The sequence below is a fragment of the Pseudovibrio sp. FO-BEG1 genome (genome assembly GCF_000236645.1).
In the GTDB taxonomy this organism is placed as follows: Bacteria; Pseudomonadota; Alphaproteobacteria; order Rhizobiales; family Stappiaceae; genus Pseudovibrio.
Genome location: NC_016642.1, coordinates 4,994,572 through 5,052,242, shown reverse-complemented (window position 1 = coordinate 5,052,242; position 57,671 = coordinate 4,994,572). Strand labels below are relative to the sequence as shown.

At 52.4% G+C, this 57,671-nt stretch carries 49 protein-coding genes, 3 tRNA genes and 1 riboswitch (1 of these 53 running past the window's edge); of the genes, 34 read left to right on the top strand and 18 right to left on the bottom strand.

Annotated elements, in window-relative coordinates; translation table 11 throughout:
• Window positions 1-214 precede the first annotated feature (214 nt).
• The 3 genes from PSE_RS22690 to PSE_RS22680 all read left to right on the top strand — a co-directional run bounded on the left by PSE_RS22690 (window position 215) and on the right by PSE_RS22680 (window position 4,304).
• A complete protein-coding gene (locus PSE_RS22690; protein WP_041768767.1) occupies window positions 215-1,387 on the top strand; it encodes a phosphoserine transaminase in 1,173 nt (390 codons plus the stop codon).
• 128 nt (window positions 1,388-1,515) lie between these two features.
• Window positions 1,516-3,114 (top strand): phosphoglycerate dehydrogenase, encoded by a 1,599-nt coding sequence (gene serA / locus PSE_RS22685; protein ID WP_014286934.1) that lies wholly within the window; start codon window positions 1,516-1,518, stop codon window positions 3,112-3,114.
• A 143-nt stretch (window positions 3,115-3,257) separates the two neighbouring features.
• Window positions 3,258-4,304, top strand: a complete 1,047-nt coding sequence (locus tag PSE_RS22680) for a M42 family metallopeptidase (RefSeq protein ID WP_041769140.1) — start codon at window positions 3,258-3,260, stop codon at window positions 4,302-4,304.
• Window positions 4,305-4,365: 61 nt separating this feature from the next.
• Here PSE_RS22680 and PSE_RS22675 read toward each other — a convergent pair whose 3' ends face one another.
• A complete protein-coding gene (locus PSE_RS22675; RefSeq protein ID WP_041768766.1) occupies window positions 4,366-5,286 on the bottom strand; it encodes a DMT family transporter in 921 nt (306 codons plus the stop codon).
• A 368-nt stretch (window positions 5,287-5,654) separates the two neighbouring features.
• On the opposite strand from PSE_RS22675, the gene PSE_RS22670 reads away from it, so the two are divergent.
• The 4 genes from PSE_RS22670 to PSE_RS22650 all read left to right on the top strand — a co-directional run bounded on the left by PSE_RS22670 (window position 5,655) and on the right by PSE_RS22650 (window position 10,849).
• Window positions 5,655-6,947 carry an adenylosuccinate synthase gene (locus tag PSE_RS22670; protein ID WP_008551258.1) on the top strand — a complete coding sequence of 431 codons (1,293 nt, stop codon included), beginning with the start codon at window positions 5,655-5,657 and terminating at the stop codon, window positions 6,945-6,947.
• Between the two features lie 37 nt (window positions 6,948-6,984).
• On the top strand, window positions 6,985-8,763 hold the full coding sequence (locus PSE_RS22665; protein WP_014286931.1) for a hypothetical protein: 1,779 nt from the start codon (window positions 6,985-6,987) through the stop codon (window positions 8,761-8,763).
• A 130-nt stretch (window positions 8,764-8,893) separates the two neighbouring features.
• Window positions 8,894-9,002: riboswitch (TPP riboswitch) on the top strand.
• Window positions 9,003-9,173: 171 nt separating this feature from the next.
• Entirely contained in the window at window positions 9,174-9,884 is a 711-nt protein-coding gene (locus PSE_RS22655; RefSeq protein ID WP_014286930.1) for an ABC transporter permease, read from the top strand.
• A gap of 26 nt (window positions 9,885-9,910) precedes the next feature.
• A complete protein-coding gene (locus PSE_RS22650) occupies window positions 9,911-10,849 on the top strand; it encodes an ABC transporter substrate-binding protein (protein WP_014286929.1) in 939 nt (312 codons plus the stop codon).
• Between the two features lie 72 nt (window positions 10,850-10,921).
• On the opposite strand, the gene PSE_RS22645 is transcribed toward PSE_RS22650, so the two are convergent.
• From PSE_RS22645 to PSE_RS22635, 3 genes are all read right to left on the bottom strand, one after another.
• Window positions 10,922-12,985, bottom strand: a complete 2,064-nt coding sequence (locus tag PSE_RS22645) for an adenylate/guanylate cyclase domain-containing protein (RefSeq protein ID WP_083841608.1) — start codon at window positions 12,983-12,985, stop codon at window positions 10,922-10,924.
• 258 nt (window positions 12,986-13,243) lie between these two features.
• Window positions 13,244-14,137, bottom strand: a complete 894-nt coding sequence (rpoH, locus tag PSE_RS22640; protein ID WP_008551469.1) for an RNA polymerase sigma factor RpoH — start codon at window positions 14,135-14,137, stop codon at window positions 13,244-13,246.
• Between the two features lie 150 nt (window positions 14,138-14,287).
• Window positions 14,288-15,337, bottom strand: a complete 1,050-nt coding sequence (locus PSE_RS22635) for an RluA family pseudouridine synthase (protein WP_014286927.1) — start codon at window positions 15,335-15,337, stop codon at window positions 14,288-14,290.
• Between PSE_RS22635 and PSE_RS22630 the strand changes: the two genes are divergently transcribed.
• The 4 genes from PSE_RS22630 (at window position 15,336) to PSE_RS22615 (ending at window position 16,153) form a co-directional block, all read left to right on the top strand.
• Window positions 15,336-15,692 (top strand): DUF6476 family protein, encoded by a 357-nt coding sequence (locus PSE_RS22630; protein WP_008551336.1) that lies wholly within the window; start codon window positions 15,336-15,338, stop codon window positions 15,690-15,692. The two genes, PSE_RS22635 and PSE_RS22630, sit on opposite strands and share 2 nt — an antisense overlap.
• 90 nt (window positions 15,693-15,782) lie before the next feature.
• Window positions 15,783-15,857, top strand: a tRNA-Glu gene (locus PSE_RS22625).
• Between the two features lie 74 nt (window positions 15,858-15,931).
• A tRNA-Glu gene (locus PSE_RS22620) sits at window positions 15,932-16,006 on the top strand.
• A 72-nt stretch (window positions 16,007-16,078) separates the two neighbouring features.
• A tRNA-Glu gene (locus tag PSE_RS22615) sits at window positions 16,079-16,153 on the top strand.
• A 200-nt stretch (window positions 16,154-16,353) separates the two neighbouring features.
• Here PSE_RS22615 and PSE_RS22610 read toward each other — a convergent pair.
• Window positions 16,354-16,623, bottom strand: coding sequence for a hypothetical protein (locus PSE_RS22610; RefSeq protein ID WP_128647366.1), 270 nt, complete (start codon window positions 16,621-16,623; stop codon window positions 16,354-16,356).
• A gap of 292 nt (window positions 16,624-16,915) precedes the next feature.
• Between PSE_RS22610 and PSE_RS22605 the strand changes: the two genes are divergently transcribed.
• Window positions 16,916-17,728, top strand: a complete 813-nt coding sequence (locus tag PSE_RS22605) for a DeoR/GlpR family DNA-binding transcription regulator (RefSeq protein WP_014286925.1) — start codon at window positions 16,916-16,918, stop codon at window positions 17,726-17,728.
• 84 nt (window positions 17,729-17,812) lie between these two features.
• Here the strand turns inward: PSE_RS22605 and PSE_RS22600 are convergent, their stop codons facing one another.
• Together PSE_RS22600 and PSE_RS22595 are read right to left on the bottom strand one after the other, a co-directional pair.
• Window positions 17,813-19,123 carry a hypothetical protein gene (locus PSE_RS22600; RefSeq protein WP_014286924.1) on the bottom strand — a complete coding sequence of 437 codons (1,311 nt, stop codon included), beginning with the start codon at window positions 19,121-19,123 and terminating at the stop codon, window positions 17,813-17,815.
• 106 nt (window positions 19,124-19,229) lie between these two features.
• Window positions 19,230-19,823: a DUF1134 domain-containing protein gene (locus PSE_RS22595; protein WP_037037827.1), complete on the bottom strand. Its 594-nt coding sequence runs from the start codon at window positions 19,821-19,823 to the stop codon at window positions 19,230-19,232.
• Between the two features lie 245 nt (window positions 19,824-20,068).
• Here PSE_RS22595 and PSE_RS22590 point away from each other — a divergent pair, with 245 nt between their 5' ends.
• The 8 genes from PSE_RS22590 to PSE_RS22555 all read left to right on the top strand — a co-directional run bounded on the left by PSE_RS22590 (window position 20,069) and on the right by PSE_RS22555 (window position 28,461).
• The gene (locus tag PSE_RS22590; RefSeq protein WP_148266190.1) at window positions 20,069-20,542 is read left to right on the top strand and encodes a hypothetical protein; all 474 of its coding nucleotides are present in this window, start codon (window positions 20,069-20,071) and stop codon (window positions 20,540-20,542) included.
• Window positions 20,543-20,635: 93 nt separating this feature from the next.
• Complete coding sequence (gene chpT / locus PSE_RS22585; protein WP_008551467.1) at window positions 20,636-21,292, top strand: histidine phosphotransferase ChpT; 657 nt, start codon at window positions 20,636-20,638, stop codon at window positions 21,290-21,292.
• Window positions 21,293-21,439: 147 nt separating this feature from the next.
• Window positions 21,440-24,199, top strand: coding sequence for a hybrid sensor histidine kinase/response regulator (locus PSE_RS22580; RefSeq protein ID WP_008551308.1), 2,760 nt, complete (start codon window positions 21,440-21,442; stop codon window positions 24,197-24,199).
• On the top strand, window positions 24,196-24,693 hold the full coding sequence (locus PSE_RS22575; RefSeq protein WP_008551425.1) for a chemotaxis protein CheW: 498 nt from the start codon (window positions 24,196-24,198) through the stop codon (window positions 24,691-24,693). The genes PSE_RS22580 and PSE_RS22575 overlap by 4 nt, the downstream gene beginning before the upstream one ends.
• Window positions 24,694-24,723: 30 nt before the next feature.
• On the top strand, window positions 24,724-25,089 hold the full coding sequence (locus PSE_RS22570) for a PleD family two-component system response regulator (RefSeq protein ID WP_008551604.1): 366 nt from the start codon (window positions 24,724-24,726) through the stop codon (window positions 25,087-25,089).
• A 3-nt stretch (window positions 25,090-25,092) separates the two neighbouring features.
• Window positions 25,093-26,355 carry a chemotaxis response regulator protein-glutamate methylesterase gene (locus PSE_RS22565; RefSeq protein WP_008551507.1) on the top strand — a complete coding sequence of 421 codons (1,263 nt, stop codon included), beginning with the start codon at window positions 25,093-25,095 and terminating at the stop codon, window positions 26,353-26,355.
• Window positions 26,352-27,284, top strand: a complete 933-nt coding sequence (locus tag PSE_RS22560; RefSeq protein WP_008551369.1) for a protein-glutamate O-methyltransferase CheR — start codon at window positions 26,352-26,354, stop codon at window positions 27,282-27,284. The genes PSE_RS22565 and PSE_RS22560 overlap by 4 nt, the downstream gene beginning before the upstream one ends.
• A gap of 172 nt (window positions 27,285-27,456) precedes the next feature.
• On the top strand, window positions 27,457-28,461 hold the full coding sequence (locus tag PSE_RS22555; RefSeq protein WP_014286921.1) for an MBL fold metallo-hydrolase: 1,005 nt from the start codon (window positions 27,457-27,459) through the stop codon (window positions 28,459-28,461).
• A gap of 1 nt (window position 28,462) precedes the next feature.
• Here PSE_RS22555 and PSE_RS22550 read toward each other — a convergent pair whose 3' ends face one another.
• The 3 genes from PSE_RS22550 to ctrA form a co-directional block, all read right to left on the bottom strand.
• Entirely contained in the window at window positions 28,463-29,299 is an 837-nt protein-coding gene (locus PSE_RS22550; RefSeq protein ID WP_041768764.1) for a DMT family transporter, read from the bottom strand.
• 110 nt (window positions 29,300-29,409) lie between these two features.
• Window positions 29,410-29,886, bottom strand: coding sequence for an SAM-dependent methyltransferase (locus PSE_RS22545; protein ID WP_014286918.1), 477 nt, complete (start codon window positions 29,884-29,886; stop codon window positions 29,410-29,412).
• Between the two features lie 214 nt (window positions 29,887-30,100).
• The gene (ctrA, locus tag PSE_RS22540; RefSeq protein ID WP_008551652.1) at window positions 30,101-30,790 is read right to left on the bottom strand and encodes a response regulator transcription factor CtrA; all 690 of its coding nucleotides are present in this window, start codon (window positions 30,788-30,790) and stop codon (window positions 30,101-30,103) included.
• Window positions 30,791-31,163: 373 nt separating this feature from the next.
• Here ctrA and fliI point away from each other — a divergent pair, with 373 nt between their 5' ends.
• The 9 genes from fliI (at window position 31,164) to PSE_RS22495 (ending at window position 43,078) form a co-directional block, all read left to right on the top strand.
• Complete coding sequence (fliI, locus tag PSE_RS22535) at window positions 31,164-32,489, top strand: flagellar protein export ATPase FliI (RefSeq protein WP_051126002.1); 1,326 nt, start codon at window positions 31,164-31,166, stop codon at window positions 32,487-32,489.
• 30 nt (window positions 32,490-32,519) lie between these two features.
• The gene (gene fliJ, locus PSE_RS22530; RefSeq protein ID WP_008551685.1) at window positions 32,520-32,927 is read left to right on the top strand and encodes a flagellar export protein FliJ; all 408 of its coding nucleotides are present in this window, start codon (window positions 32,520-32,522) and stop codon (window positions 32,925-32,927) included.
• 236 nt (window positions 32,928-33,163) lie between these two features.
• Entirely contained in the window at window positions 33,164-33,604 is a 441-nt protein-coding gene (locus PSE_RS22525) for a paraquat-inducible protein A (protein ID WP_014286913.1), read from the top strand.
• 138 nt (window positions 33,605-33,742) lie between these two features.
• Entirely contained in the window at window positions 33,743-36,019 is a 2,277-nt protein-coding gene (locus PSE_RS22520) for a mechanosensitive ion channel domain-containing protein (RefSeq protein WP_014286912.1), read from the top strand.
• A 296-nt stretch (window positions 36,020-36,315) separates the two neighbouring features.
• Window positions 36,316-37,839: a glycerol-3-phosphate dehydrogenase gene (glpD, locus tag PSE_RS22515; RefSeq protein WP_014286911.1), complete on the top strand. Its 1,524-nt coding sequence runs from the start codon at window positions 36,316-36,318 to the stop codon at window positions 37,837-37,839.
• A gap of 279 nt (window positions 37,840-38,118) precedes the next feature.
• On the top strand, window positions 38,119-39,618 hold the full coding sequence (gene glpK, locus PSE_RS22510; protein ID WP_014286910.1) for a glycerol kinase GlpK: 1,500 nt from the start codon (window positions 38,119-38,121) through the stop codon (window positions 39,616-39,618).
• A gap of 193 nt (window positions 39,619-39,811) precedes the next feature.
• The gene (locus tag PSE_RS22505; protein WP_041768763.1) at window positions 39,812-40,729 is read left to right on the top strand and encodes a dihydrodipicolinate synthase family protein; all 918 of its coding nucleotides are present in this window, start codon (window positions 39,812-39,814) and stop codon (window positions 40,727-40,729) included.
• A complete protein-coding gene (locus tag PSE_RS22500) occupies window positions 40,711-41,946 on the top strand; it encodes an FAD-binding oxidoreductase (RefSeq protein WP_014286908.1) in 1,236 nt (411 codons plus the stop codon). The genes PSE_RS22505 and PSE_RS22500 overlap by 19 nt, the downstream gene beginning before the upstream one ends.
• Before the next feature lie 85 nt (window positions 41,947-42,031).
• On the top strand, window positions 42,032-43,078 hold the full coding sequence (locus PSE_RS22495) for a 4-hydroxyproline epimerase (protein ID WP_014286907.1): 1,047 nt from the start codon (window positions 42,032-42,034) through the stop codon (window positions 43,076-43,078).
• Between the two features lie 61 nt (window positions 43,079-43,139).
• Here PSE_RS22495 and PSE_RS22490 read toward each other — a convergent pair whose 3' ends face one another.
• The 4 genes from PSE_RS22490 to PSE_RS22475 all read right to left on the bottom strand — a co-directional run bounded on the left by PSE_RS22490 (window position 43,140) and on the right by PSE_RS22475 (window position 47,858).
• Window positions 43,140-44,135, bottom strand: a complete 996-nt coding sequence (locus tag PSE_RS22490; RefSeq protein WP_014286906.1) for a hypothetical protein — start codon at window positions 44,133-44,135, stop codon at window positions 43,140-43,142.
• 166 nt (window positions 44,136-44,301) lie between these two features.
• Entirely contained in the window at window positions 44,302-46,278 is a 1,977-nt protein-coding gene (locus PSE_RS22485; protein WP_014286905.1) for a type III effector, read from the bottom strand.
• Between the two features lie 25 nt (window positions 46,279-46,303).
• Window positions 46,304-46,768, bottom strand: a complete 465-nt coding sequence (locus tag PSE_RS22480) for a type III secretion system chaperone (RefSeq protein WP_014286904.1) — start codon at window positions 46,766-46,768, stop codon at window positions 46,304-46,306.
• Window positions 46,769-46,952: 184 nt separating this feature from the next.
• A complete protein-coding gene (locus PSE_RS22475) occupies window positions 46,953-47,858 on the bottom strand; it encodes a LysR family transcriptional regulator (protein ID WP_014286903.1) in 906 nt (301 codons plus the stop codon).
• 108 nt (window positions 47,859-47,966) lie between these two features.
• On the opposite strand from PSE_RS22475, the gene PSE_RS22470 reads away from it, so the two are divergent.
• Both PSE_RS22470 and PSE_RS22465 read left to right on the top strand, forming a co-directional pair.
• On the top strand, window positions 47,967-48,425 hold the full coding sequence (locus PSE_RS22470; protein WP_193384380.1) for an SgcJ/EcaC family oxidoreductase: 459 nt from the start codon (window positions 47,967-47,969) through the stop codon (window positions 48,423-48,425).
• A gap of 39 nt (window positions 48,426-48,464) precedes the next feature.
• The gene (locus PSE_RS22465) at window positions 48,465-49,202 is read left to right on the top strand and encodes a VOC family protein (RefSeq protein ID WP_014286901.1); all 738 of its coding nucleotides are present in this window, start codon (window positions 48,465-48,467) and stop codon (window positions 49,200-49,202) included.
• Here the strand turns inward: PSE_RS22465 and PSE_RS22460 are convergent, their stop codons facing one another.
• The gene (locus tag PSE_RS22460; RefSeq protein ID WP_014286900.1) at window positions 49,203-49,904 is read right to left on the bottom strand and encodes a DUF4336 domain-containing protein; all 702 of its coding nucleotides are present in this window, start codon (window positions 49,902-49,904) and stop codon (window positions 49,203-49,205) included.
• 374 nt (window positions 49,905-50,278) lie between these two features.
• Here PSE_RS22460 and PSE_RS22455 point away from each other — a divergent pair, with 374 nt between their 5' ends.
• Window positions 50,279-52,117: an SLC13 family permease gene (locus PSE_RS22455; RefSeq protein WP_041768762.1), complete on the top strand. Its 1,839-nt coding sequence runs from the start codon at window positions 50,279-50,281 to the stop codon at window positions 52,115-52,117.
• Here PSE_RS22455 and PSE_RS22450 read toward each other — a convergent pair whose 3' ends face one another.
• Window positions 52,118-53,173 carry a helix-turn-helix domain-containing protein gene (locus PSE_RS22450; RefSeq protein WP_014286898.1) on the bottom strand — a complete coding sequence of 352 codons (1,056 nt, stop codon included), beginning with the start codon at window positions 53,171-53,173 and terminating at the stop codon, window positions 52,118-52,120.
• Between the two features lie 291 nt (window positions 53,174-53,464).
• Between PSE_RS22450 and PSE_RS22445 the strand changes: the two genes are divergently transcribed.
• Window positions 53,465-53,887 (top strand): DUF805 domain-containing protein, encoded by a 423-nt coding sequence (locus tag PSE_RS22445; protein ID WP_014286896.1) that lies wholly within the window; start codon window positions 53,465-53,467, stop codon window positions 53,885-53,887.
• A 14-nt stretch (window positions 53,888-53,901) separates the two neighbouring features.
• Here PSE_RS22445 and PSE_RS22440 read toward each other — a convergent pair whose 3' ends face one another.
• Window positions 53,902-54,648, bottom strand: coding sequence for a hypothetical protein (locus PSE_RS22440; RefSeq protein WP_014286895.1), 747 nt, complete (start codon window positions 54,646-54,648; stop codon window positions 53,902-53,904).
• Between the two features lie 377 nt (window positions 54,649-55,025).
• Window positions 55,026-56,303: an HNH endonuclease gene (locus tag PSE_RS22435; RefSeq protein ID WP_041768761.1), complete on the bottom strand. Its 1,278-nt coding sequence runs from the start codon at window positions 56,301-56,303 to the stop codon at window positions 55,026-55,028.
• Between the two features lie 292 nt (window positions 56,304-56,595).
• Here PSE_RS22435 and PSE_RS22430 point away from each other — a divergent pair, with 292 nt between their 5' ends.
• Window positions 56,596-57,671, top strand: partial view of a sodium:solute symporter gene (locus PSE_RS22430; RefSeq protein WP_014286893.1) — the 5' portion only. Its footprint extends 301 nt past the window's final position; 1,076 of the gene's 1,377 nt are visible here — the first part of the coding sequence; the start codon lies at window positions 56,596-56,598; its stop codon lies off the right edge, out of view.

Sequence of the window (57,671 nt, the reverse complement as noted above, 5' to 3'; positions counted from 1 at the left end):
CTTTTTTTGTCCAAAATTTAGGAAATGAGCGTTCTTGAAATATTGGTTATCCACTGGGGTGCTGGTGAAAATATATCTAATCATACGCTGCGTTTAGTCGATTGAATGTTGCTCTGCAAAAAAACATTTGTTGACGAGATAAGTCGTTTCGCATAGACCCGTCCGTGGGACACCCCTCCCCAACGAGGGGCGCCTATCTGAAAGGGTAGTCAAAATGACGAATACGACAATGCCGGTCACAAAGCCGGTAAACCCGAACTTTTCTTCGGGTCCATGTGCCAAGCGTCCGGGCTGGACACCTGCTGTACTGACAGGTGCGCCTCTTGGCAGATCTCACCGTGCAAAAATTGGTAAGGCAAAGCTGAAAGAAGCTATCGAGCTGACTCGTGAAGTCCTCGAAGTGCCTGCTGATTACAAAATCGGAATTGTTCCTGCTTCTGATACTGGTGCCGTTGAAATGGCACTTTGGTCGCTGCTTGGTGCGCGCCCAGTAGACATGGTTGCCTGGGAAAGCTTTGGTTCCGGTTGGGTTTCCGATGTTATGAAGCAGCTCAAGCTTGCAGATGCGCGCAAGATTGAAGCTGGCTATGGCGAACTGCCAGATCTCTCAGAGATTAATTTTGACCACGATGTGGTCTTCACCTGGAACGGCACCACCTCTGGCGTGCGTGTGCCGAATGGTGATTTCATTCCTGCAGACCGCAAAGGTCTGACCATCTGCGATGCGACCTCCGCTGCATTTGCGCAGGAGCTTGAGTTCGACAAGCTGGATGTTGTGACCTACTCCTGGCAGAAGGTGCTGGGCGGTGAAGCTGCGCACGGCATTCTGATCCTGTCACCACGTGCTGTTGAGCGCCTTGAGAGCTATACGCCTGCATGGCCGATGCCAAAGATCTTCCGCCTGACCAAAGGTGGGAAACTGATCGACGGTATCTTTGAGGGTGCTACCATCAACACGCCGAGCATGCTTTGCGTTGAAGATTATCTGGATGCTTTGGGTTGGGCCAAAGAACTGGGTGGTCTGAAGGCTCTGGTTGCTCGTGCTGATGCGAACACCGCTGCGATCACCAACTGGGCTGAGAACACCGATTGGGTTGATTTCCTCGCAGTTGATCCGGCAACTCGCTCCAACACTTCTGTTTGCCTGAAGATTGTTGATCCGGAAATCACAAAGCTTGATGACAAAGCACAAGCTGCATTTGCGAAAGCGATTGTGAACCTGCTCGACAAGGAAGAAGTGGCATTTGACATTGGTGCTTACCGTGATGCGCCTTCCGGTCTTCGGATCTGGTGTGGTGCAACGGTTGAAACTGCCAATGTGGAAGCACTGCTGCCATGGTTGGACTACGCCTTCGCTGCTGAAAAAGCGAAGCTGGTTTCCGCTTAAAATCCTTATTTCTGAACGAGATAGTTCCGGTCGCTGACAGTGACCGGTTAACCTGACGCAAGAAGTGTATCTGTTTCCCGAAGAGAAGAGATGGGAAGGTACCTTCGTTGACTTGAAAGGTTAGCCCGATGGCTCCTAAGGTTCTGATTTCCGACAAGCTCTCTGAAAAAGCAGTCCAGATTTTTAAAGATCGTGGTTGTGACGTCGATTTCCTGCCAGATGTTGGCAAAGACAAAGAAAAACTCGCTGAGATTATCGGTCAATACGATGGTTTGGCGATCCGTTCTGCAACCAAAGCCACCGAGAAAATCATCAAAGCGGCAACTAACCTGAAGGTGATTGGTCGCGCTGGTATCGGTGTCGATAACGTTGATATTCCAGCAGCAACCGCCAAGGGTATCGTTGTCATGAACACTCCGTTTGGCAACGCGATTACGACTGCTGAACATGCTATTGCAATGATGTTTGCTGTGACCCGTCAGATCCCTGCAGCGGATGTTTCCACGCAGGCTGGCAAGTGGGAGAAGTCCCGCTTTATGGGTAACGAAGTCACCTCCAAAACGCTTGGTCTTGTTGGCTGTGGTAACATTGGCTCTATCGTTGCAGACCGTGCTATCGGTTTGAAAATGAAGGTGATTGCGTTCGATCCATTCCTCTCTCATGAGCGTGCGATTGATCTGGGTGTTGAGAAAGTTGAGCTGGAAGATCTCTTCAAGCGTGCTGACTTCATCACACTGCATACGCCCCTGACTGACCGCACCCGCAACATCATTGATGCTGATGCAATTGACATGATGAAAGAGGGTGTCTACCTCATCAACTGTGCTCGTGGTGGTCTGGTTGATGAAGTTGCTCTGCGTGCTGCGCTGGATAGCGGTAAAGTTGCTGGTGCTGCGGTTGATGTGTTCACGGAAGAGCCAGCAAAAGAGAACGTTCTGTTTGGTGCGCCAAATCTGGTTTGTACACCTCACCTTGGTGCGTCCACTTCTGAAGCTCAGGAAAATGTTGCGCTTCAGGTGGCTGAACAGATGTCTGACTATCTGGTCAACGGTGCTGTTTCCAACGCACTGAACATGCCATCCATTACCGCTGAAGAAGCTCCACGTCTGGCGCCATTTGTTAAGCTCGCAGAACAACTTGGCTCCTTTGCTGGTCAGGCAACTGAGACAGGCATCAAGGCTGTTCGTATTGAGTACGAAGGTGATGTTGCCGAAATGAACGTGAAGGCGATGACCGCTGCAGCGCTTACCGGTGTTCTTCGCCCACTGCTGCAGACCGTGAACATGGTTTCTGCGCCAGAAGTTGCGAAAGAGCGTGGCATCGTGATTGAAGATGTTCGCCGTGAGCAGCATGGTGCTTATGAAAACTACATCCGCCTGACTGTTATCACAGAGCGTCAGGAGCGTTCTGTTGCTGGTACTGTCTTCGGTGATCAGAAGCCACGTATCATCCAGATCAAAGGCATCAACATGGAAGCAGAGCTTGGTGAGAACATGCTCTACGTGACCAACCAAGATAAGCCGGGCTTCATTGGTCAGCTGGGTTCCATCCTTGGTGATGCGAAGATCAACATCGCAACGTTCAACCTTGGCCGTAAGGTTGAGGGTGAGGAAGCGATCTGTCTTGTTGAGATTGATGGTGAAATCGCTGAGGCGACTGTGAATGAGATTGCTGCGATTGAGCAGGTGAATCAAGCGAAGCTGTTGCACTTCCCTCAGCAGGGCTAAGCAATTTAGCTGGAATAGATTAGAAAAAGGCGGTCTTCGGGCCGCCTTTTCTTTTTCCGGTGGTCAGAAGTTCCGTGGAATTGCTTATCTGAGCACTTAGGCTCATGATGTGGGCTGGTTCCATTGTTGAGTTGAAAGTTACCATGAATATTGATCTGCTGCGCCGCCTCTGCGAAACCCCGGGTGTTCCTGGGCATGAGCATCGAGTGCGCGACCTTATCCTGAAGGAAATTGAGGGCCTGTTTGATGATGTTCAAACGGATGCAATGGGCTCTCTGATCTGTCGTCGTGATGCGCGTAGACCTACGAAAAAAGGCGAGAAGCCGAAGAAGGTCATGCTGCTGTGTCACATGGATGAGATCGGTTTCCTTGTCTCTCATATCACCGATAAAGGCTTCATTTATGTGCATCCGGTTGGCGGCTTTGATGCGCGTAATTTGTTCTCGCGCCGTGTGCTGGTTTCAACGGATGAAGGTGATCTGAAAGGGGTTATGAATGCGGCTGGTCGGCCTATTCATATCGCCTCTCCTGAAGAGCGCAAAAAGACACCGGAAGTGACTGACTTTGTTATTGATCTTGGTCTTGGTGAAAAGACCAAAGAGGTGGTCAAAGTGGGTGACATGGTGACCCTCGATGAGCCACTGATTGAGATTGGTGAGAAGGTGGTTTCCAAGGCGCTGGATAACCGTGTGGCGTGCTGGCTTGGCATTGAAGCTTTGCGTGCGCTCGGTGATGCGAAGCATGCCTGTGAAATCTATGTTGCGTTCACCTGTCAGGAAGAAGTTGGTCTGCGCGGTGCTAAGACCGCTGCTTACGCGATCCAGCCTGATATCGGGCTTGGTGTTGATATTACGCTGGCTTGTGACACGCCGGGTGTGTCCGAACAGGATCGGACGACTGTACAGGGTGCGGGCTTTGGTCTTCATGTGAAAGACAGCTCCTTCATTGCTGATTTGCAGCTTGTGAAGGACATTGAGGAGTTGGCTAAAGAAGAAGAGATCCCATATCAGCGCACTATGTTGAGGATTGGTGGTCAGGATGGAGCGGCTGCTCAGCAGGCTGCGGCTGGTGCGAAAGCTGTAGGTATCGTGGTTGGAACGAGGTATGTGCACACTGTTACGGAGATGATCCATAAGAGTGATCTACTCGCTGCTCGTGATATTCTGGCAGCTTATCTCAAGTGCAACTGATCTACCGCGCTTCGATGTAAATAAACACCGCCTCCGGTTCGAAAGAGCCGGAGGCTTTTTGTTAGGCGGTGGCTTGTTGTTTGTTGGTCCAGCGGCTGGTGAGGCGGCCATCGATGAGCAGGAGCGCAATGAAGATCGCGGCCATGCCGAGCCAGTGGTTTGGTTCTAGGCGTTCATTCAGGAAGATTGCGCCGAGGATTATCGCGCTTACCGGGATCAGGAGCGTGACGGATGCTGCGTTGGTGGCGCCTGCCAGTTTGAAGAGCTGGAAGTACAGGATGTAAGCGAAGGCTGTGCATGCCAGAGCGAGGACCAGAACGCTTGACCATGTGAGAGCGGAAGCTGACATAAGCTGCTGTGTTGGGGCCATATAGATGAGGGCCGGGATAAGCAGGATGGTTGAGGCGGTTAACTGGCCTGTTGCCAAGGCTGCCGGGGGCAGCTTTTTAAGGCGCATGATTATAAAAGCGCCGAAGGCATAGGAGAGTGCGGCGCCCAACACTGCGAGCTGCGGTAGAACCTGATTGCTGGCTCCGCTCAACGCATCGCTGCCCACCATGATTGCCACACCGATGATGCCGATGATTGCAGCGATCAGCTTGGTGACGGTCAGCTTCTCCTCATTGCTGAGTATCTGCATGACGATCATCGTGAAGATGGGCGTGAATGCGTTGAGGACAGAGGCCAGTCCGGAGGCAATGTATTGCTGGCCCCAGAAGATGAGAGAGAAGGGGACCACGTTGTTCATGAAGCCGAGCAGCAGGAAGCTGCCGATCCACTTTGCTGTCAGAGGAATAGATTGGCGGGTCACAAGAAGAAAGCACCACATGGCGGTCGCTGCGATGGCTACTCTCAGGAAAACCAGCGTGATGGGATCCAGCTCAACCACTGCGATCTTGGCGAAAAAGAAAGCGCCGCCCCACAAGGTGCCCAATAAGAGAAGAATAGACCAGGCGAGCCAGTCAAGTTTTTGTGCGTTCATAAAGCGTAGTCAACTTGGTGAAATTTCTTGCAGGAATTGCAAAAAATGTGGAATTGGAATTAGGACTAGTAATATCACTCGGTCTTACGGCTGTACCACCCGATTTGCGAGTAAAACAATCAACAGAGGTTCACTCTGATCGCAAAAATTACAGTCTTCAGCCTCATTTTGAAGGAAAAGGGCTCGTATTTAAGTGAGTGACAGATTATAAGGCGCTGTAACTGCGCCCCGGCTTTTACGCCGGGGTTTCTTATGTTGTCTCTCATGATTTGCATTCTGAGGTGACAAACCACTTTATACAGACAAGCAAATCATATGACGGCGTCTTTGAGACAAGACGCTGGCAGCCGCAGGAGGGCTGAAAAACCATGGCCAACGTTGTCGTAGTTGGGTCACAATGGGGTGACGAAGGTAAGGGTAAACTTGTCGACTGGCTCTCTGAGCAAGCCGATGTTGTTGTACGCTTCCAAGGCGGACACAATGCAGGTCATACGCTTGTTATTGACGGCACGAGCTACAAGCTGGCACTGCTGCCATCTGGTGTTGTTCGTGGCAAACTTTCCGTCATCGGCAATGGCGTTGTGATTGACCCTCATGCACTGGTCGCTGAAATCGAGCGCCTTGAAGCTCAGGGTGTGAAAATCTCTCCGGAAATCCTGCGTGTTGCTGACAATGCTACTCTTATTCTGAGCCTGCACCGCGAGCTTGATGCTCTGCGTGAAGATGCAAGCCCAGCAGGCACCAAAATCGGCACCACCAAACGTGGTATCGGCCCTGCTTATGAAGATAAAGTCGGTCGTCGCGCAATCCGCGTGATGGATCTGGCAAACATGAGCACGCTGCCAGCGAAGATTGACCGTCTGCTGACACACCACAACGCAATTCTGCGTGGTCTGGGTCGCGATGAAATCTCTCCTGAAACCATCTATCAGGAGCTGGAAAGCGTTGCAGACAAGATCCTGCCTTACATGGATAAAGCATGGTACATGCTGGATAAAGCGCGCCGTGAAGGTAAGCGTTTGTTGTTTGAAGGTGCGCAGGGCGCACTGCTGGACAACGACCACGGCACTTATCCGTTTGTAACTTCATCCAATACAGTTGCAGGTCAGGCTGCTGCTGGTAGTGGTCTTGGTCCAAACTCTATCGATTACGTTCTGGGTATCACTAAAGCTTACACCACTCGTGTAGGTGAAGGCCCGTTCCCAACCGAACAGCAGAACGAAGTTGGTGAGTTCCTCGGTACTCGTGGTCATGAGTTCGGAACAAACACCGGTCGTCGTCGTCGCTGTGGCTGGTTTGATGCAGTGATTGTCCGTCAAACCGTTTGCACCAGCGGAATCAATGGGATTGCATTGACAAAGCTTGACGTTTTGGACGGACTGGATGAAATTAAGATTTGTGTTGGTTATGAGCTAGATGGTGAGCGAATCGATTACCTTCCGGCATCTCAAGGTGCTCAGGCGCGGGTTGTTCCCATTTATGAGACCCTGCCTGGTTGGAAGGAATCAACCAAAGGCGCGCGCACCTGGGCTGAATTACCTGCACAAGCTGTGAAATACGTTCGGCATGTTGAAGAGCTGATTGGTGCTCCGGTCGCTCTGTTATCAACAAGCCCAGAACGTGATGACACAATCCTGGTTCAGAATCCATTCCAGGATTAAGTCGTGAAGTGAAGCTCTGGGGGCAATGGGCAGTTAAATGGCGGACTATAATTCCGTTCTGAAAAAAGCGGTAGCTGGTTTACAAGAGAACACTGGTTCGGCACGGCGGGCAGTTTATCAACGCGCGCGAAATGCAATTGTAAAGCAACTTAAAAGTTACGACCCACCACTGTCTCCCTCCCAGATCACTGAGGAGCAGCTGAAGCTTGAAGAGGCCATTCGTAAGGTCGAAGCGGAAGCTGCTCGCGAGTCTCTCGGGTTGGGGCGGTCCAAAACCACCCCAGCTCCAAGTGCTCCGCAGCCGACAGCTCCTCCTGTTTCTGCGGCACCAACACCTCCACCAGCTGATGACAAGCCAAAGGCTGACGCAAAGCCCGAAGAGCCTGCACGCGAAGAGCCAAAAGCACCTGCTGCCAAAGCGGATGTGTTTAAAGAAGCTGTTCGTGCCGCACAGGATCTTGGCAATGCTGCTCACCAAGCCAATCAGATGGCGCGTGACCAGCTGCCTGAAGCTTCCAAAGAGCGCAAAGAGCCTGATCTTGGTTCCATGGGCGAGAGCGAGCCGAAAGAGCCTGCTGCTTCCCTGCCGACCAAAGGGGCTGTTGAGACCAGCGCTGAAGAGCGCGCTTGGGTTCCTGGCGAAGCTCGTCGCTCCAAGCTGGAGACCAAAGACAAGACCGCTCGCCGCGAAATTGACGAGCCTGCGAAGGTTAAGCCAAAGACAAGCCGTAAACCTGCTTCCTCCCGCAAGCCTGTGGTTGCACAGCGCGTAGGGGACGCGATTGAGCAGGAGGAGGGTCTGAAGCCTTCCAATACATCCGGCATTGTCGGCATGATTGTTATCATCCTGATCATTCTGGGTGTGACTGCAGGCGTTTACAGCCAGCGCGAGGCCATTCTCTCTCTGATCCTGCCAGCTGAAACCAGCGAGACCGGAGAGCCAGAGAGCGCACCAACAGGTGAAGATGAACCACTTCGGGTTCAGCCTGAACGTGCGCCTAAGAAGAACACTGATCGTTTGTTGCCATCTGATGAAGGAGCTAAAGTTTCTCCAGATGCAACACCGGTGACGACAACACGGATTACCCGGAACTCTTCCAGCGCGGCACCAGCAGAAAGTGCACCTGCACCAACTGTGGTTCGCAGTGTTGATCCGGCACCTTCCGCATCCACTGATGATAGTGCTGCACCTCAGGTGCTGCCGGCTAAGGAGCCTGAGCCGCAGACAGCGGGTGTCGAGACGAACTCAGTTCCACCGGCAGAGACCATCGGCACCGAGTCCGAGATTTCTCCAGTGGCACAGCAGAGCATTCTTTATGAAGAAGCTTTGACACCGGGTGCAGCTGGTTCTGCTTCTCGCGGTAACGTGGTCTGGACGCTGGATGAGGTCAATGGAACCTCCGTCATCAAAGCTGTTGCGACGCTTCCATCGCGAAATCTCTCTGTTGAGATGACGCTGAAGCCGAACAGCGACCAGTCCCTGCCAGCGAGCCATCTGCTGGAATTGAACTTCATCTTCCCGGAAGGGTTTGACGGCAAGGGCGTTGAGAAAGTGCCTGGCCTGATCCTGAAGAAGACTGAATCCGAAGCTGGTGATCCGTTGGATGGGGCTGCTGTAAAGGTTTCTGACACACTCTTCTGGATTGCTCTTTCTGACAGCAATGAAGAGAAGGCAAAGAACCTGCAGCGTCTTGCTGAGCGTGAATGGATTGATGTTCCGCTGCTGTATAACAGCGGCCGCCGCGCAATGCTGACCTTTGAAAAAGGTACAACTGGCAACAAGGTTGTCGCTCAGGCAATCAAGAGCTGGAAGTGAGCTGATTTCAGCAAGTTAGATCGATTTTAGAAGGCCTTGGCTCTGTTGGAGCTGGGGCCTTTTTTCATGGCGTTGTCCCCCGGCCTCAGAAAATCTGCTTGCAAACTCCCGTAGAAACGCGCATGGTCCTTGCCATTCCGAGGGGTGCTTTTCTTGACGAAAAGCTGAGATTGCCACGAGCTAAACCCTTTGAACCTGATCCGGGTAATGCCGGCGAAGGGACGGGACCTGAGCCATTCTTCCCGGATCTCCATATCTGCAGTTTGTAGTTGGAGGTCCTGTGTCGAAAATTCCCAGAGAGCCAATCTGAGCTCCGTTCTTCCGCCTGTTTGTGATGCCCAATACCATTGTTGGGAAATGACATGCTGAAGCGAGCTTTAATACGAATTCTGCGAAGTCTTTTCGGGATTTTGCTGTTTGTCGCCATTTGGGAAATTGTGGTTCGGATTGGAGAGTTTCCTCCGTTTCTATTGCCAGGTCCGGCGGCGGTGTTTACCGCTTTTCTCAATCAGGGTGCTTTCCTGCTGCATCATGCAGGCATTACCGCCTATGAGACCGTTCTCGGCTTTCTCTTTGGTGTGAGTGCCGGGGCTTCGCTTGCTATCTTGCTGTCGATGTCTCGCCGGGTGCGCCTGTTTCTGCTGCCTCCGATTGCAGCTACTCAATCTCTTCCTGTGTTTGCGATTGCACCGCTTCTGGTGCTGTGGTTCGGCTTTGGGCTTGCGTCCAAGGTGGTGATGGCTGTGATTGTGATCTTCTTTTCCGTGACCTCAACGTTTTTTGACGGGTTACGGAGGACGGATCAGTCCTTGCTTGACCTTGGTAAGCTGCATGGCCTTAATCGCTGGCAAATGCTCCGTTACATCCGCATTCCTGCTGCGATGCCGTCTCTGGCATCAGGCATGCGGATTGCGGCGGTGTTCGCGCCGATTGGTGCGGTGGTTGGAGAATGGGTTGGTGCTAAGGGAGGGCTGGCTTTCATCATGTTGCAATCCAACGCACGCATGCAAACAGCGACCATGTTTGCAGCGCTGATCTTGCTTGCGGTGATGGTGTTGAGCCTGAGGGCAGTTGTTGAGTTCGCCACTTCTCGGATGATCTATTGGCAGAAAGAGATCTAGATCTCAGAGTATGAGGACGTAACCTTATGAAAAAACTAGGTATGCTGTTTGGTGCAGCGATGCTTGCGAGCACTCTTCAGGTGCAGGCTGCGGACAAGCTGACTGTGCTGCTCGATTGGTTTGCGAACCCGGACCATGCTCCGATTGTGGTTGCGAAGGCACGGGGCTTCTTTGAGAAGGAAGGGCTTGATGTTGAGCTGATTGAACCGGCTGATCCTTCCATGCCACCAAAGTTGGTTGCTGCCGGGCAGGGGGATATTGCAATCTCCTATCAGCAGACGCTGCATCCGCAGATCGATGAAGGCATGCCGCTTATGCGCATCGGCACGTTGGTTTCCACGCCGCTGAACACGCTGATCGTGCTGGAAGATGGGCCGATCAAGGAGATTGCAGACCTCAAGGGCAAGCGCATCGGCTACTCCACGTCCGGCTTTGAAAGTGCCATGCTGGGCAAGATGCTCTCCAATGCTGGCCTGAGTTCTGATGATGTTGAGCTGATCAACGTGAACTTCTCGCTGTCTCCTTCCTTGATGGCGGGACAGGTTGATGCGGTGATTGGTGGTTACCGTAACTTTGAGCTAAACCAGATGGAAATTGAAGGCGCGAAAGGTCGTGCGTTCTATCCGGAAGAAAATGGTGTGCCGGTTTATGATGAGCTGATCTATGTTGCTCACAAGGACAAGCTGGATGATCCACGCCTGAAGAAGTTCATCAGCGCAATTGAAGCGGCAACTGTTTATCTGCTGAACAATCCTCAGGACTCCTGGAAGAGCTTCCTTGAGGTCTATCCGAACCTTGATGATGAGCTGAACAAGCGCGCCTGGGCAGATACTCTGCCACGTTTTGCGAGCCGTCCGGCAGCTTTGGATATCGGTCGCTATGAGCGCTTCGCGAACTTCCTGATTGAGCAGGGGCTCATTAAAACAGCGCCTCCAGTGGAAACCTACGCGGTTGAACTGCGCTAACCGTTATAGGTCTAAACCATTTTCTGAGCCTCCGAGTTTCGGGGGCTCTTTTTATTTGTAGGCCAAATGCCGTTATTGCGCTGCATCCTTCACCGCTTCGTGCTGCGCCAGATCGCTGAGGATGTACTTCTCAAAAGCCGCATAGATGGCGTTGTACTCGCCGTCAGAGAGGGCTTTGCATTCGTCGAGCAGGGTGAGTGCTTTTTTCTTGTCGTTCTCCTCAAAGAGCGCGAAGACCATGTTGCAGTGGGTGTTCTTGAGTTTGAGGAAATTTTCCGAAAAAGCGAGGGATGGATCACCGAGTAACGCAAACGAACGCATTAAGTAACGGCTGGTTTTGACAGGGATCGTCTCCAGCGTCGCGAGCTCTTGCATCTGGCCGCGGGTGGTCTCGCAGATGAGGAGACTGTGGCCTGCGTCCTTGCAGTGACGGGCTAAATCATCAGCTAAATCAACGGGTTTGCCGAGTGGGGCATATCTGAAGTGGCGCCTCGTGCCGGTTTCTCCCAGCGTTGCCAGGCCTGTTGAGATGCCGATATCCAGCGTGACAGCGTGATCCGTCATGTTTTTTTGGTTGAAGTTGAAGCGATCTTTGACATTAAAACGCTTCATCTGCTTCTGCATTTCAATCGCCGTCCGACACGCATGTGCTGCATGGAACGGATCATCCAAAGGGGCGTTCCAGTAGGCGCTTAGGCCCGAGGTATTCAGCGTATTTAATGTTCCATCGTGGATATGGACTTCATCCAAATGGGCGGTTTGGAAGCTGTTAGAGAAGCTTGCGAGATCCTGAGGGGAGAGACCTTCATAATATCGATGAAAGTGCCTCAGGCGAGTTGAGAGGCTCGTGATCTCACGTTGTTGACCTTCCAATGGCAGTTGCTCTGATTTTGCAAGCAACTTCTGCATCTGTTTTGGTGCAAGAATACCTGTAAATCGCTCAGTTGTTTTACTGCGGTGGCTCTTGAAGGTCACTCTTCTGATAGTGCAGGAGATAGCGAAAATCAGCAAAATGATGAGCGATGGGAAGAACGGTTCCAGCGCTATGTTGTTAAGAGCGAACTGGTGAAATGCGACGCTGTTCATTGCCAGTACGGCGATGACTGCTATGGTCAGGCTCAGCCAGAAGCCTTGTGTTGCTGAAGCGAGTAAGACGGCCCCCCCAAATATAATTAGTGCAGCAACCTCAGTGTATTGGCTCCACTTGGGCATGGTGATGAAATTGTTAGATTGCAGCGTTTGGAGTGCTTGTGCATGCCGTGCTGATACTCTCGACTGTGTGCCCAGAACAAAAGTGCTGTTGCTTGCTGGAGGCCAGAGTTTGGAGGAGACTCTGTCTTGCAAGATGTCGTTTGCAGCAAAAATATAAGCACCGGATGAACCGCTGTTGTAAATCAGCATCTCACCCTTTGAGGTGACGGGAACTTGGAGTTCTGCACTTTCTAACGAGGAGCCTTGCTCCGTTTGGATCAACTGGAAATCATCGGCTTTAGCTGAATTTAAGAGCTTCCAGGCTTGCAGTGCGAGTGAGGGAGCCGGGTTCATTTTTCTCTCAAGCTGCAGCTCGTAGAGCAGGGCAGACGACCCCATTGCATACTGTCCATCACGTTGGAAACCAACAGCCTCTGAGAACCTTATGTAATTGGAAAGTGGAGGCTTTTCCGCTGTTGCTTGGGTCAATGGACTGTTGAGCAATACAGGGTAATGGGAGATGATGGTCTGCAGCAGAAGATCGTGGTTTGGGTATGTCGCTCGCAAGGATGGCTGCAAGGTATCATAGGTTCTGCTTCTCAGTGTTGGTGAAGCAGGATCAGCCTTTCTGAAGTCGGCATCGATGATCAGTAACTCAGGATTATACTCCCCCAGCTTTTGAAGGATTTGCGCCAACTCGAGACGCTGATAAACCGGCTCCTGCGTTTGCTGGGATGATTCTGGTGTCAGATGGATCGTGTAGACTGGCGGCGCCGATGCTGTGTTTGGCCATGCCAATTGCAGCGCGTTTTGGCTGAGATATCCGACGTTTTCCAATACCTGTGGGTATAGGATGCGGAGCAGTATAGCTATAGCTATGATTAAGCAGGATACAACCGCAGCGAGTGCGCGGTTGGTTTGCGACAGCCAGCCAGAGCCGAACATTGTATTTCCCCCCAAGAGGGGAAGCGACCCAACTCACATAAAATCCCCTCATCATTAACCTTAGGAGAGCATCTGGGGGACGACAAGCTTGGCTGTTTATTTAAAAGGATGTTCCTACAGATGATTTGTATTTTAAGTTAATTCAGCTCAAATCGTGTGCATGTAAGCATTGCAATGCAGACAGCATCCATCATGGCTGTGCAATCAGCGTCCATTTTCATATGGCTGAGAAACGTACCCCCTGAGCGGGAGTACGTGTTATGCACTTGCGTGTTGGGCAGCCATTGCCATTGCGCTTTCCTGAACGGCCTTCTGGACCTTTTCAAAAGCACGCACTTCAATCTGGCGAACACGTTCGCGGCTGACACCAAACTCGGTGGAAAGCTCTTCCAGAGTGATTGGGTTTTCTGACAGACGACGTGCTTCGAAAATGCGGGTTTCACGTTCATTGAGAACGCTCATAGCATTTTTCAGCATATCGCGGCGCACGTCATACTCTTCCTGCTCAGCAAGCACAGCTTCCTGACTTTCGGAATCGTCAACGAGCCAATCCTGCCATTCGCTGGATTCACCTTCGCTGGAGCGCAGTGGAGCGTTCAGAGAAGAGTCGCCACCCAAACGGCGGTTCATGGAAACAACTTCGTTTTCCGTTACGCCGAGAGTCGTTGCAATCTGCTGAACCTGTTCAGGACGCAGATCACCGTCTTCAAATGCCTGAATTTTGCCTTTGACGCGACGCAGGTTGAAGAACAGACGCTTCTGATTTGCGGTGGTGCCCATTTTTACCAGCGACCAAGTGCGCAGGATATACTCCTGAATGGAGGCTTTGATCCACCACATCGCATAGGTTGCCAGTCGGAAGCCTTTGTCCGGCTCAAAACGTTTTACAGCCTGCATCAGGCCTACGTTACCTTCGGAGATGACTTCGCCCAGTGGCAAGCCATAGCCGCGGTAACCCATTGCGATCTTAGCAACGAGGCGCAGGTGAGAATTTACAAGTTTTTCGGCAGCTTTAGGTTCGTCGTGTTCCCGGTAGCGCTTGGCGAGCATGTACTCTTCCTGCGGCTGAAGCATCGGGAATTTTCTAATCTCATCTAAATAGCGGCTTAAACCGCCTTCGCCACCCGTGAGGGCTGGTAGGTTACGGGCCATAAAGCACCCCTCCTTGCTTAGTGTTCCCGCCTGATCGAGGGATCAGGCTTTTCGGCAAACACACATTGGTGCCTCCAGATGAAGCGCACCTGAAGTTTCTATATGGGAACATTGTGGCCAAAACGCTACCAGATCGGCAATTTTTTTGGCCTAAATTTTTCGTAATGATTGAAGAATACCAGCAAAATCAGCGGGTAACTCCGATTCAAACTTCATGAATTCCTGCGTTCTTGGGTGCGCAAACGCCAAAAGTCCTGCATGAAGAGCTTGTCGTTTGAATTCCGCCAACTGGGTTTTCAGTGGTTCGTGGAATTTATTGTATTTAGTTCTAAAGCCAGAACCGTAATCCATATCACCTATTAGCGGATTTCCGATGTGGGACATGTGTACGCGGATCTGGTGGGTTCGGCCTGTTTCCAGACGACATTCAATGAGGCTTGCTACGGCAGCTTCATCCTGCGGCCCAAAACGCTCCTGAACCTGCCAATGGGTTATCGCGTGGCGACCTCCGGTTTTCAGTACTGAGATCTTCTGGCGGTTGGCGGTTGAGCGAGCGAGGTTGGCGTCTACGGTTCCCTTTGCTGCGGTGGGAGCACCCCAGACAAGAGCTTTATAGGCCCGTTCCAGTGGACCGGTTCTGCCGTGGTCGGCAAACTGAGCTGCGAGGCCTTGGTGTGCCATGTCATTTTTAGCGACGACGAGCAGGCCTGTGGTGTCTTTATCAATGCGATGAACGATGCCAGGGCGCTTGACGCCGCCGATACCGGACAGGGAGGAGCCGCAATGGTGGATCAGTGCGTTGACCAGTGTGCCAGTAGGATTGCCAGCGCCTGGATGCACGACAAGGCCTGCTGGTTTGTCGATGACGATCAGGTCTTCGTCCTCATAAACGATGGTCAGAGGGATATCTTCTGGCTGTGGTTCAGCTGCTTCTGGCTCCGGGACAATAAGAGTGATTGTATCTCCGGCACAGACTCTATATTTAGGCTCCAACACCGTGCGCTGGCCAATTTGAACCTGACCAGCCCGGATCAAGGCTTGAAGTCGGTTGCGACTGAAGTCATCTATATGCGCAGCGAGCACAGCATCCAGACGGCGACCGGTGTCTTCCGGCTCTGGCGTGATGACTGTTGGTTGTTGCTCATTGGCAATTACAGAGTTTGTGAGTGGCTGGGTGCCCTCAGGAGATTTATCGTTCATGCGTGATCCTAATACTGACAGCGACGAGACTGTACAGGACGAACTTGATCCAGCAGCTTTGAGGCTTCAAGCGAAGCTCCGCCGCCTCTTGATGGGGTCAAGCCTTGTCATGGTGCTCGGCTTATTAGCTGTCTTTGCGGCCATCTTCTATAAGATTAACGCCAATAATTCCAATGTTAGCGCAGATAATATTGCTGCAACAATTGCGATTGGCGCTGAAGCACAGGTTATCTCCGTGACCCAGATGGACGGAAATCTGGTTGTGCTGGTGAAAGAAGGTGCGTCACAAGCACTTGTCTATATCGACCCTGTGACGGGTCGAAAAATCGCACGCACTGATTTTGTTGCGAGATAGGTGGATAAACCCCCTTTTCTTTTGAGGAGGGGGCTTGCCAAGCGGGGAATTAGCCAATATACCCCCGTCCATCGCGAGAGCGAAGCTTAGGCGCCCATCGTCTAGCGGTTAGGACGCCGCCCTTTCACGGCGGAAACAGGGGTTCGATTCCCCTTGGGCGTACCAAAAGCTTCATCAGCGATACCAAGCAGTTATCTGCTTGAAGACAGGACTTTGTAAAAAGTCTTCTCACTATGTGAGCGCCCATCGTCTAGCGGTTAGGACGCCGCCCTTTCACGGCGGAAACAGGGGTTCGATTCCCCTTGGGCGTACCATAGTTGTCTTCGAAATACCGGGCAGTCATCTGCTCGAAGACAGAGCTTTTTGAAAGTTCTCTCACTGTGTGAGCGCCCATCGTCTAGCGGTTAGGACGCCGCCCTTTCACGGCGGAAACAGGGGTTCGATTCCCCTTGGGCGTACCACTACTTTTCTTCCCGATACATTGTTACTGAGCCAGTAAGCAGTATTGAGCCCGCTTGCATCTTTTGCTTAAGGCAAAGCGCATGTCAGCCATGGTATGTGGTGTTTGCTTGGATGTTGTCTGAGGATGGTTCCCCTAGATGGGGTGATGCAGCACTTCAAGGATAGATGTGTTTGCAGCAGGAAAGCCCAAAGGTGCGGTTTAGAACCAGCGACCGTTTAATCCTGCGCCGAGGTGGTGGTCTTCTTTATCGCCGTCAACATCATTCCAGAGCTTTTCGTCACTCTGAGTTTCGTTGCTGACGGTCTTTGCCAGACTTTCACTGAGCTGAGCATTCATTTCTTTCAAGTCATCGATGTTGTCGAGAACTTCGATGCGGGCCTCAGCAGTCTGGAGTTTGCTTTTCAGTGCGGCTGGTTTCTTTGCAGAATACCGATTGGCACTGTATTGCCGTTCCATTACGCGGGTCACAGTTCGTCCCTCTTAGATTTTCTAGCTGAACTTTGATAAGACAGTGTATTGATCCGCGTGAGCTTTAACGGACTTCTTTGGGCGGTATCATGACAAAGATGGAAAAAGTTGCAGCTTGTCCCCTTTTTGTGACGTATTAATACTAAGAGTACGGGAGCAGAGGCAAGAGGACTTTTGTTTTGAACTCATCTAATAGTCGTCTGGATGCTTCTGTGCTTTTGGCTATAGTACTGTGAAACATCGCAGATTATAGACTGGTGGCAATGTACAAAAAAATTATCGGACTTGATTCATGATGCTGGTTTCGCGCCACAACTCTATTCTTGATATTGCCCGAGAGACCGGGAAGGTGGAAGTTGACGAACTCGCCACGCGCTTTTCTGTGTCTCCTCAGACAATCCGCAAAGACCTGAAAGAGTTGAGCGACCAAGGGCTGCTGACCCGCGTACATGGTGGCGCGCTGCTGGCGTTTGGCGTTGAGAACCTGGGCTATTCCGCGCGTAAGGATCTGGCAGGCAAAGAGAAGGAAGCTATCGGGCAAGCCGCTGCTGACCTGATCCCAGATCGTGCATCGCTCTTTGTGAATATCGGGACGACCACTGAGGCAGTGGCGCGGGCTTTGATCCAGCGTACCGGCCTTATGATCATCACCAACAACCTCAATGTGGCAAGCACATTGCGCCCATTCTCAGAGAATGAAGTGATCATCTCTGGCGGATTGGTGCGTGCAACAGATGGCGGCATTGTGGGTGAGGCTGCTGCGGACTTCATCAGGCAGTTCAAGGTGGACTACGCTGTGATTGGTGTGTCTGCGCTGGATCGTGATGGGGCGCTGCTGGACTATGATTACCGCGAAGTGCGTGTTGCGCAGGCGATCATTGAGAATGCACGGCATGTTATTCTGGTCGCTGACCAGACCAAGTTCGAGCGTTCTGCTCCTGTACGGATTGGCCATATCGCGCAAGTGGATACGTTTGTAACGGATACGCTGGTTTCGCAGGATTACCGTCAGTTGTTGGCGGACAATGAAGTGCGACTGGTGGAAGTGGCCGGTAAATCGCAACAGGATGCGAGTGGAGGCTCCAAGAGCCCGACAGAGGCCTGAGCTGGCTAACGCAGCATTCTGATGGTAGATACGAAAAAGGCGCCGTTTGAGGCGCCTTTTGTTTGAGATGTGCGAGGCCGAAGGTTAGCCGCGGGAGCTGCTGGTCTTTCTTGCGTCTGCGATGCGTTCAGCAAGGTTCTTGTCTGGTTCTGGTGCAGGCGTTGCTTTGTCCGCTTTTGCCGCTGGAGCGCTCTTTGCTGCTGCAGGCTTACGGGTGCGCGGCTTTGTAGCTTTAGCCGGAGTACGTCTGGTGCGCGTGGTTTTGGGCTTTGCTGCCTCAGCCTTCGGTGTGCTTGAGGCGATTGTGCTGAGGTCTTTCAGGACTTCATCGTACTTTTCTGCGAGCGGAGGATTTTCTGCAATTGCCTTTGCTGTGATCTGGGCAGCAAGATCTTTCAGTTCATTGCGCAGATCAACGGCTTCCTCGATCTTGGAGGTGCTGTTAGCGCGTTCTTCGAGTTGCTTCGTCAGCTTCTCGATTGTTTTCTTTGCTTCTTCCAGATCGGTTTCGAGAGTTTTCATATGCTCAGGCGTTTTGATATTCGGATTTCTGGTGGTGCGCTTGGCAGCTTTTTCTTTGGCTGCCTTCTCTTGCTGAAGGGCGTGTTTCAGGTCATCACGCTCGCGTTCCAGTGAGCTGTAGCGGCTTTTGAGTTTGGTGAAAGACTGTGAGGCCAGTTCCGCTGCCTCTGCCGGAGAGGTTGGCTGATGCTTGGTTTCGGCTTCCGCCGTCATCTCTGAAACCTGCTGAGAGATCTGAGTTGCCAGTTCTGCAAGCGGGTTGTCCATATCCTGAAGTTCTGAAGTGTCGATTGGACCAACTGGCTTGGTCGCACCTTCTTCGTCCTTCAGTTCAGCATCAAGCTCGCGGGTCTTTTCTGCGGCGGCCTGTTTGTTGAGCTGGATAATCTCAGCGGATGCCTTCTGGTCGGCTGTCTGTTCAGCACCTGCAGTTTCCAACTCTGCTTCAGGCTCGGTCGTGATGCGGTCATCAGCGGAGAAGGGAATTGGTTCAGATGGATTTCTGCGGCGCAGGAAGCGTGTGGCCTTCTGAGCCATGTTTTTGCGCTCTCGGGCGGACTTGAGTTGCACGACGCTCAGCTCTTCCTTCAGCTCAGCGAGTTGTGCCTCGGCAGTTGCGCGGGCGGATGCATTTTCAGCAAGCTTTTCCGTCATGCCTTCCAGGCGAACTTCCATCTGACGGATCGCTATAGCGTGCTGCGCGCGCAGCGCATCTTTTGCCATGGTGGCGCGGGCATAGCTTATCGGGTTGGACGTCTCAATCGCTTTGCGTGTGAGACGTACAGCACGGCCCCAAATAAAGGGGAGGGCAGCGAGCGCTAGAATGCTCGCGAGGAAGAAACCCAGTGCAATGTATAGTGCAATTTCAATCACAAACTATGCCTGATCTGTTTAACGGGTGTGAGGGTCTGCAGCAGACTTAAGCGCATTCTCTCACACACTAACTTGCCAAAATATAACTAACGCAGGGTTAGTTATATCAGAAAGGATTCCATGTTGGCTTCCTAGTAAATTTCAAATAGCCCATGTTGAGGCCGAGGCGGGCACCAACGCCTGCACGAACCGGCACAACGAAGATGTCGTTGTTGGACAGAACCTGCATGCCGAAGCCGCCTACGAGGTAAGCAGAACCCTTTGCACCAACATAGCGGCGATAGATGGCATCGACACTTGGCAGATCGTAGACCAGCATCATCACGCGTGCGCCGTCACCGCCAACGTCAAAGCCCAGAGATGGACCCTGCCAGAAAATCTGGTGGTTGCCTGCGTTGCGGGTGTAGAGCGTGCCTTCACCATACGCAGCGCCTGCGAAGAATGCAGCGGAGCCTTCCTGGCCCAGAATATAGCCGTTTGGCTCACCGTATTGCTGAACAGCGCGTTCCACGACCTGTGCCAGACCGGTGGAGATGGAACCAAAGAAGTCATGACCTGCGGAGAGGATGTCTTGCTCGTGGTAGCGTGACTGATCAACAGCCGCTTGTGCATATGAATGTGTGTTGAGCGCCAGCAGAGCGAAAATGGCGCAAAGGACGATTGCAGCTTTGTTGCGCAGATTGGCGAACAGGCTCGTCATCATGCCAACGTCTCCTTCCAAGAAACCCGAGAATTTGGATTGTTCAGAGCAAATCCAATGTTAAGGGCATAGTGCAACTTTTAGGTACAACAAGTTATAGTGCCTTACATCTACCTAGTGGTTAATCACGGTATAGCTGGGTAAATGATGTGCATCCCGTTGGCCAGGCGTCGCGAATTTTGTATCTCTGTCAAACTTGCCGGTTTAGTTAATGCAGGTGATTCGGACTCTGGATGGACATTCTCATGATTTCTGATGTTTTCTACAGAAAATTTGTGCGTACAGGCCGAATTGCGTGGGGTTCACTCCTTTTTTTGTGTGCTGCCTCAGCATTCGCCTATGCGCAGGAACGGTTCACATACACGCTGTCCATGTGCGATCCAGTGTCCTATCAGGTCTCGGAAACTCCGGAAAAGGGGCGTGAAGACCTGTCGCTCTCATGGGGCGGTCGGGTTTGGGCGTTCGCCAATGAAGGTAACCGGGAAGCGTTCAAGCACGATCCAGAGGTCTATGCCCCATTATTTCAGGGATGCGATGCCCTCTCACTTGCGCAAGGCTACCGAGCTGAGGGATTGGCGAAAATCTACCTTGTCTATAACCAGCGGTTATTGCTGTTTCAGAGCCGTGAACACCGCGCTTTGTTTCTGACGGCGCCGGACATTTTGCTTGCAAAGGCACAAAGTCGTGCACGCGATGTAAAATGCGGTCCATATCAATGATGTCCAGCTTGGAATTAAACCAGCAGGCTTGTACCTTTTTCGCCACATCACGAATCAATCATAGGGCCAGTTGGCCAAAGTTCTGGAGCGGTTATGTCAGTATTTAAGGAATTGTCTTCTCTTGATCTTGCCGCACTCGTCGCAAGCCGTGTGTGCCACGACATTATCTCACCTGTCGGGGCAATCACAAACGGTCTGGAAGTGCTGGATGAAGAAGGCAATGAGGACATGGCAGACTTTGCGATGGACCTTATTCGTAAATCAGCCCGCCAAGCTTCTGCGAAACTTCAGTTTGCGCGCCTCGCATTTGGTGCTGCCGGATCTGCCGGCGCTTCCATTGATTTGGGTGATGCGCAGGAAGTTGCTGTTGGATACATGAGCAATGAGAAGGCAAATCTTGAGTGGACCATGCCGCGTCTGCTGTTGCCTAAGAATCAGGTGAAGCTGATCCTGAACCTGCTTTTGCTCATGAATCAGTGTGTTCCACGGGGTGGTACCATTACCATCAGTATGGAAGGGGATGAGAGCGCTCCGAACTTTCTCCTTAAAGCTGAAGGCACGAATGCGCGAATCCCTCAGGTTGTAAGTGAGATTCTTTCCGGTCAGGAGCCTGAACGGGTAGATGCCCACACTGTTCAACCGATCTATGCGGTTTTGTTGGCAGGTGAAGCTGGCTTAAATATTGAGCTGGAGAAAGACGGTGACGCCGTCATATGCAAGGCAAATACTCAGGTTTCTGAGTCTGCCTGATCAACTGTCAAAAACAACCATTTATTGTAGGTTGGATGAATCTTACAATCTTTCAACCTATGTTAACCGTTTGGCTTAACACTCAACCTTAGTGAAATTTAGGAGTCTCGTTTTGAGGCTCCCCTAAGCATTGAGTGGGTGCGGGCCATGGACGATCTTCTCAGAGAGTTTCTCACTGAGACCAATGAAAGCCTGGATGTTGTAGACGTTGAGTTGGTGAAGTTTGAGCAAGAGCCAAACAACGCCACCATTCTGGATAACATTTTCAGGTTAGTGCATACAATCAAAGGCACTTGTGGGTTCTTGGGCCTGCCGCGTCTGGAAGCGATTGCTCATGCTGCTGAAACTCTTATGGGCAAGTTCCGCGATGGTGTTCCAGTAACACACGAAGCGGTTACGCTTGTTCTTGCTTCAATCGATCGCATTAAAGATATTCTTGCTGATCTTGAAGCTGCAAACGGTACTGAGCCAGAAGGTGCAGACCGTGATCTCATTGATGAGTTGGAACGACTTTCCCTAAGCGCTGACAACGATGACATGGCTGACGAAATGGCGGCAGCTATGGCAGAGGAAAAAGCTGCTGAGGAAGAAGTCGGTACCGATATCTATCAGGTTCTGGAGCGGCCATTGCGCCCTGGCGAAGTATCGCTGGATGAGTTGGAGCGCGCCTTCCAGGAAGCTGAAGTCGAAATCGAAATGCCTGATCCGGCTGAAGATGCAGAGGACGAAGCGGAAGCAATGGATGCCGCTCCTGAAGCTGCGCCTCAGGCAGAAGCTCCGGTTGCGAAGAAAGCTGAAGCTAAGCCGAAAAACCCAAGCGCAAAGGGTAAGGCTTCCAGTCAGGGTGTTTCTAATCAGTCCATTCGTGTGAATGTTGAGACACTTGAACACCTAATGACCATGGTGTCCGAGCTGGTGCTGACACGTAACCAGCTGCTGGAGATCGTTCGTCGTCATGAAGACAGCGAGTTCAAGGTTCCGCTACAGCGTCTGTCCAATGTAACCGGTGAGTTGCAGGAAGGGGTCATGAAGACCCGCATGCAGCCAATCGGCAACGCATGGCAGAAGCTTCCACGTATTGTTCGCGATCTTTCTCAGGAACTTGATAAGCCAATCGGTCTTGAGATGATTGGTGCGGAGACAGAACTTGATCGTCAGGTTCTGGAACTCATCAAAGATCCGCTGACCCACATGATCCGCAACTCTGCAGACCACGGTCTGGAAGAGCCTGCTGACCGTGTTGCTGCTGGTAAGCCAGAGAAGGGCAACATCACCCTTTCCGCTTATCACGAAGGCGGTCACATCATCATCGAAGTGAAGGATGATGGTCGTGGTCTGAACCTTGAGAAGATCAAGGAAAAAGCACTTAAAAACGGTGTGACCACCGAAGCCGAACTGGAAAAGATGGCAGATCAGCAGATCTACAAGTTCATCTTTGCAGCAGGCTTCTCGACAGCGACTAACGTGACCAGTGTTTCTGGTCGTGGCGTTGGTATGGACGTTGTGCGCAACAACGTTGAGCTGATCGGTGGTTCTATCGACCTTCGCTCCACTCCGGGCAAGGGTTCCAGCTTCATCATCAAGATCCCGCTGACGCTGGCGATTGTGTCTACACTGATCGTTGAGGCTGGTGGTGATCGCTACGCTATTCCGCAGCTCTCCGTTGTTGAACTGGTGCGTGTACAGTCCAACTCCGAGCACCGCATTGAACGCCTGAAGGATCGCCCGGTTCTGCGTCTGCGTAACAAGTTGCTGCCTCTGGTTCACATGTCTCAGCTGCTTGGTCAGACTGAGGAAGCTGATCTGGATGAAGATAACGGCTTCATTGTTGTTATGCAGGTTGGTAGCCAGACCTTCGGTGTTGTGGTGGACGGCGTGTTCCATACCGAAGAGATTGTTGTGAAGCCAATGTCTTCCATGCTGCGCAACATCAACATGTTCTCTGGCAACACCATCCTGGGTGATGGTTCTGTGATCATGATTATCGATCCGAACGGTGTTGCAAGCGCGATGGCAAGCCATGCTTCCGGTACGCTGACTGATACCTTCGAAGATGAGCAGGACAACGAGGAAGCTCGTGTGATTGATGCGGATGCTCCAATTTCACTGCTGCTGTTCCGTGCCGGTTCTGAAGAGCCAAAGGCTGTTCCGCTGTCACTGGTGACACGTCTTGAAGAATTTGATGTCTCCAAGATCGAGCATTCCAATGGTCGTGATCTGGTTCAGTACCGCGGTTCTCTGATGCCGCTGGTTTATGTAAACGAAGGTGATCGTCATAAGCCAGAGGGTACTCAGCCAATGCTGGTGTTCTCCGACAACGGTCGTTCCATGGGTCTGGTTGTAGATCAGATTGTCGACATTGTTGAAGACCGGATGACCATTGAGGTGGTGTCTGAGCGTCAGGGCGTGCTTGGTTCCGCGATTATTCGTGAGCGTGCAACTGAAGTTATCGACCTTGGTTATTATCTGCCGCTGGCATTTGATGACTGGTTCATGCGCAAAGAGATCGACACGACGACTAAGGTGAGAAAGCTTCTCTTCCTTGATGACAGTGCGTTCTTCCGCAACATGCTGACACCGGTTCTGAAAGCGGCTGGTTATGATGTCACCGTTTGCTCTAGCGCTCAGAGCGCATACGAGCTGATGGAGAAAGGCACCGACTTTGCTGCGATCGTGACTGACATCGAAATGCCAGATATCAGCGGCTACGAGTTCTGTGAGAGCCTGCGTCGTGATACGCGCTTCCGCCATCTGCCGATCATCGCACTGTCTGCTGTTGTGACACCAGCTTCTATCGAAAAAGGCCGTCAGGCTGGCTTTGATGACTATGTCGCCAAGTTTGACCGTCCTGGTCTGCTGGCAGCGCTCAAAGATGTTTTGACCAGTGAAATGGGAGTTGCAGCATGACAACTCATAAACTCTCCGCCGTCGAAGACGAAGACAACCGTCAGGGCAGTGCCGATCACATCCAGTATGTGACTGTGGTGATTGGCAGCCAGCTGTTTGGTCTGCCTATCTCTCAGGTTCATGACGTGTTTGTTCCTGAAAAAGTTACACAGGTTCCGCTGGCACCGCCTGAAGTGGAAGGCGTACTGAACCTGCGCGGGCGCATCGTGACTGCCATCAATATGCGTCGCAAGCTTCATCTCAAGCCAAATGATGCTGATCAGGGCATGATGGCTGTTGGTATTGAGTACAAAGGGGAGTCCTATGGCCTTGTTATTGATGCCGTAGGAGAGGTACTCAACTTGCCGAGAAATGAGATGGAAGCAAACCCATCCAACCTTGATTTCCGTTGGGCTGAGATTTCCGGCGGGGTTCATCGTCTGGACGGGCGACTGATGGTGGTACTGGATGTAGACCGTCTGTTGAGCTCCCTTATTGAACCTAAAGCTGCGTAAGCGCACCTTCGAAGCGAGAGAGCCGATTTAATGAAAAAGTGTCTGGTTGTTGACGATTCCAGCGTAATCCGCAAAGTGGCCCGCCGCATTCTGGAGGACATTGGATTTGAGATCACCGAGGCTGAGGACGGACAGAAGGCACTGGATGCTTGTAAAGCTTCAATGCCGGATGCGGTTCTGTTGGACTGGAATATGCCTGTGATGGACGGGCTGGAGTTTTTGGCCAAGCTGCGTGAGGAAGATGGCGGTGAGGAGCCGGTTGTTGTGTTCTGTACGACAGAAAACGACGTTGCTCACATCACCAAAGCGATCCGCGCTGGTGCGAACGAATACATCATGAAACCGTTTGATCGGGAGATTCTTTCAGCGAAATTTCAGGAAGTTGGATTGGTCTAAGTAATGGATATGGGCCGGCTGGGCATGTATGCAAAAGTTGAGGAGCCAAAGACGGAGAGATCCGGTCATGCGGCACCTATCCGGGTCATGGTCGTAGACGATTCCGTTGTCATTCGTGGGTTGTTCAGCAGATGGATTGAGGCAGATCCTGAGCTGGAAGTTGTTGCAACTCACAGAAATGGTGAGTTGGCAGTAAAAGACATTGAACGCAGCAACCCGGACGTTGTTGTGCTCGACGTTGAAATGCCTGTGATGGATGGCCTGACAGCTCTTCCGAAGCTTCTAGAAAAGAAACGCGATCTCATCATCGTGATGGCTTCCACGCTGACGCGCCGGAACGCCGAAGTAAGTTTGAAGGCTCTTTCTCTTGGCGCTACTGACTATGTCGCCAAGCCGGAAACAACTGGCCAGACAGCCAGTGCGACCGAGTTTCAGAGAGAGCTGCTGGAGAAACTGCGCTTGCTTGGACGTGGGGGAAAACGTCTTAAGCGCACGACCATTAAGCCAGCAGCTGAGCCTGTACGCAGAATGCGTGCGGAGATTGTCAATGACCCGCACAAACGACGGACTGAAACCTCTGTTGACCGGGCAGAGACGCGTGCAGCATTGCGCCGTCCGCGGACAATGGGGCTTCAATCAGCTGCAAAGCAAGAGATTACGCTACGGCCATATTCTTCGGTCGTGCCGAGGGCTCTTGTGATTGGTAGCTCCACGGGAGGGCCGCAAGCGCTTCAGCGTGTGCTGACTGATGCACGCGATGGTTTGCTCAAGGTTCCCGTTGTGATCACGCAGCATATGCCGCGGACGTTCACGACAATTCTTGCGGAGCATTTGCATAAGCAACTTCAGCTTCCTTCAAAAGAAGCTGAGCACATGGATGTATTGAAACCTGGGCACGTGTATATCGCGCCAGGCGGAATTCATTTGAAAATCGGCAAGCAGAACGGGCAGGCGGTTTCGCTGCTTGAAGACGGAGCTCCCGTCAACTTCTGTAAGCCATCTGTGGATCCACTTTTTGAAAGTGCAGCCGAAGTATTCGGTACCGCGTGTTTGGCACTCGTTTTGACCGGCATGGGCAGTGATGGCGCAAATGGCGTCAATGTAATTGCCGGTAAGGGCGGAAGCGTCATAGCGCAGGATGAGGCCTCCAGTGTTGTCTGGGGAATGCCAGGAGCTGCTGCCCGTACAGGGAACTGCAGCGGCATCGTGCCTCTTGATCAGATTGGTGCACAAGTCAAGCGTATCTTAAAAGGAGCCGCGCGATGATGACTTCTGAATATGATTTCTTGAAGAAATTTTTGAAATCCCGTAGCGGCCTCGTTCTTTCCGATGAAAAGCAGTATCTGGTCGAAAGCCGACTGATGCCTGTAGCTCGTCGTCATAATCTCAATGGATTGAGTGAGCTTATTCTTGCGATCAGCAAGCCGGGCTCCATGTCCCTGCAGAATGACGTTGTTGAAGCGATGACGACGAACGAGTCATTCTTCTTCCGTGACAAGAGCCCTTTCGAGAACTTCCGGAATGTGATGCTTCCTCATTTGCTTGAGGCACGTAAGTCACGCCGGAGTGCGCGCATCTGGTGTGCGGCTGCGTCGACTGGTCAGGAGCCTTATTCCCTCAGCATGTATCTGAAGGAAGACAAGGCGAAAGTTGGTTCGTTCCGCTTTGAGATTCTGGGTACCGACATTTCGACCGAAGTGCTGGAGAAAGCTCGCACTGGCATTTACAGCCAGTTCGAAGTTCAGCGCGGTCTGCCTATTCAGATGCTGCTGAAGTACTTCTCTCAGCAGGGCGAGCTCTGGCAGATGGCTCCGGAAATCCGGGCAATGGTGCAGTGGCGTAAGCTGAACTTGCTAGAGAACTTCAGCCATCTGGGTGAGTTTGACATCATCTTCTGTCGTAACGTGCTGATCTACTTCGACCAGCAGACCAAGATTGATGTGCTGAACCGCATCTATCGTCAGCTACCGGATGATGGCTTCCTGGTGCTTGGTGCTGCGGAAACTGTTGTTGGTTTGACTGATGGCTTTGAGCCTTATCCAAACCTTCGTGGTGTTTACCGCAAGAAGCAGGCTGCAAGTCGCCCGGCTGGTTCGACAAGCTTTACGCGGTCTACGGCAACTTCGCCAAGTACACCGGGCACTACCCGGCCAACTATTCAAGCTTTGGCGGGCGGGTCTCGCTTCTCAGCTTAAGATCAAGAAATGGGCCAGCGTTCAGCTGGCCTTTTTTATTGCGCATCGCTTCATTCGCTCGCAATTCAAATTCAATATGAGCGAATTCCTCCAAAAGATCCTCAGAGTTTCCCGTTAGTTTGACGCCGCTGAATGCCTGTTATCCGGGCACCGGGCTGAGGGAGTTTGAGTGATGAGTTCTCGTGATTTCTTTAAGCTGAGCAGACGGTCTGCCCTTGCTTTAGGCGCTGGCGGTTTGCTTGCGACAGGAATGAGGAGTTCGGATGTGGCTGCGGAAATTCCGATTGAACGATCCAATCAACACGCCCCAGCCACTGAGTTTCAGCTGGGTGAGTTCAAAGTGTATGCGCTCTTGGACGGCACCTTTGTTGCGGAGCATCCGCAGGATACGTTTGGTATGGACCAGACGAGTGAGGTGTTTGACAAAGCCAGTCACGACCACTTCATCTCCTCTACCAAGTTCAGAGGCTTTTTCACGCCGGTTCTGGTGAATACCGGTAATGGGCTGGTTCTGTTTGATACGGGAAGAGGTGTTCTTTCTCAGCCACAAAGCGGGAACTTGCTGAAAGCGCTTGCGACGGCGGGTATTCGTCCCGGTGACATTGATGTTGTGGTGCTGACGCACATGCATGCGGACCATACGGGCGGCCTGATGCAAAACGGCATTCCTACCTTTGCCAACGCGACGTATGTGACGAACCCGATTGAGTTCAACTACTGGGAAAAGCTTGGTCCTGCAGCGAACCAAAGTGCGCGGGTGTTTGCGGAGAATGTTCTGCCGCTCAAAGATAAATTCGACTTCATCAATCCGGGTGATCAGGTGGTGCCCGGCATTACAGCAATTGAGGCATACGGCCATACGCCGGGGCATACGGTGTATTCGGTGGAAGCCAATGGGCGAAAGCTTATGCTAACCGCGGACACTGCGAACCACTTTGTATGGTCCTTAGCCTATCCGGATTGGCGCGTTGTGTTTGATATCGACAAAGCACGGGCCGCAGAGACGCGTCGGCGCATCTTTGGGATGATTGCCGAGGAGCGCATTCCTTTCATCGGCTATCACATGCCTTTCCCTGCACTGGGGTTTGTTGAGGCTGTCGGAGACGGGTTCCGGTTCGTTCCTGGAACTTATCAGTTGCAGCTTGGCAATGAGGATGAGCAGGACCGGCCTGAGTAATCTACTTGGGTTTCCTTTGATATGCTGAAACAGCTACACCGCAGAGCACCATGACGGTTGCTATGATGAAACGCAGGTCGATGGCTTCAGAGAGGAACACAATCCCACCAGCAGTGGCTATGATTGGCACAGTGAGCTGAGCAACGGCAGCCGTGCTTGTTTGAAGCTGCGGAATGATTGCATACCAGAGGGCGTAGCCAAGACCTGAGGTGATTGCGCCGGAGATGACGGCTAAGACCACGCCTGCCGAGGTGATTTCACTGTTATCGGGAAACAGCAGAAGTGCCAATGAGACCAATGGGATGGCATAGAGGAAGTTCATTCCCGTGTCTTTCAGTGGGTTTGCTGCGCCTCTGCCGATGATGGAGTAAATCCCCCAGCCGACAGCTGCAACGGTCATGAGACCTGCTCCGAGCGGGTTTATGCCGGTGTTTGCCGGAGAGAGTAGGTATATGAGGCCTGAGAAGGCAAGGCCCGCGCCGATCCACTTCTGCAAACCCAGTTTTTCACGCTGAAGGAATGCGCCAACGAACATGGTGCTTTGCACCGCCCCAAAGAGCAGAAGTGCGCCGAAGCCGGCATCCAGAGAGATGTAGGCGTGTGAGAAGCCGAGAATATATGCGCAGAGTGCGAGCACTGCAGGATAGTTCGGCTTAGAGAACTGAAGCTTTTGGCTTCTGACGAAGATGAGGGCGAGGAGCATTACGGCTCCGGCAATGACCCTAATGGTTGCGAACGCGGATGGTCCAATCTCACCATCTGCGAGTGCTAAGCGGTTCAAAACGGAATTGGCAGCAAAAGCCACCATGACAATAGATGTAAGAATAAAAAGCCTCATGGGCGCACAATGGCAACAAAGCCTTATGATTGGCAAAACACTTAGGCGTTATTGGAGGTGTTTTCTCGATTAGCCTCCACGGGAAACGCAGAGGCTAACTGGTCTCTCATTTATGCGAATTCAGCTGCCCAGTCGAAATCAGCCGATGCTTCATAGGATTGAGGCCAATGCTTGCACCATTCTGGTCCATGGCATTGTTCTACCCGATCCGAGGCTGGGAAATAGGGCTTGATATCCAGCAGTGGTGTGCCGGGTTCTGTATCAATGTAAGGGACGGTGATGAGGCCGTGTTCTACATCGACATTTAGTAAGGACACCGTTGAGAGGCCGATCGGGTTCGGACGGGCAGGGGATCTTGATGCGAACGTACCAATCTCATGATTAGCCTTGGCGTATGGAGCTGGGAACTGCAGCGTGTTCCGGTCCTGCTCTGTTGCCGCCTGATCTGCCCACCACAGAATAAGGGCGTGGCTAAAGTCAGATAGATGCAGCAGAGCTGGTCTGTAATCTGACTGGATGTTGAGCTGGAAAAGCCCATCGGTTGCTGTGATGGTCCCGATGGCTCTCAGGTCTGCAAAGGTTTGCATCTTCGTATCCTCATATGTGTTTCGGACGTCATCAAGCTTGATGAAGCTACCCTCCGCTTACTTTCACCAAAGTGCAAGCTTTAGCGGTTTTGAGGATGAAGAGCGTTTGATTGCAGTTGGTTAGGTGAGAATCAGAAAAGCCCTGCGTGGTGTTGACCAAGCAGGGCTTCTACTGAAACTCTTTGAAAGTTTGCTTTGGAAGAGCGGTGGGCTCTTAAGCTGCTTTCTCTTCTGGTTCGCGCAGAACGTATCCGCGGCCCCATACTGTTTCGATGTAGTTTTTGCCAGCAGTTGCAGAAGCGAGCTTCTTGCGGAGCTTACAAATGAACACATCGATGATCTTCAGCTCAGGCTCGTCCATGCCACCATAGAGGTGGTTGAGGAACATTTCCTTGGTGAGGGTGGTGCCCTTACGAAGGGAGAGAAGCTCGAGCATCTGGTATTCTTTACCAGTCAGATGTACGCGTTGACCTGCAACTTCAACAGTCTTGGTGTCGAGGTTTACGGTGAGGTCTCCGGTAACAATCACGGACTGAGCATGACCTTTAGAACGACGTACAATTGCATGAATACGTGCAATCAGCTCATCCTTGTGGAATGGCTTTGTCATGTAATCGTCAGCGCCGAAACCAAGGCCACGGACCTTGTCTTCAATGCCAGCCAGACCGGACAGAATAAGAATTGGTGTCTTCACCTTGGATACGCGCAGTGTACGCAGTACCTCATAACCGGACATGTCCGGCAGGTTCAGATCCAGCATGATAATATCATAATCATACAGTTTGCCGAGGTCGATGCCTTCTTCGCCGAGATCTGTCGTGTAGACATTAAAGTTCTCGGATTTGAGCATCAGTTCAATGCTTTGTGCAGTAGCACTATCGTCCTCGATCAACAATACACGCATGTTAATCCCCTCGTGTTGCCTTTCCTGGGCAGTCGCGCCGGCCCAAAAACACAAACCGTTGCGAAGGAATACTATAAACCCGACTCAATTGAATGAGTTTATGGTTAACAGAACTCGAATCGCTACCGCAAGCGTTTTACTCTGACGTGGAACAGTTCTCTGGGTACAACCTAGAATTCAGGGGTGTAACCTTTCCTGTTCAACATTTTGAGACCGGTTGGCTTTCAATCGAATCAAGTGCTACTGAAAGCCATGTTTAGACGCTTCGTTTCCTTGAAAGGGCTATACGCCATTCAAAGTCTCCCCAATAACATTAAGCAGAAGCGTAAACGATCGGTTACCATCGACGAAAATGATTAATAGGGAATCTGTTTTGGACTCGCTTTTTGCAGAAATCGAATCATGCCTCCCAACCGAAATTTACGGGAGAGTAGAAGCAGTTAAGGGACTTCTGATCGAGGTCGCAGGCCCTGTTTACGCCATGAGCGTCGGGGCGCGTCTACTAATAGAAATAGGGGAGAACGCGGCGTCAATTCAAGCTGAAGTCGTCGGTTTTCGAGACGGAAGAGCGCTTTGTATGCCGTTTGGCGAGCTTGATGGTGTGCGTCATGGTAGCAAGGCGAAGCTGATTTCTCGCGAGAGTATCGTGCATCCATCGAGTGGTTGGCTGGGGCGTGTTGTTAACGCTTTGGGTGAGCCAATTGATGGAAAAGGACCGCTTCCATTCGGATCAATTCCGAGAAAATTGCGTGATTCACCACCTCCGGCTGCAGAAAGAGCGCGTGTTGGAGGTCCGATCGACCTGGGTGTGAGATCTCTTAACAGTTTTGTAACGTGTTGTCAGGGACAGCGCCTCGGTATTTTTGCCGGGTCTGGCGTGGGTAAATCCGTCCTTATGTCTATGCTTGCGCGCAATGCGGAAACTGAGGTGTCTGTCATTGGTCTGATTGGTGAACGTGGACGTGAGGTTCAGGAGTTCATTGAGGACGATCTGGGCGAAGAAGGTTTGGCGAAGTCTGTTGTGGTGGTTGCGACCTCTGACGAAAGCGTCCTCATGCGCCGGGAAGCTGCCTACCTTACACTGACGCTCTCTGAGTACTTTCGTGATGAAGGCAAGAACGTTCTTTGTATGATGGACTCGGTGACACGCTTTGCCATGGCGCAGCGTGAGATCGGCCTTTCTGTTGGTGAGCCGCCGACATCTAAAGGTTATACGCCGACGGTCTTCACTGAACTGCCGAAGTTGATGGAGCGTGCAGGGCCAGGTGCGGTGGGCAAAGGTTCAGTGACTGCACTCTTTACTGTGTTGGTTGAAGGCGACAACCATAATGAACCTGTAGCGGATGCGGTGCGTGGTATCCTTGATGGGCACATTGTTATGGAGCGGCAAATTGCCGAACGCGGTCGCTACCCGGCCATTAACGTGCTAAAATCTGTAAGTCGAACTATGCCGCGTTGCGTGCCTGAAGAAGCCTTGCCGATTCTCCGGCGTGCCAAGCAGCTGATGTCTGCCTACGCGGATATGGAGGAACTGATCCGTCTGGGTGCATATAAAGAAGGTGCTGACCCCCTCGTAGATGAAGCTATTGCTAAATATGACGCCCTCGAAGCGTATCTTGGGCAAATGAAGGGGGAAAAAACTACAATTGAAGAGGGATATTTCCAACTTGCTCACCTTTTGGAAATGACTCAGGCGTAAGCTCACTCTCCGGTAAAGGGAGTATTGCGTATGAAGAATCGTGAAGGCCTTTTGAAGCTGAAGAAGTTCAATGTTGATGAGAAGCGCCGTCAGGTGACTCAGATTGAAACGATGTTGAGCGATTTTGATCGAATGGCTGAAGATCTGGAGAACCAGATTGTTCAGGAGCAAAAACGTGTTGGCATTGATGATGTCACTCATTTTGCTTATCCGACTTTCGCTCGTGCAGCTGCACAGCGCCGGGATAACCTGAAGCACTCAACGGAAGAGCTGAAGGCTCAGCTTGAGAAAGCTCAGGATGAATTGACGGAAGCTGTTTCCGAGTTGAAGAAGATCGAGTTGATGGACGAACGCGACCAGATGCGCCAGCGTGCGGCTATGGAAGCGATTGAACAAGACGGAATGGACGACATCGCCGGGCGGATGGCTCGTCGCTAATCTTCCCCGGGGCTGAGAGTTCGTGGTCATTCCGCATGAATGACCTGACATTCTTGCGACCCCAGACTGGTCTTACCTCTTCAATATCCTTTATTGATCGCACTGCGCCCGTTCGCGGTGCGATACCTCGTGGTTGCTTTCATTTCACCAATGTTTATCTATAGGCTGTTGCGCCGTGTCCCGGTTGCCGGGTCAAAGCACTATCCATTTTTCGGGAAGACGCTTCTGGAGCCTATATGCCTGTTTTACTTGGTTTCTTAATTCCAATTGCTGCGTTTTCGTTTGGCCTCGGCCTTACGCTTCCCTTATTGAGCATGGAGCGTCTCTACTTTTTGCAGGACACACCTAGCCTGTTGCAGGTGATCAGCGGGCTTTATGAGGATGGTGAGGTTTCCATCGCTGGTCTTGTGTTTGTGTTCTCCGTCTTCCTGCCTGCTCTTAAAATTCTTGTTCTTGGTATTTCTGCTTTGCATCGGTCTTCCAGCAAATGGCTCACCACGCTGAGTTATCTTGGTAAGTGGTCCATGATGGATGTGATGCTGGTGGCGCTGGTGATTTTTGCCGCCAAGACCAGTGGGCTTGCCAGCGCTCAGGTTCTGCCGGGGCTGTGGTTCTATGCTGGAGCTACGCTTTCAACGGCGATTGCTGCATTTATGGTTGGGCGACGCGCCAAATAACCTCTGCATGCTTTGATCTGTCAAAAACCCTGTTTGCGCAGGGTTATTTTGTCGGTTTGTCTTCACCGGATCTTCTCGTTTATGTTGTAAAGCGGTAATGTTCGCTTGATTTTTGCACGTTTCCATTCTGGGTGATCCATGCTTTTCCGGTTTATTCTTGCAGCGTTTGCTGCAATCTTTCTTAGTTTTGCCAGTGTCGCGCAGGCTCAAGATTCCTCAGCTTCGGCAGAGGGAGGGGCAGATGTTCAGCAGGCCAAGCAAGCTCTGATCAAGGTGCTTGAAGACCCGAAAGGTCGTGAAGCGCTCATCAAGATTTTGCAGGAAGAACAGGCGAAAAGTGCTTCCGGATCCGAGGCGTCTGGCACACCGGTGAACCCGGAAGCGAAAGCAACGATTGCTGCGCAGATCGGGTCTTATGTGCAGGAAGGCGTTACGAGCTTTTATGATTTTGGCGCGCTCATTATCTCAGGTCTTTCCGGTTATGAAGACCTGATTGATGGGCAGTCGCAGGTGGATCACTCGCGGCTGTGGGATGGCATTTTCAGTATTATTCGCGTGTTACTGCCAGCCTATCTGGTGCTGATTATTTTGCACCGTGCTTCAACGGCTTACATGCGTCGCCATGAGAAAGGCCCGGATCGTCATTCTCTGTTTTTCCGCGTTGGCTTGCTGGCGATTACCTCGGTGTTTGATGCTGCGTTTGTGGGCATTGCATCGGGTGTCGGCTATTTGTCTGCTTATATCTTCTCATCAGATCCGACGGTGCAGAGCATCAACAATGTTGAGCTGTTCGCTATCAATGCCTTCTTCCTGATTGAGATGTCACGTGTTGTGATCCGCTTTGTGTTTGCGCCGCACCGGTCTGCTTTCCGACTTCTGCCATTCTCTGACAGCGAGGCTGTTTACTGGGCGCGCCATCTGATCCTGATCGTCGGTATTCTTGGGTTTGGTGTCCGTTTGGCTGTGCCAATGGTGGGCGTGAACTTCTCAGCTCAGTTGGCTGGCAGTGTTCGTGTCACGGTGGTGCTGCTCTGTATTGTCTATCTGACGACAATCATCCTGCGGTCCCGTTTGCGGGTGCGGGATGCTATTCGCGTTTATGCGGATAGCTTCAAAGGTTCCAACTTCTCGGTTCAGTTGTTCAAGGGACTGGGTTTCGTCTGGCATCTGCTGGCGCTGCTTTATGTGTTTGCGATCATGGTTGCGTGGTTGCGTACACCGCTCGACGCGATCAACTACATTGCCCAAACCAGTGCGATTTCCTTGCTGGTTATCTTCATCGGGCTGGGCATTATGAAGTTGCTGACACGGGTTATCCGTAAGGGTGTCGATCTTCATGATGCGTTGGACCATGTGTTGCCGACTTTTGAAGACAGGCTGAACTCGTTCCTTCCTGCTGTTTGTGCCGTGCTGCGTGTGATCGTCGGTATCTGTGTGGTTATTGGTGTTCTGGAAGTCTGGGGTGTTGGCAGTTTCTGGCAATGGATCTGGACAGGTGACGGTATTGCCTTTGCAAACGCCGTGATGTCCGCAGTTATTGTTATTCTTATCGGTTTTGCTCTGTGGCTGACGATTATGTCCTGGATTGATCTGCGTATTCTGGAACGGGAAGGCAAGACTGTTTCCAGCCGTACCAAGACGCTGTTCCAATTGTTCAGCAACGCACTTTCTATCTTGATGATCGTGATGTTTACGCTTCTGGCTTTGTCTGAACTCGGCATTCAGATTGCGCCACTGATCGCAGGTGCTGGTGTTGTTGGTCTGGCGGTTTCGTTCGGCTCGCAGAAGCTGGTGCAGGATGTGATTACCGGTGCCTTTATTCAGCTGGAAAACGCTATGAACGAAGGAGACTTCGTGGAGGTTGGCGGTATCAGCGGTACGGTCGAGCGCTTGAGCATTCGTAGTGTGAGGCTGCGCGATCTGAATGGTACCTCTCACATTATTCCATTCTCCTCTGTGACCAGCGTTTCCAACTCCACGCGCGACTTTGCTTATGCTGTTTCTGTGATGGGGGTTGGGTATGACACCGACATTGAAGTGGCCAAGGAAGCCATGCATGAAGCGTTCCGCCGATTGGAGGAAACACCGCACAATGTTGCGATCCTTGGTGAGCTGGAGATGCATGGTGTGACCGCGTTTGGTGACTCTGCCATCAACATCCGCGCACGTATCAAGACACTGCCGGGCAGCCAGTGGGCGATTGGCCGTGCTTATAATGAGTATCTGAAGGTCGTGTTTGATGAGCGCAGCATTGATATTCCGTTCCCGCAAGTTACCTACCATGTGGCCAGTGACAGCAGCCCGGAGGAGGTTCCTCAGGTTGAGCAGAAAAAGCCTGCTCCGGCCAAGGGACGTAGCTCCCAAGCTGGAGGGAATGAAGGTGACAACACCTCTGAGGAAGATGGTCAGACCTGATGTAACCCTAGGTGAATCAGTCTCCTGAAACCTGACAGTTTCAGTTTCGTATGAAAAAAGCGCGCTCGTGTTCGAAACGAGCGCGCTTTTTTATTGTTGCCCAGTGTTAAACAAATTGACGAGAGAAATCGGGCAAACAAGCGATTTTTTCTCTTGCTTGTGGGAGTTTCGTTTTAATACATATATATGATAATAGGTTTCGTTGACTTTCGAAAATATTCGAATAGGTTCGGCGTAACGAATATGCGTGCTATCACGGATTCATTGGCGAGAACCGTGGAATTGAGGGGCCAACCATGAGTAAGAGCTATGATCTATTTGTCATAGGGGGCGGAATTAACGGCTGCGGTATTGCACGTGATGCCTCTGGTCGCGGACTTTCAGTTTTTTTGGCGGAGAAAACTGACTTTGCAAGCGCGACCTCCTCGGCCTCGACCAAGCTGATCCACGGTGGATTGCGGTATCTGGAATACTATGAGTTCCGTTTGGTTCGTGAAGCGCTGAAGGAACGTGAAGTTCTGTTGAACATGGCGCCGCACATCATCTGGCCTCTGCGCTTTATTCTTCCGCACCACAAGGGTCTGCGTCCGGCATGGTTCCTGCGTCTTGGCCTGTTCATGTATGACCATCTGGGTGGTCGTAAGCTGTTGCCAGCTACGAAGACTGTGCCGCTTGATCGTGCTCCGTTCAATGATGGGCTGAAGTCTCTGTTCACGCGGGGTTTTGAATACTCCGACTGCTGGGTGGATGACGCGCGCATGGTGGTGCTGAACGCACGCGATGCTGCTGCTCGTGGAGCTGAGATCCGCCGTAATACGGAGGTTGTTCGCGCCTCCCGTACTGACAGCGGTTGGGAAGTTGAAATTCGTGACAGCGTGAGTGGCAAGAGCGAGCTGGTTCAGGCGAAGGCGCTGGTGAACGCGGCTGGTCCTTGGGTGTCCAACGTTCTGAAAGGTGCGATCGGGCTCAACAGTCAGGCGAATGTGCGTCTGGTGAAGGGCAGCCACATCATCGTGCCGAAGATGTTTGAACATGATCGCAGCTTCATCTTCCAGAATGCGGATGGTCGTATTGTCTTTGCGATCCCTTATGAGAATGACTTCACGCTGATCGGCACCACGGATGTTGATTATCAGGATGACCCTGCTGGTGTGTCCTGCTCTGACGATGAGATTGCCTATCTGTGCAGCGCTGTCAGCGAGTACTTCTCCAAGGAAGTGACGCCGGACATGGTTGTGCGCACGTACTCAGGTGTTCGCCCGCTTTATGACGATGGCGCAAGTGAAGCGCGCGCAGCGACACGCGACTACGTTCTGGAGATGGATGAAGGTGAAAACAAGGCTCCGCTGCTGAGCGTGTTTGGCGGCAAGATCACCACTTATCGCCGACTTGCGGAACATGCGCTTGAGAAACTGGCTGTTTATCTGCCGCAAGCTGCGAAGAAGAATGCATGGACGAAAGACAGCGTTCTGCCGGGTGGTGATTTTGAGCCGGGTGACTTTGGGGCCAAGGTTGCTGCGCTGAAATCAGCTTACCCGTTCCTTGAGCATGACCATGCTTATCGTCTGGTACGCTCCTACGGTTCTGACGCCATGAGAATTCTTGGGTATGCGAAGACCACTGCTGAACTTGGTGCGCATATTGGTGGCGACCTTTATGCCTGCGAAGTGAACTGGTTGGTTGAGCAGGAGTGGGCTGTGACTGCAGAAGACATTCTGTGGCGGCGCTCCAAGCTGGGTCTGCATCTGCCGAAAGAAGCTTCTGGCGTGCTGGAGCATTATCTGGCGAGCTACTTTGAAGCGAACCGCATGGCGGGTTAAGTTACAGGGCTCTGTTTTTCTTTTTGTGCGTATTCTTATCCGAAAACCGGAACCACTTTTCGGGAATACGCTTTGTCAGAAAGGCAGAGCCTGTTTTATGTCATGGCGCCTTGTATGGGATGGTATACACAACGGTTGGCCTTTATCTTGGTGTTTTGACCTTTGTATTTTGGCACGTGACATTCTAGGTTCATCATCAGATTGTTTCGGCGTCTCAGAAAAGATACTGGCGCCAAATTGGATTTTCGAAGAGGGAAAACCTCTTCCGGGGAGGAATATATGACAGGGTGGGTGCTCTCCATTGATCAGGGGACGACGTCAACGCGTGCGATCGTTTTTAATGACAGCTTCGAAAGTGTGGGGGTTGGGCAGCGTGAGTTTCCGCAGCACTTTCCGCATGAAGGTTGGGTAGAGCACGATCCTGAAGACCTTTGGAATACGACTGTTGAGACATGCCGCGAAGCGCTGTCTGAAGCAGGTCTTGCTGCTGAAAAGATCATCGGCGTGGGCATCACCAACCAGCGTGAGACGACGCTGATCTGGGATCGCAAAACCGGTGAGCCGGTTTATAACGCGATTGTCTGGCAGGACCGCCGCACATCTGCTTTCTGCAGCACGCTGAAAGCCGCTGGTCATGAAGAGATGTTCACCCGCAAGACTGGCCTGCTGCTTGATCCATACTTCTCCGGCACCAAAGTGGCCTGGATTTTGGACAATGTAGAAGGTGTGCGCGAGCGGGCGGAAGCTGGTGAGCTGGCGTTTGGTACCGTTGATACCTGGCTGATCTGGCGTTTAACCGGCGGGAAGTCTCATGTGACTGACGCGACCAACGCGTCCCGTACGCTTCTTTATAATATTGGTGAGAACCGCTGGGATGAAGAGCTGCTGGCTCTGCTGAACATTCCGATGAGCCTTCTGCCAGAAGTGAAAGATTGTGCTGATGAATTCGGTACGATCACTGCCGATCTGCTGGGCGCTGAGCTGCCGATTTACGGTGTGGCGGGTGACCAGCAGGCCGCGACTGTTGGGCAGGCGTGCTTTAAGCAGGGCATGGTGAAGTCAACTTATGGCACCGGCTGCTTTGCATTGCTGAACACTGGCGAAGAGCTGGTTTATTCCAAGAACCGACTGCTCTCCACGATTGCCTATCGTCTGAATGGCAAGACCACCTATGCGCTGGAAGGCTCCATCTTTATAGCGGGTGCTGCCGTGCAGTGGCTGCGCGATGGGCTGAAGATCATCGACAATGCAGCGCAGACACAGCTGATGGCTGAAAATGCCGATCCGGAAAGCCATGTTTATCTGGTTCCGGCGTTTGTTGGTCTGGGTGCTCCTTATTGGGATCCTGAAGCACGGGCGGCGATTTTCGGTATGACCCGTTCCACCGGTCAGGATGAAATTGCGCGAGCAGCACTGGAAAGCGTCGGTTACCAGACTGTTGATCTGATCAACTCCAAGTCTTCCGACATGGGCTCTCCGCTGAATGGTGACACCGTGCTGCGCGTTGATGGCGGTATGGTTGCTTCTGACTGGACCATGCAGTTCCTTGCGGACATTCTTGGCCGTCCGGTGGATCGTCCTGTTGTTCAGGAAACCACTGCACTTGGCGTTGCATGGCTTGCGGGCATGAAGGCTGGTGTGTGGCCAACCATGGAAGAGTTCTCCGAGCGGTGGAATCTGGATCGCCGCTTTGAGCCGAACATGGAAGCGGCAGAGCGTGAGAAGCGACTCTCCGGTTGGCACGATGCGGTCTCCCGCACACGATCTCAGGCGTCCTAAGTCTGTGTGAAATTGGCTGCGGAAGGTGCCGGATTGCCGGTTACACACTTTCCGCAGCGTCATTAACTCACTGAATTTATTGCTTTTCCACTGTGGTTCTGGATTAATTTGCTTTCAGATATATCACAGTATTGACCTTTGCGGGTTTGGGGGTCATATTGCCTGTAATATATCACAGGTGAGGATGATCAAAATGTGGACTGGTGTTTACCCGGCTGTCACAACTAAATTTACAGAGAACGATGAGCTTGATTTTGTAGAGATGGAGCGTTGCTTCCAGCTGCAGATGGATGCAGGCTGCGATGGTATTATCGTATGCGGTTCTCTTGGTGAAGCGATGGCGCTGGAGCCAGAAGAGAAAATTGAAATTCTCAAGATTGCTAAGAAGGTATGCGGTTCCAAGCACGTCATTATGACTGTGTGCGAAAGCTCCACCCGCCGCGCGGAAAAAGCATCAGCAGATGCAGCCGCGGCTGGTGCGAATGGCCTGATGGTTTTGCCGGGCGTTCCATACCGCTCTGCACCGCATGAGACTGTGGCTCACATTAAAGCTGTTGCCAAAGCTGGTGGCATTCCGGTGATGGTGTACAACAACCCGGTTGCTTACGGTGTTGATGTCACTTTGGACATGTTTGCTGAGCTGGCAGATGAGCCGCTTATCGTTGCGATGAAAGAATCCACCGACGACATTCGCCGCGCGACTGAAGTGATCAACCGTTTTGGCGACCGCTTCAAGGTGCTGACTGGCGTGGACAACCTTGCGCTTGAGAGCCTGATGATGGGCGTTGATGGCTGGGTTGCTGGTCTTGTTGTGGCGTTCCCGCGTGAAACTGTTGCGATCTACCAGTTGACGAAGGCTGGCCGCTATCAGGAAGCGCTTGAGATTTACCGCTGGTTCCGTCCGCTTCTTGATCTGGATGTGTCCACCAATCTAGTCCAAAATATCAAGTTGGCAGAGATGGTTGCTATCGGTTCTAATGACCGTGTCCGTGCGCCGCGTCTGGCATTGTCCGGTGCTGAGCGTGCACGCGTCATCAAGGTGGTGGAAGATGCTATTGCATGCCGCCCGGAACTGCCGGAGCTTAAAGAGCTATGCGACACATCCATGTAATCGGAGCCGGGGTTGTTGGATTGGCAACAGCCCTGCGCCTTCAGCAAGAAGGCCATAAGGTTGCTCTGATTGACCGCAATGGTCCGGGTGAAATGGCCAGCCGTGGGAACGCGGCTGGCATTGCATGGACGGATGTTGCACCTTTGGCTTCTAAAGGAATCTGGCGGAAGATACCCGGTTGGTTGCTTGATCCGCTGGGACCGCTGGCTGTGCGCCCGGCATATGCGCTTAAAATTCTGCCATGGATGCTGCGGTTCTCGCGGGCATCTTTTCCTGACAAACTGAAACACAGCGTTCTTGGCAAAGCGGCCATCAACAAAGCGTCTCTTCCGGCGTGGGAGCGGCTGTGGCAGGCGTCCGGCACGCGGCATCACGTGTTCCTGAAGGGATGCCTTGAGGTTTATACCGAGCAGAGCCAGATTGAGGGCGTCCGCAGTGAGTGGCAGGAGCAACGGGAACACGGCATTGAAGTGCAGGAACTCAATGGAGATGAGGTCCGGGAACTTGAGCCTGATTTTTCTGAGCATGTTGTTGGCGGTGCGCTCGTTCCGGGGTGGATGACTGTTGATGATCCGCATGCTCTTTGCCTGAGCCTTGCGGAAGCGTTTGAGCGCAACGGTGGCAAGATCCTGAAGAACTCAGTCTCTCATATTCAGCCGCAAGGGGATCATATTGTTCTGCATGTGGAGGGTGAGGAGCAGATCCTCAGCGATCATGTGGTGATTGCCTGTGGTGCATGGTCCAAGACGCTGGCGGCCCAGTTGGGGGACAAGGTGCCGCTTGAGACGGAGCGAGGCTATAACACCACCTTCTCGGATCCCAATGTATCTTTGAAGCATGCGGTGATGGTACCGGGGCTTGGCTTTGCGGTGACGCAGCTTTCTCACGGTTTGCGCGTTGGTGGTGCGGTTGAGTTTGGCGGCCTTGAGCTGGATGCCAACTGGAAGCGTGCGGATGCGATGGCTGAAAAGGCGTCTCGTCTTCTACCGGGATTGAACCGTGACAACGGCATTCGCTGGATGGGGCATCGGCCTTCCATGCCGGATACTCTGCCGGTTATCGGACATTCGAAACACAGCGAACGCGTGACATATGCGTTTGGACATGGTCATCATGGCCTTACACAAGCAGCAATTACAGCTGAACTGGTCAGTGACCTGATTTGCGGTGAAACACCAAAAATAGATTGCACACTTTACAGTGCTCAACGATTTTAAACTGGTCCTTCCGGGGAGATTAGAGGGCTCCATCGGTTGACCGTTGGCATCTTGCTGAGATGCCATGGAATGAGGGGAGGGGATCTTGGTCTCCAAGAGTTTTTTCTGTGTTGATGGGCATACCTGCGGTAACCCTGTGCGACTGGTTGCGGGTGGTGCACCGGCTTTGCGCGGCAATGATATGCTGGAGCGGCGGGCGGATTTTCTCAAACGCTATGACTGGATCCGTACCGGCCTGATGTTTGAGCCACGTGGGCATGACATGATGTCCGGCTCCATGCTTTTTCCTCCGACACGGCCTGACTGTGATGTTGCGGTGCTGTTTATTGAGACATCCGGTTGCTTGCCCATGTGCGGGCACGGCACCATCGGCACCATCACCATGGCTTTGGAAGAAGGGCTGATTGAGCCTCGTGAACCGGGAAAGGTGTATCTGGATACGCCAGCCGGATTGGTGGTTGCCGAGTATTTTGAGAAGGACGGATACGTCGAGAGTGTTCGCCTGATCAACGTGCCAAGTTATCTGGCAGAGACGGGGATGACCGTTGATCTGCCGGGTGTGGGGGAGATCAGCGTGGATGTGGCTTATGGCGGAAACTTCTACGCCATTGTTGAAAGCCAAGAGAACTTCCCGGGTCTTGAGAATGTGAGCGTCTCACAGCTGCTGGACTGGAGCCCGCGTTTGCGTGCTGCGTTGAATGAGAAGTACTCAGTGACCCATGCTGAGGATAAGCGTATTAACGGTATCAGTCATATTCAGTGGACTGGCAAGCCGACCTCCGATGCTGCTGATCGGCGCAATGCGGTGTTTTATGGCGACAAAGCTTTGGACCGCAGCCCGTGTGGCACTGGCACCTCTGCCCGACTTGCACACCTCTACGCCAAGGGTGAGCTGAAGGTTGGCGATACCATGCGCCATGAATCTATCATCGGCTCTGTGTTCGTTGGCGGTGTGAAGGAAGCGGCAAACGTGGGCGGGCATGACGGCATCATCCCAACCATCGAAGGCTGGGCCCGCAAGACAGGTTACAACACCCTCTTCCTCGACGACCGCGACCCCTACATGACCGGCTTCCAACTGGCGGCCGAAGGTGTGAAGCACTTTCCGGATAAAGGCAGTTACGAAGGATAGCGTAGTAGAGCAGGCCACTTGAAAAGCATTTGTTTTTCAAGTGGCTGGAAGTGCGGCTTGGCTAGACGTGCCACTCGGCGAGGCCGATGCGTTCTGAGCTGTCCACTCGCAATGTGATCGGCTGGCTGTCTTTGTCATGCATTAAGACAGTATCTGCGCCCACACATTCAGTGAGCATGATGACGATGTTGCCTCGCGACAGGCTGTCCGTGTGGATCGTGTCCCCTGGAAGCATTATGGCTTTGCCCTCCGGGACTTTGATGTTTGCCATGGCGAATTGGTTTTCTGCGACCTGCTTGCCGACAGTAATGATGATCTCGTCCTGATCTGAAGACGGCATAAAGATATGAGGGAACTCATGTCTTTCCACGAAGAAGCCATTGGCCTCCTGCAAGGAGTATTGATGGTTTGCGGGCGTGATTTTGTATTCGACGACATTCAGATCACATTTGTCGAACTTGACCGGGACGGTCTCGCCTTCACCGAAAACTTTTATGCCGAATGCGCGGGTCACATCCTCAAAGGCTGGCGACAGTTCTGTCACCATCGGAATTTCGAGCAGAACCTCCGAACAGGAAAGACAGCCTGATGCACCGAATACATTGCCGGGGGCTACAATGTTAATTGTATGGGCATCATGCCAGGTTCCGTCGATGACAGAAAAGGCACTCTGAGGGATGCTGGACAATGGCACATCGGATTTTGCTACACTGCGATGGGTTCCCTCAGTGGTTTGGGAGGGGGAGGCCGGAGAGATATGGGGCGCGCTGCGTGTGATAACCACATCGCTGCCGGGCGGTACAATGTTGTGAAGCGCATTCGTTGTGACAGCTACTTCGTTGTTGACCACACGGTGTATAGAGACCGCCTTTAATGCGTTTTCTGATTTTTGATTTGCAAGGTCAGCGTTGAACTTGACGTTGATGCCAAGGTTGTTGAGATGCCTTTCGCTATAAGAAGGAAGCTTGGCATCTGCCTTTGCAGCTGCTGGCGTTGTTGTGGTCGGATGAATGCTTTCCGGCACCTGAGGTGTCGATGTTGCAGATGTTACTGGCATTTAGGTTCCCTCCTGAAAAATGCACAATAAATCAGCTCAGTAGCGGGTAAGGTGCTGCTGAGTAATCTGGCTTGATTGAGAGCTGGACTGGCTGCGCAGTGCTCTATGAGGCAGGCAGCGATTGGATCAACTTCGGTTGGCCGTCCAAAGTTGATCCATAATCAGGTTAGGCTGAGAGAGCCTGCAGCTGGGCTTCGAAATCTGCGCGTTCTTCCGGAGTGAAGCCACGCAGGTGGTTGCCGTCGGTGCGCTGGGCGATCACCTGGGCGACGAAGTCGTTGGCTTTGTCTGCCGGGATGTCCGGGTAGTTCTGTGCAACGTAGAGCGCGATGGTCTGCTGGTCTTCGTTGAAGTTGATACCGCCCGGTGTGGTGATCTGCTGTGGTTTGAAACTCTCGGTCTGTGCTGCAATGTTCAGCTGAGCACCGCCGATCAGACGAGGATCTGCCACGGTTGCTGGCTGTGTGCGGCTCAGGCCTTGTGCCAGCAGTTCAGAAACGCGGACGGGTTTTGTACCAGCGGTCAGATCGTTTGCTGCCTTGGTGCGCAGGTCGAAGGTGTGCAGCAGCTCGTTGACGTCGCTTAAGGACTGGTTGGCGTCGTTGGCTTTGAGTGCGGACAGCAAGGCAGCCTTCTGGCCGTCATAGTCGCCCGGTTGTTGCAGGCCGGAGTTTGGCTTCAGCAGTTGCTCGAAAGGTTTGTTGTCCAGCAGGGCTGGGAAGTGCTGTGTTGCTAGTTCGCGGAACTGAGGGGTGCTTTCCAGAGTGTTGCTCAGCTGCTCGGTGAAGTCGGCATCGAGGTAGTTGTGCTGCACGCCGCGGCTGGACTGCATGGCGGCTGCGCCCACCACTTCCAGACCTTCTGTTTTGGTGGTGCCAGCGACTTCCAGACCAACCACATGCTGCCACGCGCCCCCGGAGGACAGGTCACTGAAGCGCTGGTTGACGTCGTAGACAGGCTGCAGCTGGGAGGCCAGTTCTTTTTCCAGAATAGGTACTTGCTTGGCTGCGCCATCGACCACTTCTGCTCTGCTGGTGCCACCGCCGCGCTGGCCGACGGCGTAGACGAGGAAGTCGGCCTCGAAGTTACCGCCATCGGTGCTGATGGTCAGTGGGCGGTTTTCACCTGCGGAGACGCTGTTGATGTTCTGATAGCGGAACACGGTGCCACCATCTGAGCGGTCCTTGCCAGCTTCCGGTGCCGTGAAGGTGGAGTCGATGCCAACGGAACGCACATCCCATGTGAGTGCGACGCCTGGTTTCTGGCTTGGCTTCATCATCCAGAAGATGTTTTCTTTATCAACGCCGCGGGTTGCCAGCTCCATGATGGCATCTGTGCCCGCGTTCGGGCCCATAACGGCGACGACTTTTCCGGTCAGATCACGGGTGCCAGCCTCAAAGCGCTGGAACTGGTCCAGATCCAGACAGTTGGCCGCATTCGGGTGGCCTGACTTTCTGAAATCAGAGACTTCCTGCGGCACGTGGTGATACTCGTAGTCTGAGCGCTCAATGCCGGCACCTGTTGCGAGGACGACCTTTTTGGCGAGAAGAGGCTCGCTGTTTGCGTCGGTCTTGACTTTGTAAAGGCCGGTTTCGCTGTCGCGGCTGATCTGGCGCACTTCTGCATCAAGGATGTTGCCGCCGGAAACCTGATTGATACGCTGGGCGTTGAGCTCGGACCATGCTTTACGATCTACCGGATCAAGACAGGAGGAAGCGATCGGATCGTCGCCTGGGTTCACCAGCTGCTGCGCCTGGTTGATGCACTGGGTGTAGTGGCCTTTTTCATAACCGCGCGCACCTGCCCATGGATCATCTTTGCCCACGACCAGCACGTTTTGCTGGTTGGCGCTGTCGGCCACGATGGAGCAATCACAGCGCTTGAGGCTGGTGAGGTAAGCGGCAGCAGAGGTTCCGCGGCCCACGCAGATGAGGTCATACAGAGCCTTGTCTGCACCGGAGTTGCCCTGCGTGGTCGCGAGCTGGTCTTTCACCGCGCTCTGGGTTTCAGCTGTCTTTTGCTGGTGTGCCTGCAGGGTTGGGTTGGTGGTGGAGGATGCCTGGGTACCTGTCGTCTCTGCCTGAGAAGGAATGCTGGCTGGCGTGATGACTGGTGCTGTGGATGTGGTGTCTGTGATGGTCATGGGGAGCTCTCTGTGTATGTGGGGATCAGACTTTCAGGGAGTTTTCAGGCAGTTCTGTCGGCAGGTCCTGCATGGTGATCTGGCCGGAGTTCAGAAGCTCACTCCAGCCTTGTGCGCGCTGGGCGAACTCGGTGAGGGCTGTGAAGAGATCACGGCGGTCCAGTCCATTGACCGGGATGTCCCAGAGCAGGGTGAGGGTCTTGTCTGTGTCTGCCAGCATGGCAAAGCGCAGGCTGCCGGTGCCTGCCCATGACTGATTGACCTTGAGAAGATATGCCAGCAGCTCGGCTGGATCAGCTTCTGGAAGAGGCGCGAGTTCTGCGCTGATGGCGAGGGCATGCCGGTCTTCTTCAAGGGTGGCGATCACATCCAGACCCGTTGTGAACTGGAAGAGCCAGCTGTCTCGGTTTGGATCTGCAAAGGTAGACGCGTCCACGAGCAGATCGCTGACTTCCGTGATGAGCTTTGAGACTTCGTTGTGACTGACCATTGTTTCCGCCCTGTGTTTTCCTGAGGGTGTTCGCTCAGGAGCATTGATTGCCGCCGTCCACGGCGTTGTTCCTGCGAAAACAATAGGGGGAGGTGAGCTACGCAATTGTGCTGATCAGCATAGCTCACGGATGTTTGAACCAATGTATGTTGGTTCTCTGATTTTCAGGGCTCTGCCTGAGGACTCAGAGCAAGGCGTTTGTGAGTGCCTGTTGAACTGCGCTGATGGTTTCCTGCACGGACTTTGGGGGTAGGTTGTCGTAGGTGTGTACTGCGTAGATTGGGGTTGGTGCGGGATCTGCCAGTCCTGCAAGTGGCGTCAGGCTGCCGGACTTGAGATCCTGCGCGATGCCGATATCCGGCAGCAGTGCGATGCCGAGGCCATTACGGGCAAAAGCTGCGATGGCCTCAATGGTGTTGGCTTTAACTGTAGAGCGGAAGCTGAGGTCAACAGGCGTACCATTCTGTTCCGTCGGCAATTGATGTTTGACCACCGCTGGCTCTCTTGTATGGGCGATGTAGGGCAGAGACTGCACCCATTCCCAATAGGCTAGGGTGTCTGCTTCGGGTGCTTTCGCTAGCAGATCTGGTGAAGCGCACAGGATATCGTGCAGTGTGCCAATGCGGCGGGCCTGAAGAGTGCTGTCCGGTAACTGGCCTACACTGATAGCCACATCGATGCCTTCCGAGTTCAGATTCAACCGTTTGTCTTCCGCAATCACAGAAGGCTGTAGTGCTGGGAATTTTTGCGTCATCCTGGCAAGTGCGGGCGCGACAATGGGTGCGATGAGCGCGTGTGGGGCTGTGATGGTGAGTGGGCCAGATGGTGTAGCCCCGAAGCTTTCCATCTCCGTTTCTGCCTGTTGGGAGAGAGCCAGAATTTCCTTACAGCGCTGATAGTATCGCTCTCCCGCTGGTGTCAGTGACAGATGGCGTGTGGTGCGGATGGCAAGTTTCACATCAAGCTGCTCTTCCAGTCGCTTCAGGTTTTGGCTGACTGCCGACTTGGCGATGTTCAGCTCCTCCGATGCCCGGGTGATAGAACCGGTTTCGACAACGGTGACGAATGAAAGCGGAAGGGCCGAGAGCATTACTGTTCTCCAAATGTGAATAGTGATTTACAGAATAGTCTGTTTTTCAAACAATGAAAATGAACCAAAAGAAGCTCATCAACATCGCATCTACATGGAGACCACGTGATGACCTTCCTTAAATCTATCGCTCTTGCTGCAACCGTCGCAGTTGGATTGAGCGGACAGGCTCTGGCTGATGAAGCTGGTAAACTGGCAGAAGGGGAATACAAGCTCAGCACTGCTGTCGCCACTGCAAGCCGTGCCTGGCGTGATGCGTTCAATGCTGGTGACGCCAAAGCTGCTGCTGCTCTTTATGAAGAAGATGCCGTGATGGTGGTGAAGCCATTTGGCACCTTTAAAGGCCGCGCACAGATTGAAGCGTTCTGGACCGATATTATCTCCAAAGGTTTTGATGATGTGGTTTACAGCGATACCGTCACCACTGTTCTGGACCAGAGTTCTGCGCGTGTTGCAGCAAACTGGAAGATGAACAACGCCCATGGCATCATCACCAATGAGCATTGGGTTCTGCAGCCGGATGGCCGTGCGCTTCTGCGTGAGGACCACTTCGAAATCGCGCAATAAGAGACTGAAGCCCAACACCCTGAAACAAGGACACTTCCCATGGCAAAGCTTGATACTCTTCGTTTGCGTGTTCGTGATGCGGCGGCGCTGAAGCGGTTTTACTGCGATGTTCTGGGCATGTCTGATCAGGGTGAGGGGCGCATTGGCTATACGCCGGAGCAAGTTGCGCTCCGGTTTGAGGAGGTGGGCGGGGCATACCGTCCTCAGCCCACCGATCTTTACTGGAAGATTGCAATCTCAGTGCCCAACATCGAGCTGGCTTGCGCGCAGTTGCGGGCACAAGGTGTGCCGGTGACAGAGCCACAGCAGTTTCGGGATGTAGGGTATCTTACCAAGTTTGTGGACCCGGAAGGGTTCACCATCGAGCTCATTGATCATCACTTCCAAGGCGAGCGTCCTGAGGAAGAGCATGATCAGACCTTGCTGGGCGGCGGCCCACACATCTCACTGGTGACCTTGCGCTGTGCGGATATCTCCGCAGTTGAACCAGACCTTCTCAACGGAGGCATGGCACCGCTGTCCGTCCAGCCCGTCGAGCCTTATGGCTTTACGCTCTACTTCTACGCTTTAACTTCTGAGCAACCTCTCAACGCTGACCTCACCGCTGTTGAGAACCGCTGCTGGACCTATCAGCGCCCCTACACAGTGCTAGAAATCCAGCATGTTCCAGCGATGCAGGAAGAGACACAACCAGACGCAGATGCCTCCGGTTACGAAGGTCTGACGGTTTCTGGCGCTTCCTTGGCTCTAAACCGTCTGCGGATCAGCTCTCAGTAGTTAGCTGACCTTCAACCAGCGGAATGCGCGGTTTAGATAGGCAGCACCATCTGAAGTTACCGGATTGCCGTGGGCGATCACCACAGCTTTTGAAGGCCAGTTGAGCACTTTTCTAAGTGCTTCCCGAGCAGTTGCCTTATCCCGAAAGGCAACGCGGAATTTGCGGGGGACGCTTGGGGTGGGTTCTGTCATCAGGTCCAACCGTGCAATGAGGGCGCGCCAGCCTTTGAACCATCCTTTTGGAAACTGCTGCAAAAGGTCTGTGAACAGAGTGGTTCCACTGGCTTTGTGAAAGAACACTACCTCAGTGGTGATGGAGTTGCCGCCAACCACGCACTGCTCAATCTCATTCTGCCAACCTGCCGGGGCTTCATCGCTTAAGGTTGAAGCAAAAGAGAGGTCTGGCCGCTTTTCTGCCAGGCCGGGAGCTGCATGGAGTTTGGCTTCTGGATAGGCCAGCGCCCATTCCGTGAGGAAACTGTCGTGCAAGTGGTTGGGGGCGATGATGTGGCAAACAGGGCCAAGGGCATCAATCTCGCCTTTCAGACCTACCGTCAAAGCGATGGGAGACCAGATGAAGAGCCCACCATCTTGCAAGCGGATGACCGCCATGCGGGTTGAATACTGAAAGCCGAGAGCAGCTGTGATGACCGGTCCATTTGCCAGCCATAATTCCGGAACGAATGAGAGCAGTGATGACATGACATTCCCCAATGTGGATGTCTGGCGTGTGGAGCAAGACGCCGTATGGTCACTACACTAGAGTACCTAGGTGATGTGTGAAACATTCAATTTCCGCCAAATTTTCGGCTGTTTCGGTCAGGCTGGCAGCTTACGAAGCGCGTTTCTGGCTCTTTAGCAAAATTGAATAAAGTATAGGTGTAATGCCCTATAATATATCCACAGTCATAAATACGCGGTTTGGCAGCAAAACGTTTACTTATATCTCACGATAAACTAAGCGAGGCTTTGTAAGGCTTCCTGTCTTATTAGGAATTGTCGCGTATGCCTCTTATACATCGCATGACAATTGCCAGTAGACCACACTGATTTACTTCTTGAAGGACGCTAAGACTATGTCTTGGGAAATGCTCTTCACCTTCTTCGTACTTTTTGCTGCTGTCATTTTGTTTGTCACCGACAAGCTGAGGCTGGATCTTGTTGCGATCATGGTCATGCTGGCCCTTGGGCTTTCTGGCATTCTAACACCTTCTGAGATGCTCTCAGGATTTGGGTCGACGGTGGTCATTCTGATTGCCGGGCTGTTCATTGTGGGTGAAGCGCTGGCGCAGACGGGTATCTCTTACGCGGTTGGCGACAAGATTGTGCAGGTTGCTGGCGATCAGGAATGGAAGCTGATCGTGCTGCTGATGCTGACGGTTGCGGCGCTTGCTTCTGTCATGAGCGTGACCGGGGCAGGGGCGATCTTTATTCCCGTGGCGATCCGGCTTGCGAGCCGCTCTAACCTTTCTCCCTCCCGATTGCTGATGCCGCTGGCTTATGGCGCGTTGATTGGCGGGATGCTGACCCTGATTGGTACACCGCCCAACCTGATTGCCAATGCACAGCTGCAAAATGCCGGGATGGAGCCGTTCAACTTCTTCATCTTCACGCCGATCGGGCTGGTGATCCTGATTGTGGCGGTGATCTATATGCTGGTGTATGGGCGGTTGTTTTTGCGCGGTCAGCAGCGGCCTCAGAGCGCGACGGAGCAGGGGCGGCGGACGCTGCAGGGATTTCTGGAAGCCTATGATATTGAAGACAAGATCGTTCGCCTGCGGGTGAGCGAGGAGTCTGAGCTTGTTGGCCAGACTGTTGTGAGCGCGAAGCTGCGCCGCCGGATTGGGCTGACGCTGTTCGGGCTGGAATATACCTCCTCCACGACCAAGCGACTGAAGGTGACCTCCACGCAGACAAACCGGGCCTTCAAGGCAGGGGACATTGTGTTTGGCGTGATGCAGGAGCCGATCAGCGCGGATGTGTTTGCCTGCATCGGGCTGGAGCTGTTGCCGATGGGTGAGGAAGGGCATCACCTTTCCGCCCGCGAGCTGGGCATGGCAGATCTGATTGTTGCGCCGGATTCCAAGCTGATTGGCCGCAAGATCAGCGGTGCGGGGTTCCGGACCAATCATAGCCTGAGTGTTGTTGGGCTTATCCGCAAAGGAGAGGCGCTGCATGGGAACTTCGGGAACATTGAGCTGAAGTTTGGAGACCAGTTGCTTGTGGTAGGTGACTGGGAAAACATCGGCAAGCTGCAAACTGCGCGTGAGAACTTTTTGCTTCTGGCGTTTCCTGAAGAGATCAAGAACTACCTGCCACGTCGCCGGTTGGCGCCGGTTGCGCTGGGCATTTTGATGCTGATGCTTGCGCTCATCATCTTCCGCGTGGTGCCGAGTGTGACGGCGGTGGTGCTGGCGGCGACTGCTATGGTGTGTGCGGGCTGTGTGTCCGTCAATCGGGCGTATTCTTCCATAAACTGGCCCAGTCTGGTGCTGATTGCGGGGATGATCCCCATGGCGACGGCGCTGGAGAAGACGGGCGGGTTGCTGCTGATCGTGGATCAGATCATCGCGCTTTATGGAGACAGCTCGCCTTACATCATGCTGATGTCGCTGTTTTTGCTGACCTCTGTTTTCAGCCAGTTTACGTCGAACACGGCGACGGCGGTGCTGATTGCGCCGGTTGCGTTTGAGGTGGCCTCGATCATGGGTGTGCAGCCGGAGCCGTTTTTGATGAGCGTGGCGATTGCGGCGTCCACTGCGTTCTGTACGCCGGTGGCCTCGCCGATCAACACGCTGGTCATGGGGCCGGGGAACTATCGCTTCAAAGATTACGTGGTGATTGGGGTGCCGTTGCAGATCATGGCGCTGGCGATTGCGACTTTGCTTATTCCGGTGTTCCTGCCGTTTTACTGATTAGCTCAGGTTCAGGATCCAGTCTTCGTATTGACGGCCTTGCTGGCTCTGTGCGCGTGCGGCGGTGGCGATGTCGTCCAGGCGGGCGCGGACGTCACGGGGGGAGAAGCCGAAGTTGTGTTTGAACATGCGGCTGAAGCTGCTCTCATTGGTAAAGCCGAAATCCAACGCCACCTGATAGGTTGCTCTGTGCGTGTTGCGCGGGTCCATTAGGGCGCGCAGCACGGCCTTCATGCGTCTGTCGCGGATGTATTTGCTGACACCGCCATAAGGCAGAAACAGCTCATACAGTTTGCTGCGCGAGACGTTGACGGCGCCGGTGAGAAGGTCTGGTGAGAGGTTCGGGTTGGTGAGGTTTGCTTCAATGATGCGGCGGGCTCTGGTCATTAGGGCCAGATTGACGCCATCGCGGCCAGCCTCGCTATCATGGGGGACGCCGTTCAGGCAGGCAGCGATCAGGCCCATGGTTGCGGGCACCACTTGCTGAGCTTGCTGCATATCCAGTTTGTTGCTCTGTGCGCTGATTGACGAGATGTGTTCGCGCAGGATCTGGTTCAGCGGATGGGCTGCGGGCAGGGTTTTCAGATTGCAGTCGTCCGGGCCTTGCAGCAGAGGGGCGAGCTGTTCGCGGGCAATGAGGATGGAGCGGTTGCTGTAGCTGCGTGAGAAGGAGCCGCCTTCCTGCGAGAAATCCAGAAAGATGGTGTCGCCCTTGCCCAGTGTGACGCTTCTGTCACCTGCATAGAACTCGGCCTCGCCTTCATCATGAACCATCAGCAGGTAGTGATCCACGCCGTCTTTGGCCATGGCAGCGTTGGTGCGGTTGGCGATGTGGGCCTGTGCGGTGACTTGCGAGAGCATGATGGAGCCGAACAGGACGGATTTGACTTCGCCAAAGAAGTCGAGCTGATCATCGCCGCTGTGGAGCTCTGCCTCACACAGGCAAGCCAGACTTTCCCGCCAGACAGCGAACCTGTCTTTTTGTCTGATGGACTCCAGAGAAAATGAGTTCCTCGGAAGACGAGAAATAGTTTCTCCCTGAATGACCTCGCTCACCGGCCCCGCTCCTGTCCCCTGAATGCCTCTACCCTACATCTTATGTGATATATTTAACAGTAATACAACTGAGGGATGAGCTGACGTCGCGGTTGTATTTCTCAGTGTTGGATCTGATGTGCTGGGGCTTCACAGCAGTTGTTGGTGGTTGGGTTTTACCACTTGCAATCGGTGTTGTGCGGGGAGCAGGTTTGCTATCTGCACGCTCGATATTTTGGAATAGTGCGATGGGTTGGGGAACTCTAGAGTTGTAATGTCAACTCAAACGCATATGAGCAACGCGGTGGTGGGATGTTTTATCTTGGATTTAAAGGCAGGCTGGGCAGAGCGAAGTTCTGGTTGTTTAACCTGTTCTGGATTGGTCTGTTTATGTGTGGTCTGGTGTTTATGATTGAAGTGTTCCCGATCGCTTCTCACTCTGTCCCAAGGACCTTGGCAGTTCTCATGTCCATTGCCCTCTATTACATCCAGTTGTCACTTATGATCAGGCGCTTGCATGATATGGGAAAATCTGGCTGGTGGTTTGTTCTCTATTGCCTTGTTCCGTCCATATATTTCGCCTTCCTGCCAATGATCCCGGAATATGGTGCCTCAATTGTTGTCACTCTTGTGTTTGCATTCGTGGCATTCGGCGGACTAGTGAACGCTGGTTTTGCGCCGGGGACCAAGGGGCCGAACAAGTATGATGTGGAAACGGCCCCGGTCGCTGCGTGAGTTGGGATGTTTTGTCAGAGTGTGAGGATCTTCTTTAAGGGAAGTGATGCGCTGTATGGTACTGGTATCCGGCCAGGTGAGGACATCATCAGATCGAACACTTCATCCAGATCCTGAGCTTTGGAAAGGTCTTCCTGCGGCGGGGTCACAATCTGGATGATCAGGCGATCCTCTTTGTTAGGATCTTCGATGGTTACATTGCGCCAAGCGTAAGCGGTCGATTTCTCGACAACAAAAACGTAATATGAATCCCAATTGGCATCCAGTGTGACGAGTGCGAGACCGGCTTTGTCAAATATGGGCGCATAGTGGGCGAGGTTAACTGGAAAGGCGGTATGTTCTGAAGCGAACTCCATCTCATGCTGCATCAGCAAGTCCATGTCAGGTCTTTTAGATATACCATGTGCCTTCAGCATATCGTCAAACTCCGGGCCGATATCTTCGCTGTTATCCTTCCAATCAAAGTAGGCATGCTCTGGGTGCGTGTAGGCGAAAAACTCGATGAGATACCAAGCCAGAGTGACGCTCTTATTATCTAGTTCGATGTCAAACTCGTCACCAGCCGCTTTGAAAATTGTGTCTGATTTTTCTTCGGTAACACCTGCCTCAATCGCTCTTGCTACCTGAATTGCTCTTGTATCATTGTTGGTTAGCATGCGCACCAGACGCACCCGTTCTGCATCAAACATGCCCTGCCTGATTGAATAAAAGGCTGCAAATGCGATGGCCAGTACCAGCAGTGTTATGAAAATGATTTTCATGTCTTCAAATATCCCATCCAAGCAATCCTGAGCTTTGAAATTTACAGCTCATGATTGTTTTGATCTTGTAATTGCAATTTATGGGAGGGTAATTCTGTTGTGTTGCCTGTAACTTGCGAGGGAAGGAGCCTGAAGTTTTCAGGATAGGGCTCTCTTGGCTGTCATCAGGGTTCAGGTGTACAATGACAGCTTAACGGATGTCTGCTGTGTTTAGGATGCCTATGTCTCTCTGTCTGTTGTCGGTTTGGATTGGAGGCAACCTGCTTTGATGCTTGGATGAAGTACTTTGGCTCATTGAGGCCTGAAGTTAATCGTAACCTAATTACGCTCTCTATCAAGACGGCCTACTTACTATAAGAGTGCGCCGGATCTACTTGTTAAGCTTTGACCTCAAAGTTCAATGTCAAATCGTAATCGATCTTCTCGTCTGCGCTCCAATCCAAGAACTCCCAACTCGGAATAAGCTTGTATTGGCCACATAAACTCCAAAAGTGATCAAATGCTGACTTGTCTGAAAAATCACTTTGCTCATTTTCCACAAACGGCAGGATCACAACAAATATGAACCGTGCAATAAAAAACTCGGCAAACATATAGGGCAGCTCAGCGTTATCATTTTTTCTTCGATAGATGTTCATTACGGGTTGATCACAGACTTTGTTTCCAAGAGCGATTGATACTTTTGGCAAATTCGGGGGAGGATTGCTTGCTTCAGAATAACGTATCCACGCAGCTAGTTTAGTCATCTTGGATAGCTCGCTTGGCTCTACAACACCGACGACCGCTTTTGCGAAGGCTCTGTAGATATTGGTGTAGTTGATCTGACGCTCATAAATTAGATGGATATTTGAGACTTTTAACGGAGAGACAGCAGTTCCGTTGTTATCTGTAATAACTACACCAAATCTACTGTTGCTAATTTCATAGCCGTTCTTAGATTTCAGCTTTGGAATACTTTTCTTTCCAGCTGCCCCCCTCAGAACTCGCCAAATTTTTAAGTAATCAAATAAGTCTTGTTCTATGCTATTTGAAAAGAAATGGTTGCAGTCATCACATTCTTCATTCGAGAATATTGTTTTGTTACCTATCGATTCAGGAATTGCATGTGCTCTGCTCTTAAAGTTTGCGCCGTCAGATTTGCTTCTTTGGCAGTATCTACAAACTCTTTGTTTTTTGTCTTGCTCTCCAAAAAACTTTAGTTTCTCGGGGTTGAAATGGCTGACATCATAGAACTCTAAGATGCTGGCTATCTGAGCAGTTTTCTTTTTCAATGCTGGAGCACTTCTATCAGCGTGAACACTGCTGAGACCGACATCCATTAATTTTAGTTTTTGATGTAATGTAGCTGTCTCTATAGTTGGTAACTTGTCTATATGAAGTATGCAGATATGATGCTCGACCTGCACTGACTTAAACGCAGTTAGTATTTTCCAAATCTCTTTATTATTGTCTATGAATGGCTTGAGATTGCTTTCTAAGGCATTGATACCAATTGGGGTGAGTTTAAAGACATCTATATGTTGAGAACAGAAGTTAGTGACGGCCACCTTTTTAAGAGAATTCCGGATACTGTCGAAAAAAAGATATGTGGCAGGAATGTCTTCAAAACAAAACGATTTAACATTTTGTGCTGCAATAATGTGCATTAATGTCATGGAGTTCTCATGTGGCAAATTTAAAGACATATGTACAATCATAAAAGAAACGATGTGCTTATCGTCAGGTTGTCAGAAAATGGCTTTTTGACAAGTGGTGAGTGCCTCAAATTTTACTATATTGCGATTTGATCGCTAATGGAGCATTGGACTTCTCGCTTTACTGTAGAGATAAGATCTTGCCTCTCCCCCATACCACGCCTTTTAATCTCCCACCTTACTCTCACGTAATGTCTTCCTGTTAGACGTGGGCGCGTTCGTCCTTGTTGTTGTCTAAAAGGAACCCCTGCTGATGATCGATATGATTATCGTGGCTGGCTATTTGGTTGGCATACTTGTGGTGGGGCTTTGGGGTGGCCGGATACAGCGGGGGTTGAAGGATTATGCGACGGCGGGGCGGGAGTTTGGGTCTCTTGTTATCTTCGCCACCATGTCTGCCTCTTTTATTGGCGGGGGCTTTTCTACCGGCAATGCGGAAAAAGTGTTTCTTTATGGTGTTGCCAACATTGTGGCGTTGTGGGGCTTCAGCTGTAAAGAGATTGCGGTTGCCACGCTGATTGCGCCCAAGATGAAGGCTTTTCCCGATGCGGTTTCGGTTGGTGATGTTATGGGCCAGGCCTATGGCAAGCTGGCCAGAATAACCACGGGCGTTTGCGGTTTGATGCTGTGTTGCGGCATCGTGGGCGCGCAGGTTGGCGCGATTGGCGTCATCTTCAATGTGTTTTTTGGGTTGGACCGGTTCTGGGGGATCGGGATCGGCTGCGGTATCGTTATTCTTTATACGACGCTGGGCGGTATGCGGGCGGTGGTTTACACCGATGTGGTGCAGTTCGTTATTCTGGCGATTGGGATGCCGCTGGTTCTGGGCTTTGGCATTTATCAAATTGGCGGCATTGATGCGTTGTTTGCGGCGGTGCCGCCGGACCATCTTTCTCTGCCCGGGCCGGACTTTGGCTGGATGGGGCTGATTGGGCTCATTCTTGTGTTCATGTTTGGGGAGACGCTTGTGCCTCCTTATATGCAGCGGTTGCTGGCGGGGAAGACCGCGAGCGCTGCGGCACGGGGTACGCTTTACTCCGGCCTGTTCTCTTTTCTGTTTTTCGCGATCACCGGGGCCATTGGTTTGGTGGCCTTTGCGCTGGACCCGGATCTGAACCCTAACAATGCCATGAGCTTTGTGATTGTGAGTGTGATGCCGCCGGTGCTGAAGGGCCTGGTGTTTTCCGGTGTGATTGCGATTGTGATGTCTTCTGCTGACTCTTATCTCAACTCGGCCAGTATTGCGTTTGTGAATGATGTGTGGCGGCCTTTGCAGCGCAAGGCGATGAGTGAAGAGAACCTTCTCTTTATAGCTAAGCTGGTGACGCT

Bases quoted from the DNA above. Each gene is read 5' to 3' on its own strand.
- PSE_RS22445 (WP_014286896.1), top strand. From the start codon at position 53,465: ATGTTTTATCTTGGATTTAAAGGCAGGCTGGGCAGAGCGAAGTTCTGG.
- PSE_RS22435 (WP_041768761.1), bottom strand. From the start codon at position 56,303: ATGACATTAATGCACATTATTGCAGCACAAAATGTTAAATCGTTTTGT.
- fliJ (WP_008551685.1), top strand. From the start codon at position 32,520: ATGAAGAATCGTGAAGGCCTTTTGAAGCTGAAGAAGTTCAATGTTGAT.
- chpT (WP_008551467.1), top strand. From the start codon at position 20,636: ATGTCAGTATTTAAGGAATTGTCTTCTCTTGATCTTGCCGCACTCGTC.
- PSE_RS22455 (WP_041768762.1), top strand. From the start codon at position 50,279: ATGTCTTGGGAAATGCTCTTCACCTTCTTCGTACTTTTTGCTGCTGTC.
- PSE_RS22475 (WP_014286903.1), bottom strand. From the start codon at position 47,858: ATGCTCTCGGCCCTTCCGCTTTCATTCGTCACCGTTGTCGAAACCGGT.
- PSE_RS22565 (WP_008551507.1), top strand. From the start codon at position 25,093: ATGGATATGGGCCGGCTGGGCATGTATGCAAAAGTTGAGGAGCCAAAG.
- PSE_RS22635 (WP_014286927.1), bottom strand. From the start codon at position 15,337: ATGAACGATAAATCTCCTGAGGGCACCCAGCCACTCACAAACTCTGTA.
- PSE_RS22480 (WP_014286904.1), bottom strand. From the start codon at position 46,768: ATGGTCAGTCACAACGAAGTCTCAAAGCTCATCACGGAAGTCAGCGAT.
- PSE_RS22630 (WP_008551336.1), top strand. From the start codon at position 15,336: ATGCGTGATCCTAATACTGACAGCGACGAGACTGTACAGGACGAACTT.
- PSE_RS22520 (WP_014286912.1), top strand. From the start codon at position 33,743: ATGCTTTTCCGGTTTATTCTTGCAGCGTTTGCTGCAATCTTTCTTAGT.
- ctrA (WP_008551652.1), bottom strand. From the start codon at position 30,790: ATGCGTGTATTGTTGATCGAGGACGATAGTGCTACTGCACAAAGCATT.
- PSE_RS22560 (WP_008551369.1), top strand. From the start codon at position 26,352: ATGATGACTTCTGAATATGATTTCTTGAAGAAATTTTTGAAATCCCGT.
- PSE_RS22590 (WP_148266190.1), top strand. From the start codon at position 20,069: ATGATTTCTGATGTTTTCTACAGAAAATTTGTGCGTACAGGCCGAATT.
- PSE_RS22575 (WP_008551425.1), top strand. From the start codon at position 24,196: ATGACAACTCATAAACTCTCCGCCGTCGAAGACGAAGACAACCGTCAG.
- PSE_RS22470 (WP_193384380.1), top strand. From the start codon at position 47,967: ATGACCTTCCTTAAATCTATCGCTCTTGCTGCAACCGTCGCAGTTGGA.
- PSE_RS22500 (WP_014286908.1), top strand. From the start codon at position 40,711: ATGCGACACATCCATGTAATCGGAGCCGGGGTTGTTGGATTGGCAACA.
- PSE_RS22680 (WP_041769140.1), top strand. From the start codon at position 3,258: ATGAATATTGATCTGCTGCGCCGCCTCTGCGAAACCCCGGGTGTTCCT.
- glpD (WP_014286911.1), top strand. From the start codon at position 36,316: ATGAGTAAGAGCTATGATCTATTTGTCATAGGGGGCGGAATTAACGGC.
- PSE_RS22460 (WP_014286900.1), bottom strand. From the start codon at position 49,904: ATGTCATCACTGCTCTCATTCGTTCCGGAATTATGGCTGGCAAATGGA.
- PSE_RS22580 (WP_008551308.1), top strand. From the start codon at position 21,440: ATGGACGATCTTCTCAGAGAGTTTCTCACTGAGACCAATGAAAGCCTG.
- PSE_RS22675 (WP_041768766.1), bottom strand. From the start codon at position 5,286: ATGAACGCACAAAAACTTGACTGGCTCGCCTGGTCTATTCTTCTCTTA.
- PSE_RS22465 (WP_014286901.1), top strand. From the start codon at position 48,465: ATGGCAAAGCTTGATACTCTTCGTTTGCGTGTTCGTGATGCGGCGGCG.
- PSE_RS22605 (WP_014286925.1), top strand. From the start codon at position 16,916: ATGATGCTGGTTTCGCGCCACAACTCTATTCTTGATATTGCCCGAGAG.
- PSE_RS22550 (WP_041768764.1), bottom strand. From the start codon at position 29,299: ATGAGGCTTTTTATTCTTACATCTATTGTCATGGTGGCTTTTGCTGCC.
- PSE_RS22690 (WP_041768767.1), top strand. From the start codon at position 215: ATGACGAATACGACAATGCCGGTCACAAAGCCGGTAAACCCGAACTTT.
- PSE_RS22670 (WP_008551258.1), top strand. From the start codon at position 5,655: ATGGCCAACGTTGTCGTAGTTGGGTCACAATGGGGTGACGAAGGTAAG.
- PSE_RS22645 (WP_083841608.1), bottom strand. From the start codon at position 12,985: ATGTTCGGCTCTGGCTGGCTGTCGCAAACCAACCGCGCACTCGCTGCG.
- PSE_RS22505 (WP_041768763.1), top strand. From the start codon at position 39,812: ATGTGGACTGGTGTTTACCCGGCTGTCACAACTAAATTTACAGAGAAC.
- PSE_RS22555 (WP_014286921.1), top strand. From the start codon at position 27,457: ATGAGTTCTCGTGATTTCTTTAAGCTGAGCAGACGGTCTGCCCTTGCT.
- PSE_RS22485 (WP_014286905.1), bottom strand. From the start codon at position 46,278: ATGACCATCACAGACACCACATCCACAGCACCAGTCATCACGCCAGCC.
- PSE_RS22595 (WP_037037827.1), bottom strand. From the start codon at position 19,823: ATGACGAGCCTGTTCGCCAATCTGCGCAACAAAGCTGCAATCGTCCTT.
- PSE_RS22650 (WP_014286929.1), top strand. From the start codon at position 9,911: ATGAAAAAACTAGGTATGCTGTTTGGTGCAGCGATGCTTGCGAGCACT.
- PSE_RS22525 (WP_014286913.1), top strand. From the start codon at position 33,164: ATGCCTGTTTTACTTGGTTTCTTAATTCCAATTGCTGCGTTTTCGTTT.
- PSE_RS22545 (WP_014286918.1), bottom strand. From the start codon at position 29,886: ATGCAAACCTTTGCAGACCTGAGAGCCATCGGGACCATCACAGCAACC.
- serA (WP_014286934.1), top strand. From the start codon at position 1,516: ATGGCTCCTAAGGTTCTGATTTCCGACAAGCTCTCTGAAAAAGCAGTC.
- PSE_RS22665 (WP_014286931.1), top strand. From the start codon at position 6,985: ATGGCGGACTATAATTCCGTTCTGAAAAAAGCGGTAGCTGGTTTACAA.
- PSE_RS22490 (WP_014286906.1), bottom strand. From the start codon at position 44,135: ATGCCAGTAACATCTGCAACATCGACACCTCAGGTGCCGGAAAGCATT.
- rpoH (WP_008551469.1), bottom strand. From the start codon at position 14,137: ATGGCCCGTAACCTACCAGCCCTCACGGGTGGCGAAGGCGGTTTAAGC.
- PSE_RS22570 (WP_008551604.1), top strand. From the start codon at position 24,724: ATGAAAAAGTGTCTGGTTGTTGACGATTCCAGCGTAATCCGCAAAGTG.
- PSE_RS22440 (WP_014286895.1), bottom strand. From the start codon at position 54,648: ATGAAAATCATTTTCATAACACTGCTGGTACTGGCCATCGCATTTGCA.
- glpK (WP_014286910.1), top strand. From the start codon at position 38,119: ATGACAGGGTGGGTGCTCTCCATTGATCAGGGGACGACGTCAACGCGT.